Here is a 57671-nt window from a genome sequence, read left to right as displayed (position 1 = left end):
GGCCTTGTCGATCCTGGTGGCAATCATTGCCTTCAAGATGCCAGTCGACATGGCGTTCGCCGCCGCCGGGTATGGTTTCGCCTACGGTCTGTGGCCAATCGCCTGGATCATCGTGGCGGCCGTGTTCCTCTACAAACTGACGGTCAAGAGTGGCCAGTTCGAAGTGATCCGCAGCTCGGTGCTGTCGATTACCGACGACCAGCGCCTGCAAGTCCTGTTGATCGGCTTCTGCTTCGGCGCCTTCCTCGAAGGTGCGGCCGGTTTCGGCGCACCGGTGGCGATTACCGCCGCACTGCTCGTAGGGCTGGGCTTCAACCCGCTGTACGCCGCGGGCCTGTGCCTGATCGCGAACACCGCGCCGGTCGCCTTCGGCGCCCTGGGTATTCCGATCATCGTGGCCGGGCAAGTGACCGGCATCGACGCCTTCAAGATTGGCGCCATGACCGGTCGCCAGTTGCCGCTGCTGTCGTTGTTCGTGCCATTCTGGCTGGTGTTCATGATGGATGGCCTGCGCGGCGTGCGAGAAACCTGGCCGGCAGCGCTGGTCGCGGGCTTGAGCTTTGCCGTGACCCAATACTTCACCTCCAACTTCATCGGCCCGGAACTGCCGGACATCACGTCGGCCCTGGCCAGCCTGGTTTCCCTGACCCTGTTCCTGAAGGTCTGGCAGCCAAAACGCGCTGCCGGCCAACACATCGTCGGCGCCGTCTCGGCTTCCGTGGTCAGCGCCAGCGTCGGTGGTTTCGGCCAGAAGCGTACCACCGTGGCTTCGCCTTACAGCCTCGGGGAGATTTTCAAGGCCTGGTCGCCGTTCCTGATCCTGACCGTGCTGGTGACCATCTGGACGCTCAAGCCATTCAAGGCGATGTTTGCCGCGGGCGGCTCGATGTACAGCTTCGTGTTCAATTTCGCCATCCCGCACCTGGACCAGTTGGTAATCAAGGTGGCACCGATCGTGGCCGCGCCGACTGCCCTCCCGGCGGTGTTCAAGCTTGACCCGATCTCCGCCACCGGCACCGCGATTTTCTTCTCGGCGCTGATCTCGATGCTGGTCCTGAAGATCAACCTCAAAACTGGTCTGACCACTTTGAAAGAGACCTTCTACGAACTGCGCTGGCCGATCCTGTCCATCGGCATGGTGTTGGCCTTCGCGTTTGTCACCAACTACTCGGGCATGTCGTCGACCATGGCCCTGGTCCTGGCCGGTACAGGCGCAGCCTTCCCGTTCTTCTCGCCGTTCCTCGGCTGGCTGGGCGTGTTCCTGACCGGCTCCGATACCTCGTCCAACGCGCTGTTCAGTTCGTTGCAGGCGACCACCGCCCACCAGATCGGCGTCAACGACACCTTGCTGGTGGCAGCGAACACCAGCGGTGGCGTGACCGGCAAGATGATCTCGCCACAATCGATCGCCGTGGCCTGTGCGGCAACCGGCCTGGTGGGCAAGGAATCGGACCTGTTCCGCTTCACCCTCAAGCACAGCCTGTTCTTTGCAACGATTGTCGGCCTGATCACCCTGGCCCAGGCCTACTGGTTCACCGGCATGCTGGTGCACTAAGCGCTACAAGCGACATGGAAAAACGACGCCGGGCCACGACCCCGGCGTCAGCTATTCACTACCCGGTCTGCAAGGCTGCTGAAAGATTTTCTCTCTATATTCAGTGGCCTCGACGGACGGATAACCGGCCGAGAGACACGCCTGATGAGCGAGCTTTTTTACAACGCTGTGCCGAATGCGACCCGTGTCGCCCCGCCACTGCCCGAGCCTCGGCAATACCCCAGCGAGAAACCTCAACGGGTGTACCTGTTCGGGACCTGCGTAGTGGATCTGTTCTACCCGCAAGCCGGAATGGACGCGATCCACCTGCTGGAACGCGAGGGCATTCGTGTCGAGTACCCGCAAGGGCAAAGCTGCTGCGGTCAACCGGCCTACACCTCGGGCTACACCGAGCAGGCCAGGACCGTCGCGCGCTCGCAACTGGCGCTGTTCGCCGGGGATTATCCGGTGGTGGTACCTTCGGGTTCCTGCGCGGGCATGTTGCGTGAACACTATGCCGACTTGTTCAAGGATGAGCCGGACACCTTGCAACAGGTTCAGGCACTGGCTGCCAGGACCTATGAACTGGCCGAGTTTCTGTTGTTTGTCTGCAAGGTGCAGTTCAAGGACAGCGGCATGCCGGTGAAGGTAGCGTTGCACACGTCGTGTTCGGCACGCCGTGAGATGAACACCCACCTGCACGGCCGCGAGCTATTGTCGCAACTGGGCAACGTGGAGCGGGTCGAACACAGCCACGAAAGCGAATGCTGTGGCTTTGGTGGGACTTTCAGCGTCCGTATGCCAGATATTTCCGGGGCGATGGTGGCTGACAAGACCCGCTCGTTGAAAGAATCCGGCGCGCACCAGGTACTCAGTGCCGACTGCGGTTGCCTGATGAACATCAACGGCTCGCTGGAGAAACAGAAAGAAGCGCTGCGCGGTCAACACCTGGCCAGCTTCCTCTGGCAGCGTACCGGAGGTGCCCAATGAGTGCCGCCGAGATTATTCCTACGGTCGCCGTAGAAGAAGACTTTCGCACCCGGGCGCACGAGGCGCTGGGTGACGCGCAATTGCGGGGCAACTTCCGCAAGGCGATGGATTCACTGATGACCAAACGGGCAGCGGCTTTCAGCGATGCTCACGAAAGAGAACATCTGCGAGCGCTGGGCAATGCTGTCCGCGCCCGTGCGTTATCGAAGTTGCCCGATTTGCTCGAGCAACTTGAACAGAACCTGACCCGCAACGGTGTGACAGTGCACTGGGCGGAAACGGTGGACGAAGCCAATGGCATCGTCCTGTCGATCATCCGCGCTCACGAGGGGCGGCAAGTGATCAAGGGTAAATCGATGGTCAGCGAAGAAATGGAGATGAACCACGTCCTCGCTGAACAGGGCATTGAATGCCTGGAATCGGACATGGGCGAGTACATCGTCCAGCTCGACCACGAGAAGCCTTCACACATAATCATGCCGGCGATCCACAAGAACGCCGGTCAGGTCGCGTCCTTGTTCCACGACAAACTTGGCGTGGAATACACCAAGGACGTTGACCAACTCATTCAGATCGGTCGCAGGGTCCTGCGGCAGAAGTTCTTCGAAGCGGACATCGGCGTCTCCGGCGTCAACTTCGCCGTGGCCGAAACCGGCACCTTGTTGCTGGTGGAAAACGAAGGCAACGGCCGCATGACGACCACTGTGCCACCGGTGCACATCGCCGTCACCGGCATCGAGAAAGTCGTAGAGAACCTGCGCGACGTAGTGCCGCTGCTGTCGTTGCTGACCCGCTCGGCCCTGGGCATCCCGATCACCACCTACGTCAACATGATCTCCGGTCCGCGCAAGGAACATGAGCTCGACGGCCCGCAGGAAGTGCACCTGGTCCTGCTCGACAACGGTCGCAGCCAGGCGTTTGCCGACAGCGAACTGCGCCAGACCTTGAACTGCATCCGCTGCGGCGCCTGCATGAATCATTGCCCGGTCTACACTCGAATCGGCGGCCATGCCTACGGCGAGGTCTACCCCGGCCCTATCGGCAAAATCATCACCCCGCACATGGTCGGCCTGGCGAAAGTCCCGGATCATCCGAGCGCCTCTTCGCTGTGCGGTGCCTGCGGCGAAGTGTGCCCGGTCAAAATCCCGATCCCGTCTTTGCTGCGCCGTTTGCGCGAAGAGAACGTGAAAGCGCCGGACAGCCCGGATCAAGTGATGCGTGGCCAGGGCAGCAAGTACTCGCGCAAGGAACGATTCATCTGGAACGCCTGGGCCAGGCTCAACAGTTCACCGACGCTTTATCGCCTGTTCGCTTTGGCCGCAACTCGCCTGCGTGCCCTTACGCCGAGCAATGTCGGACCATGGACGCAGAACCACAGTGCCCCGAAACCCGCCGCCCGCTCACTGCATGACATGGCTCGCGAGCATCTGGCCAAACAGGGAGATCGTTGATGAGCGCCAAGCAAAATATCCTAACCAAGTTGCGCAAAAGCCTGACAGGCACCACGCCGGTGCCTGACAACTTCGACGTCGAACTGGTGACAAAGCCCTATACCTACACGCCCGATCAACGCATCCCGCAACTGCGCAAATTGATGGAAGCAGTGCACACGGAAATCCACCTGACTTCGGGCGAGCACTGGCCGACCCTGTTGGCAACACTGCTGCAAGACCGCCAGTTGCCCAGCCTGTTGATCGCCCCGACTACGCCGCACGGGCAACGCGTCTCGCAGCACTGGGCGAAAAATCCCGGCCTGCCGACGCTCAAGGCCTACGACCGCCCGGTTGAGGAATGGAAAGCAGAACTGTTCAACGACACCCCGGCGAGCCTGACCACCACCCTTGGCGCAATCGCCGCCACGGGCAGCCTGATTCTCTGGCCGACGCGAGAAGAACCGCGCCTCATGAGCCTGGCGCCGCCGGTGCATTTCGCCTTGCTCAAGGCCAGTGAAATCCGCGATAACTTCTATCAGGTACAACAGGAATTCGAATGGGCCCAGGGCATGCCGACCAACGCCTTGCTGGTTTCCGGCCCGTCGAAAACCGCTGATATCGAGCAAGTCCTGGCTTACGGCGCCCACGGTCCGAAAGACCTCGTGGTGTTGATCCTGGAGGACCAATGAGTCTACCGGCCGCTTTCCTGCGCGATGCGCAGCAACTGATTCCCCGGGAACGGCGTTTCGACGATCCACTGTCGACGCTGGCCTTCGGCACCGATGCCAGCTTCTATCGACTGATTCCGCAACTGATAATTCGCGTCGAGTCCGAAGACGAAGTGGTGGCACTGCTGCAACTGGCGCAGCGCGACCGGGTTCCCGTGACCTTCCGCGCTGCTGGCACCAGCCTGTCCGGACAAGCCATCAGCGATTCGGTGTTGATCGTGCTTGGGGATAACTGGAACGGTCGTGAGATCCGTGGCCAGGGCACACAAATCCGCCTGCAACCGGGGGTGATCGGCGCGCAGGCCAACGCCTGGCTGGCACCATTCGGGCGCAAGATCGGCCCGGACCCTGCGTCGATCAACGCCTGCAAAATCGGCGGAATCGTTGCCAACAATGCCAGCGGCATGTGCTGCGGCACGGCGCAAAACACTTATCACACCCTGGCGGGCATCCGTCTGGTGCTGGCCGACGGCAGCCGTGTCGATACCGAAGATGCCGCCAGTGTCGCGGCGTTTCGCGCCAGTCACGGCGACCTGCTGGAGCGTCTTGCGACCTTGGGCCGCGAGACCCGCGCCAATGCCGAACTGGCTGCAAAAATTCGCCACAAATATCGTCTGAAAAACACCACGGGCCTGTCACTCAACGCCCTGGTGGACTACGACGAGCCTGTGGATATCTTGAGCCACTTGCTGGTGGGTTCCGAAGGCACTCTGGGCTTCATCAGCGCGGTGACCTACGACACGGTGATCGATCACCCGAACAAGGCCTCGGCGCTGATCGTATTCCCGGACGTGGAAACCTGCTGCAACGCCGTCACCGTACTGAAAAACCAACCGGTCTCAGCGGTAGAACTGCTGGACCGCCGCAGCCTGCGCTCGGTACAGAACAAGCCCGGCATGCCCGCTTTCGTACAACACCTGTCGAACAATGCCTGCGCCCTGCTGATCGAATCCCGCGCGGCATCGACCTCTTTGTTGCACGAGCAACTGGCGCAGATCATGGCGTCACTGTCCTCGTTCCCGGTAGAGAAACAAGTCGATTTCACCGAAGACCCGCTGGAAAACGCCCGGCTCTGGGCGATCCGCAAGGACACCTTCCCCGCCGTTGGCGCGGTGCGTAAAACCGGGACCACGGTGATCATCGAGGACGTGACCTTCCCGGTGGAACAACTGGCCATCGGCGTGAACCGCCTGATCGAGCTGTTCGACAAACATCACTACGACGAAGCGATCCTTTTCGGACATGCACTGGAAGGCAATCTGCACTTCGTCTTCACCCAAGGCTTCAACAATCCGCAGGAAGTCGCCCGCTACCAGGCGTTCATGGACGACGTGGCGCAACTGGTGGCAGTCGAGTTCGGTGGTTCGCTCAAGGCCGAGCACGGTACCGGGCGCAACATGGCACCCTTCGTCGAACTGGAATGGGGCAGCGACGCCTACCAGTTGATGTGGCAGCTCAAGCGCCTGCTCGATCCCAACGGCATTCTCAATCCGGACGTGGTGCTCAGCGAAGACCCACAAATCCACCTCAAACACCTGAAGCCGCTGCCAGCCGCCGACGAGATTGTGGATAAGTGCATCGAATGCGGCTTCTGCGAACCGGTCTGCCCCTCCAAAGGCCTGACCTTGAGCCCGCGCCAACGTATCGTGATCTGGCGTGACATCCAGGCGAAGAAACGCGCTGGTGTCGATACCCGCGAACTTGAGGCTGCCTTTGAATACCAGGGCATCGATACCTGCGCCGCCACCGGTCTTTGTGCCCAACGTTGCCCTGTAGGCATCAACACCGGCGAGCTGGTGAAAAAGCTTCGTGGACAGCACGCTACCCATAGGAAAACTGCCACCTGGCTTGAAGGCAATTTCGCCACGGCGCTGCAAGGGGCGCGTTTCACCCTCCACGTGGCCAACGGTGCACGGATGTTGTTGGGTGCGCCACGCCTGGCAAAACTGTCGGCAACGCTGACCCGCTTGTCCAAAGGCCAGGTCCCGCAATGGACCAACGCCATGCCGCAGCCGGAAAAAGCCATTCGCTTCAGTCCGTCGGTGACCGACGAACGCCCGCGCGTGGTGTATCTGGCAGCCTGCGTTTCACGCGCCATGGGCCCGGCGGCGGGCGACAAGGAGCAAATGTCGCTGTACGACAAGACCCGCGGCCTGCTGGAAAAAGCCGGTTATCAGGTGGTTTTCCCCGACAATCTGGACAACCTCTGCTGCGGCCAGCCCTTCGCCTCCAAGGGTTATGCCGAACAGGCCGAACACAAACGCCAGGAACTGATCGGCGCCCTGCTCCACGCCAGTCGTGGCGGGCTCGATCCGATTTACTGCGACACCAGCCCCTGCACCTTGCGCCTGACCCAGGACCTCGGCGATGTGCGCCTGGACCTGTACGATCCGGTACGTTTCATTCGCACACACTTGATGGATCGACTGCAATTCACACCGCAGGAAGCCCCCATTGCCGTGCATGTCACCTGCAGCACCCAGCATCTGGGCGAAAGCCAGGCGCTAATCGATCTGGCGCGCAAGTGCAGCAATAACGTGGTCATCCCCGAGGGTATTCACTGCTGCGGGTTTGCCGGCGACAAAGGCTTCACCACCCCGGAGCTGAACGCACATTCGCTGCGTACCTTGAAGGATGCGGTGCAGTATTGCAGCGAAGGCATTTCCACCAGCCGCACCTGTGAAATCGGCCTCAGCCAGCACGGCGGAATCGATTATCACGGGCTGGTCTACCTGGTAGACCGCGTAACCCAAGCCCGCCCGGCCCTGTAGGAGCGAGCATGCTCGCGATGGACGTCAACGATAACGCGTGTTTTCTGGCAAAACGCGTTGCCTCAGCGCCATCGCGAGAAACCTCGCCTCTATAATATTCATATCCCCCTCACGCAATCGCAAAAGAAAACCGAATTCCTGCGCGCGGCTATAGTCATTTAATTAGGCCCTGCGAACGGGCTTAAAAACCCCTCGGCCAGCAGCCTCATCGACCGGCAGCACCGAGCCCTCATGCGCAAGGAGATACCCATGAAGCACTCTGCAATGGCTGGATTGTTTATCACTGCGGCACTGCTGGCATCGCCCGTATTCGCGGCAGACAAGGATCTTTGTGCGGCAAACATTCAACAGATAAGCGACTTCGTGGACAGCGCGCCGTCTTTACCGGAAAACTCGCTGGACAACGTCAAAGCAGCGCTGGAAAAATCCAAGGCTGCCCAGGCGGCCGGTAACGACAAGGATTGCGTCGAAATCACCTCTGGCATGATCACCAAAATGCAGATTCGAAACCCTACGCGCAACTGATGTCAGGCGAGGCCAACCTTCGGGTTGGCCTTCCGCGCCTCATTGGCGTACACTGTACTGGCTTGTTGCTCAATGAGATTTTCGGGCAATGAGTTCGGGGCCGTTTAGGATTCGACGCCGGTTGCGAAACTTTAGGTGCATGCCGAGTTGGTAACAGAACTCGTAAATCCACTGTTGCAACTACTTATAGTTGCCAATGACGAAAACTACGGCCAGGAATTCGCTCTCGCTGCGTAAGCAGCCTTAGCCCTGAGCTTCTGGTACCTTCGGGTCCAGCAATCACCAGGGGATGTCTGTAAACCCAAAGTGATTGTCATATAGAACAGAATCGCCGTGCAGTACGTTGTGGACGAAGCGGCTAAAACTTACACAACTCGCCCAAAGCACCCTGCCCGTCGGGTCGCTGAGGGTTAACTTAATAGACACGGCTACGCATGTAGTACCGACAGCGGAGTACTGGCGGACGGGGGTTCAAATCCCCCCGGCTCCACCAAATACGAAGCAAGACAAAACCCGCCCAGTGCGGGTTTTGTTGCATCTGGGGTTCGGTAATCCCTGCATCACACACCCCCTGCTGGGTCGGGCTTGCCCGCGAAGAGATCAGCTAACGCACCACAAATGCCCTCGGAGAAGCTTTGCGCCAAGCCTTCCTGATCATCGACGTGCAACCCAGCTTCATCCCTCCCCAATCGCTCATCGACGGCATCCTGCCCAGCGTCGCCGCCGTCGAACGCCACGACAAGTTCAAATGTTCTTCTAGAAACTCGGTTGGCACCCCGCCTCTGAACGGAAAAGCTTGATCGAGGCCGACCGCATCACCATCGCCTACGGGTACGGGTACGGCTACGGCTACGGCTACGGCCACGCACTGTCGCCGCAAACCATCGAGTATTTGCAAAGCCTGGGGTTGGATAGGGTATTGGACTGCGGCCTGAAAACCGAAACCTGCTGCGTGGGGACAGGGTTAGGGTTATTCGATGCGGGGTTGGAGTTCACTTGACTCCGGATTTGACGGTGAGGTCATCGCTAGATCGTACGGGAGCATGGGGGGAGGGGCGAGGCTTTGGGATCATTTCAAGCACACGGTGACATTGGATGAGTGCATCAGAGTTGGGGTCGGGGTCGGGGTCGGGGTCGGGGTCGGGGTCGGGGTCGGGGTCGGGGTCGGGGTCGGGGTCGGGGTCGGGACTAGTAAAACTCGTCCAGCAAACAGTAAAACGCTATTCGTGGTTAATCTACCTCTACACCATAGGCGCGAAAAAACCGCAAAAAATCAAAAAATAAATCTGTCCCCCTTTCGAAAAAATAGATCTGTCCCCCTTTCGGTCCCCCTTTCGCTGCAGTTGGCTCGTCATGCGTCGCCGCCCCATAGTCGCAACTTGCTGGCCCGAGACGAAAGCTACGCCGCGTTCCTGCAACAGACCGTGCTCCCCACCCGCGAAACGATGCATGAGCACGGGCTGAAGGGTTTCCATGAACTGCGAGCGGCCTACGCCTGCGAACGTTACGAGCAGCTCACGGGCCACGCCGCACCGGTCAATGGTGGTCACTGCTATCGTATTGACCGCGACCTTGATCAACAGGCGCGGAAACAGATCAGCCTTGAACTCGGGGATAACCGGATCGATGTAGTTTCGGCCTACATTGGAGGTCGAGCGTGACCAAGCCCTTCGATATGGCGCTGTTCCTGAGCGGTGTACTGAATGGCTCGCAGGCCACGCAGCAACGACACCTACGGCAAGCCCGAGCCATGCAAGCGGCCATTCAACAACAATGGCAGCGAGACAATCCCTGGACCTGGCAGCTCAAGCATTTGCGCTGGTTTCTGACTCAGCACCTGAAAGACCACTCCGACGCCTCCCAGTATTACTATCGACTCACCACCCTATTGATCTGGAAACGCTTAGGAAATGACCGCGAAATGCTGATCTAACGCTCGAATCGTGGATAGCCCCCCGGACCGCCCTCAGAAATCGTAGGGCTACTTGCTCAGCGAGATCCTCACCTTCACGGTCATCGGGCAACCTATTTTCGGTGCATGCTATTTTTCGACTATAGATCACCAATGTAGGTCAGCGCGTCTCAATGCCGGAGCTGATAGGCTTAGCTAATGCTACAGTACCCACACCACAGTTGACATTTCACTTGACAACTGATTAGATTCTTAAAGATCGTCTTTTAATGCGTTAAAGGCTCACTAGGTACCAACAGGAGGGCTGGCTCCGCCAGCCCTCCTGTTGGTACCTAGTGAGCGAAAAACAACTGTTTTTTCACACAAAATGGTCGCAAGGTAATGCATTTCGTCGGTTAAAACCTTGCAATCACAGCCCTTCACCTGTAAATGCGCAGACTGAATGTGCTAACCTCAAGTTCAAGTCTATATCTCCACCCTTATGGGTACTTTGCCATGATCAGCGGCCACCAGCATTCAAAAGACCTTAGCTTTGCGGAAATGATGAGCCTTAAAAGCAGCTCACGTGACCGCCAGGTTGATGCTGTCTATGCAGCTGACCCTCAGATGCTTGAAATGGCTGCTGCCCGTGCCAAAGCCGCCCTTCGTGGCAACTCTGCTTCAATCGCTCGCCCACAACGATTCTCTGCGCTAAGCAACTGATGCCCGAAACGGTAAACGAAGACGCTCCGTTCGCCCTACTTGAACGTTCAGAGCTCTTCGCTTTCCTGCTCGATCTAATTCAGCGCGTCTACCGTCCCTCAATTCAATCAGCTGTCACCGATTACGGCCTTGTGATCGTTGGCGGGCAATCGCTTACGCTTTGGGCCCGGCAATACCTCATCGACGAAATGACAGGCGAGGATGTCGGATTCGTCACTAGCGATGACTTGGACTTTATCGGCAAGCCCAACTCTATTGATTATTGCGCCCAGATGATAGGCGTCCCTTTTCGCAAGGCGAAGATGGACGACAACACGATAAATATTGCCGCCGCGTACATTGACTGGGTTGACGGTAAAGAGGTCATCGTCGATATCCTGGAAATGGACAGCGTCGGGGGCGCGCCCAAAAAAGAGATTTTCAAATATTTATCCGTCCTGGATATCGAAGGTGTGCAGGTCGCCGTCATCGACCCCATCACATGTCTAAAGTCTCGCCTATTCAATCTATTTGCTTACTGGCAGGATCGACCGCACCGGGAATCCGTGCGAGTGAAGATTGCACTGCGCGCTTCAAACCATTACCTGCGCGACCTGCTGGTACATGAGGGATATCGAGTCATATCGGAGCATATCCGTCGGATTAAGGCGTTAGCCCTGACACCGCTCGGAAAGCGTGTTTACGTCGAATATGGAATCGACGTGCTGGATGCTATCCCCTACGACCCGGCAATATTTCCAGCTGCCTACTTGGACCGGGAACGACCCAACATGCTTCGCCAAATTGGTGATGCGCGCCAACGAAAGTTAATTCAGTACCAACGATTCGCTTGTGGCCCTATTCACCCTAGCCATTATCAGCCCGCACCTGGACGCGATCCAAGATAAAAACTAAATTTTGACGCCCCCCTCAAGAATTCGAGCAGCAAGACCGTCTTTAAAATGAAAATAACTAGCCATTAAAAATAAAACCAGTTGCCCCCACCCAAGATATATTGTGGGCTGCGCCACCATCCCAAAATAAAATAGTAAAGACATTGCAACTAAGAAGAATCGCTTTGCCGAGTACAGCCCAAACTGCGTGTCATCCGCGGCGCGATGTTTAATTGCAGATCGAGACATTCTCACTGCAATCTGGCCAAAAATAATACAGGACACTAACGACCAGTCAGGCGCTAGTAAGATTTCTTTCCAAGACGATGTATACAATTTGATTGCCACAAGAAAGACAAAAGGCGTGACTATGAAGATGTACTCGGAAAAAAGCTCCGCCCACATCGTATTTCGTTTTTTAGAAGAGAGGTTTTGTTTCATGCTGTAATCCGACATCGCGGTGAATTTGCAAAACTCTTACGACTTTCGCACCCGAAATGAAGGGTTTACCTTTCCCCGGAGGCGGAGAGTAAATTTCAATTGAAACCTCAGCCTCCATAACGTCTCTGGGACCAATAGGTGCTATAGAGCCATCCTGGTACTGCTCAAGCCACGGCAAGTCAGTGATCTTGGCATTGTAGCGATTGTTCGTACTAGCGCTGAGCATAGCCCAAGCTCCTTTACCGATGTTGACTGGCGCTCTGACGTAAAGTTTATCCACGCAGCCTTTAGTTTCAGTCGTCCCTTGAAACATCTCTTTGGGATTCGCGTTAAAACGCCAGTGAGTATTGATAGCTGTGACATTTTCCGACTCAACGATGCTGGCCGAAGCGCTCTCCTCAGGAAGCAGCCTCTTATTTGCTTCTGACAATTTATTCAATGCGTGTGCAAAAGCTTTTCGATCAATTTTTGGAGCAAACATCTGTTCATCATTAAACTTAGCTAGTTCAGCTTCAACTCCTGACGCTAGCTGATCAACCTCTTCTTCAGTAGTGGTACTTTCGAGACCCGCTAGGTCTTCCGCTAATTTCATGCTTGATTCGAAAACAGCAGTCTCGAACCATCCCTTGAGGCGTCCAGGAACGGCCTTGAGCACACTAGCAACTGAACCAGTCTCGACATCTTCAAGCCGAAGAGCGAATTCTCCCTGCGCACCGAGGCTCCCGACCATGACTTGGCCTATCGCTTCGTAGGCCTCAATATAACTACTCATAGCCTGAAAAATTTCAGCTGGCCGTTGACGCTCCTTCAAAAAGTCAATTTTTATTCTCAGCGTCTCGTGCATTCCTAACTACTTCCTTGAAGATGGGCAAACGTCTACCAGATAGGCAGTACGGTCATGCGGGCCGGGCAGGATAACCTCTACAGCCGATAGTGGCAAAATGTCCCCAGCAGCGTCAGGGAAGCTCAAATCTCGCATCACCCTTGCCGACTGCCCCAAGCCTAGGCACAACGAGTCGTCAAAAAATTAAATACTGTACATAAAAACAGTATCCATCATTTCAACCTCATCCGCAATGTGTGTCAGCCGGCGGGCTCCGAATGCGCTATGCAGAAACTACTAGAAAACATTAATGTGCGGGCTCGAGGCAGATGAGTCCCCAAAGAATGGGAGTGTTGATTAGACGGAGCTGCACCTCTTTCCGGATAGGCGGTATTCCAATTGGTATTCCAGAACGACAAAAAATAAATTTTATATTAATGATTTCAATAAGTTGAAATAACAGTTCAACTTACCCCGGCTCCACCAAATACGAAGCAAGCCAAAACCCGCCCAGTGCGGGTTTTGTTGCATCTGGGGTTCGGTAATCCCTGCAACACACGCTCCTGTGGGAGCGGGCTTGCCCGCGAAGAGGCCAGCCAGACTCAGTAGAACTCGTCCAGCAAACAGTAAAACGCTATACGTTGCTGATCTGGCTCGACACCGTACTCACGAAAAAAAGGGGCTACCCATGCCGGTCCCAAATTGCTTTCAATGCTTCGGGCAGCCAGGGCAAGGTCTTGATAGATGTCACTGATGCCTAGTCGGCCGCAGTCGATGTAGCCGGTAAAGCGGCTTGCTTCGACCATGAAATTCGGCAGGCAGGCATCGCCGTGGGTGACCGCCAGATCATAGGTTTCGGGAAGCGTCGACAGCAGCTCTGCGAAGACATCCTCAGCGGTCCGCCCCAGCCGCTCATCGTCAAAGTCTGTCTCGTCAACGAGCCCGGCTCTCACTCGGCTCCAAGCGGCCTCTATACGCTGCTCCAGGGAGTGGTCAAAAGGGCATGTCTCTGTTGGCACCTGGTGCAGGGTACGCAGCGCTTTCGCCAGGATGCTGATCACTTGGGGTGCAGACAAACTGTTGGCACTGGCCAGATCTTGTCCGGGGACGGCACTCATGAGCAACCAATGGCGATCGTTTTCTGTCGTGGCCTCAAGAACTGTTGGCCCAGGCAGGTCAAGCCGGTTCATCCAACGCAGACGCTCAATCTCTTGCGGCAGCTCGCTGTGCGCGCCGATGGGCTCTGACTTCAGGAACAGGTGCTCGCCATTGGTGTTGCAGATGCGAGAAACCTCGGCGCCTGACTCTCCGACAGATTGTCGTTCAATGGGTGATGCAGTGAATATTTGGGACCATTGGGCAGGAATGTACATACTCTCACTGACGAAAATGATGGCGGATTTACGGCTGAGCGAACTGACCTTGCCATTCAACAGAAGCATTCAGGAATTCAGAACATGATCATCCGGGCTCTCGCCCTTCTTGCTGCAATGGTTTACCTGCCCGCTCAGGCCGCCAGCGAAGTTGCCCCTCGGGTCGAGCACGTCGTTTTCAAAAACGGCGCTGACAGCGCCACGTTCTCAGACTCCATCAAGGGCCGGCTGACCGCCGAGTACCGCCTGCGCGCCAAGGCGGGCCAGGTGCTGACGGTCGACCTCAAGCCTTCCAATGCTTCAGCCTATTTCAATATCACCGCCAAAGGCGAGGAATATGCGCTATTCAACGGCTCGATCATGGGCAATCATTTTCTCGGACCGTTGCCCGCCGATGGCCAATACGTTGTCCAGGTGTACCTCATGCGCAACGCCGCACGGCGTAACGAAGTGGCGAACTACAGTCTCTCGTTGAACCTTGGTGCCCCCGATGCCGGCAATGGCGGCCGGCCTTTCGACCAGACGCTGGAACTGCAGGGCATTGTCTTTCATGTGACGGATGAGTCGATCGACGGTAGCCGTGCAGTACGCATCGCTCCCCAAGGGCTGGAAATCGATAATTCGGTCATGACTCACCCCCTGAATGGCGACATTGCCCGGGCGGAGGTCGCGGACCTTGATCGAGATGGCTCACCGGAAATCTACGTCTTCGTCAGGTCACCAGGGCGCGGACTACCCGGCGAACTCGTGGCCTACGCCGCCAACCGTAAAAAGTCGCTGAGTGCGATCTATCTGCCACCGGTCAGCGAAGACCCGACGATTGCCAAGGGGTATCGGGGCGAGGATGAGTTTGCCGTGGTGGAAAACACATTGGTGCAGAGATTTGCGCTGTATGACAGTGCGGACGCCTCGGCGGGTAGAACCGGGAAGATGCGCAAGATTCAGTACCGGTTGATGCCGGGCGAAGCTGGGTGGATTTTACGCAGGCAGAAGGTGACGGAGTATTGAGCCACTTTCCGCTTTCGCCCCCGGGCAACACATGAACTTTTCTTCACCCCGCGTTCAGGCAACTCCCTGTAAATTTGCCCTCGCTCATTCAAGAAACTACGGTTTGCCCGCCCTCCCGCGGGCTTTTTTTTGTCTTGCGAAAAGTCCTACCCCAGAGCAAATCGCGGGGAAAAATCCCACAGGTCTTTCAGGTTGTCGGTCGGAAGGGGGCTGTTTAGCCTTTGTTGGTCACTGACGACTCAGTGATCGGGTGTGAGATCCCGGGAGTATGAATCCAGTGCCAGTACCACCATAATTGCCGCCAGCTATGCGCTGTCAGCAATGTTTTATGGCGGCTGTGTGCGGGCAGGCTTCGGTCTGGCCGGTTTCCTACTCCCGGTAATCTCACTCCGCACATAGCTGCCACCCATTTCTCCGCGTGAGATCGGTGATTGTGGTGGTTCTCAAATCGAGTGGAGAACTCAGATGGATAAACTTATCCCGGATCCGCCTTTCACAACTGAAAAACCCTACCGCCCCAGCCCCTTCTTCACGCTCCACCCCGACATAAAATCCGAAAGCCTACTCGCCCACGCGTGCGAATCATTGGCTTCAGCCAGCGTCATGCTCAATGATTTCGCCACTTACCTCAGCGGCCCCCAGCGCAACACCGCACTGGGGATTGCGCAGATCGTCATGCTGGCGGAGCTGGCAGTGAACCGGGCACTGGATACTATTGATCCGCAGGCATAAGTCCGACAGGTTGAGCCACCAACGCCGGTTCTTCAGCCTTGCCCAGAACCGGCATCTCCAACCGCGCCCGCCCATAAAACGCCAGCGCCGTCAGCAAACATGCCAGCCAAACGAAGATCCCGGCCCAGAAGGTGTGGGACATGTAGTGCCACCCCTGCACCACCCGCGTCGTGCCATACACGAACCCGAGGGCCAACGAGCCGTACATGATTGCCTTGGAATAGCGCCAGCGGTAACGGCGTGCAACAAAGTACAAGGCGAGCATGGTGAAGCCACCGGAGGCATGCCCGCCCGGCCAGCAACGACCGTCACCCGCGACCTTGAGTAGATCGAAATTCTCGTACCACTCCTTATGCTCGATCTTCCCGCCGTACTGGGTCGTCTCGATCGGGCAATACACACTGGTGTGGCCCTTGAGGTAGTGAATCACACCGGTGCTGATGGAGAACGCAAGCACCACGTAGAGGAGATCCCGACGATGCCGGGTGGCGAAACGCAGTACCGGCGCAACTCTGATCTTTTCCAGAAAATCGATGATTTTCGCGTGTTTTTCAGCCTTCAAACGCGGCCAGAGAAACGACAGCAAGGCACCGATGATGGCGATTTCGCCGGTCCAGTTCGGAATGATCCGCGCCCATTTATGGGTGATTTTTTCGAACAGGTGCACATGGTCCAGCGGGAACGTCTGCGTCACCGGATCATAAAAAAGATTGTTGAAGGCGATGTCGATCCGGGTCAGGTCGAACATCAGGAACACCACCACCGCGCAGGCCAGTGGGATACCAAAGTTCAGCCAGTAAAAACGGGAGCGGGAAGCCGTCTGCATCGTGTGTCCTGGTTCAGAGTGTGAATTCATTCGGTGGTCACCGAGTGCCAGTCCGAGGCCTCGATGAATCCAAGTACGTGTGGTGCTTGCAGCGCTTGGGCAGTGACGAAAAGCGCGGCGCCGTAGCCGAAGGTCGAGGTGGGCACCTCGAGATCCTTTTGCAGTTGCGCCATGCATTCGCTGTGGGTCACCAGGATAAGGTTGCGCCCGGCGACCTTGTGCGCCAGGGCGTCGCGCAACATCGTGCCTTTGCAGTTGATCAACCAGTCGTCGCCAGCGTCGACCTTGTTGAACATGTACCCGCTGGTCTGCGCGGTACGCACCATCGGGCTGTTGTAGATGTCGGCCCGCGCCAGACCCAGTCGCTCGAATCGCGCACCGACGGCCACCGCAACGCTGCGCGAGCGATCGGTGATGCCATCGTCGCCACTCAGGCAGGGGGCGCTGGAGTGATCGCAACGCTCGACATGGCGAACCAGCACGATCATGTCGCCCTTGGCCCAACCCGCCAACAGCGCCCGCGCGCCCTGCACATTGCCATGGGCCAGGTCCGGCACGGCGGCGGGCCGTAACAGCAATACTGTCAAGATGATCGCCAGCAGCGCCGAGGCCAGCACCACAAGCGCATTGCGATACCGGGCAAAAGGCCTCAGGTCGATCGAGCGGGTTATTCCGAACAGACTCAGTCTCAGTTCCACATCAAGCCGCCTCGCAGCCCTTCATCAGGTGCCGTGAGGGTAAGGAGGCGGGCGTCGGCTACCAGTGAAACCAATGTGAAAAAAAGCTTAAGCCTGCGGCAAAAAGCTTGTTACAGAATCCGCCCGACAAAATCCTTTCAGCTCTCACGATTGCTGCCGATACAGACCTGCAACCCACCTTGCTGGCGCCTAAAAACAACAATCTTCCAGCCAACCGACGATCAAGAAACACACGTTCCTGGAGGAATTTGATGAATAGCTGGTTCGGCAACATCAGCGTGAACCTCAAACTGGGCCTGGGCTTCGGCCTGGTCCTGGCCCTGACCTGCGTCCTCGCCCTGACCGGCTGGACCAGCCTGGGCAGTTTGATCGACCGCAGCAACTGGATGAGCGACATCACCCAGCTCAACGCGGGCCTGACCAAGCTGCGCGTGGTGCGCCTGCAGTACATGCTGACCAACGGCGACGAAGTCACTGCGCAAAATGTACAGGCCACGCTGCAAGACTTTTCCGATCAGCAACAAGCCTTGCTGGCGAAGTTCAAGAGCCCGGAAAACATCAAATTGCTCAAAGAGCAAGGCGCTGTCATCGACGCCTACAAGACGTCCCTGGCCAAGATGCGTGGCGCCTATCGCACCGGCAACAGCGCACGCGAGGTCATGGGCGCCAACGCCGAAACGGCCAGCACGCTAATCGACGATTTGAACAGTCGCGTGCAACAACTGCCACCGAGTGATCAGCGCTTCGAGCAGTTCCAGGCCATCACCGCCGCCAGGCAAGCGTTCTTGCTGGCCCGCTATGAAGTGCGTGGCTACACCGCGACTACCAATGCCGAAACCGAGCAAAAAGCCGTCGCTCAACTGGACGTCGCCATTGCCAGCCTGAAACAGCTCAACGTGCATTTCACCGACGTCCAGCCCGAAACCCTGCGTCAACTGGAGACCGCACTGGGCAACTACCGCAGCGCCTTGCAGGCTTACAAAGCCGCGAACAGCGATGCCGTGCAGGCGCGCAAGGAAATGACCGACCAGGGCGCGGCCATCGTGAGCCTGAGCGAACAGCTGTATCAGATCCAGCTCGACCGTCGCGATGCAGAAAGCGCCCAGGCGCGTACCCTGCAATTGATCAGCACGCTGCTGGCTCTGTTGGTCGGCATTATTGCCGCCGTTCTCATTACCCGGCAGATTACCGGCCCGCTGCGCGAAACCCTGGCCGTGGTCGATCGCATCGCCAGCGGCGACTTGTCCCATGACGTGAGGGTGACCCGCCGCGATGAGCTGGGTGTCTTGCAACAAGGCATCGCGCGCATGGGCGTGACCCTGCGTGACCTGATCAGCGGTATCCGCGACGGCGTCACCCAGATCGCCAGCGCGGCCGAAGAACTGTCGGCCGTGACCGAGCAAACCAGCGCCGGGGTCAACAGCCAGAAAGTCGAGACCGACCAGGTCGCCACCGCCATGCACGAGATGACCGCGACCGTGCAGGAAGTCGCGCGCAATGCCGAACAAGCCTCCCAGGCCGCCGCCGCGGCGGATGGTGAAGCCCGCGAAGGGGACAAGGTTGTCGGCGAAGCCATTACCCAGATCGAACGCCTGGCCAGCGAGGTGGCACGCTCCACCGAAGCCATGGGCCTGCTGCAACAGGAAAGCGACAAGATCGGCAGCGTCATGGACGTGATCAAGGCCGTGGCCGAACAGACCAACCTGCTGGCCCTCAATGCTGCGATTGAAGCGGCACGCGCCGGTGAAGCCGGACGCGGGTTTGCCGTGGTGGCCGACGAAGTGCGGGGCCTGGCGCAACGCACGCAGAAATCCACCGAGGAAATCGAAGGCCTGGTGGCGGCCTTGCAGAACGGCACCCAGCAAGTGGCGACCGTGATGAATAACAGCCGCACCCTGACCGACAGCAGCGTGGCCCTGACCCGCAAGGCCGGTACCTCACTGGAAAACATCACCCGCACGGTGTCCAACATCCAGTCGATGAACCAGCAGATCGCGGCCGCGGCCGAGCAGCAAAGCGCAGTGGCCGAAGAGATCAGCCGCAGCATCATCAACGTGCGCGACGTGTCGGAACAGACCGCTGCGGCCAGCGATGAGACGGCCAAGTCCAGCGTGGAACTGGCGCGACTGGGGAATCAGTTGCAGATGATGGTCAGCCACTTCCGCGTCTGACGTTCACTGCGCGGTGAATGAAAGATCCATTCGCGAGCAAGCCCGCTCCCACAGGTTCAATGAGCATCCTGTGGGAGCGAGCCTGCTCGCGAAGGCGATATGACAAACAACCTGCCTGCCCGCACTAGCGAGCAGGCCATACGGATTTGACGCTTGCTCTGGAGCTGCCGCAGGCTGCGATCTTTTAGCGTCACGCAAATCCTGCGCTCAAATCCCCTTCCCGCGCCAGGAACCGCCCTTCCCTGCGCCCGTTCGCCTGACCGTCCTGGTAACTCAATACCCCGTTGACCCACACGCCATCGATGCCTTCGGCCGCCCGTTGCGGATCGTTGAAGTCCGCGACATCGCGAATGGTCGCCGGGTCGAACAGCACCAGGTCGGCCCAATGGCCTTCGCGGATCTCGCCCCTTTGCTTGAGGCCAAATCGCGCCGCCGACAAGCCGGTCATCTTGTGCACGGCGGTGTGCAGGGGAAACAGTCCTACGTCACGGCTGAAATGCCCGAGCACCCGCGGGAAGGCGCCCCACAACCGTGGATGAGGAAACGGATCTTCCGGCAGGCCGTCGGAGCCGACCATCGACAAAGGGTGCGCCAGAATCCGTCGCACATCGGCTTCGTCCATCCCGTAGTACACAGCGCCGGCCGGTTGCAATTGGCGGGCGGCATCGATCAGGGACAGGTTCCACTCGGCGGCGATATCCATCAGGTCGCGCCCGCCCATCTGCGGGTGCGGCGTTGACCAGGTGATGGTAATGCGATGTGCATCGGTGACTTGCTTGAGGTCCAGGGTCGAGGAACTGGCAGCGTACGGATAGCAATCGCAGCCCACCGGGTGGGTTTTCGCCGCCTGCTCAAGGGACGCCAACAGTTGCGGGCTGCGCCCCCAGTTACCGGCGCCGGCACATTTGAGGTGGGAAATGATCACCGGGGATTGCGCATGCCGGCCGATCTGGAATGCCTCGTCCATGGCGTCCAGCACCGGCTCGAACTCGCTGCGCAAATGGGTGGTATAGACCGCGCCAAACGCTGTGAGCTCTTCGGTCAGTTGCATCACTTCATCGGTCGATGCCGAAAACGCACTGGCGTAGGCAAGACCGGTGGACAAGCCCAGGGCGCCAGCCTCGAGACTTTCGCGCAGTTGCTCGCGCATGGCGGCAATTTCATCGGGCGTAGCGGTGCGAAACAGGTCGTCGAGGTGGTTGCTGCGCAGCGCGGTGTGGCCCACCAGCGCGGCGACGTTCAGCGTGGTGTTTGCCGCCTCCACCGCCGCACGGTAATCGCTGAATGTTGGATAAACAAACGCCGCAGCGCTGCCGAGCAGGTTCATCGGGTCCGGTGGATCGCCGCGCAGGCTCACCGGCGAGGCGCTGATCCCGCAATTGCCGACGATCACCGTGGTCACGCCCTGGCTGAGCTTGGGCAGCATCTGCGGCTGACGGATCACCACCGTGTCGTCGTGGGTGTGCACATCAATGAAGCCGGGCGCCAACACGCGGCCAGCAGCGTCGATTTCTTCGGTGGCACGAGCATCCTGCAAGTCACCGATGCGCTCGATGCGGCCATTGCGGATCGCCACGTCGGCCGGGTAGCCAGGGCTGTTGCTACCGTCGATGACCAGGGCATTGCGAATCAGCGTGTCGTACATCATGTCAGTCTCCCAGCGGCAAGTGATCGTCGCCGCCGCGGTAATCGTCCAGGGCGAGTTTGATCCGCCGCAGGCGCTCTTGATTGTCTTGAGGATTGGCCAGTGCCAGCTCGGTGGCAAGCACATCGATGGCGAGCAACATGCCGTAGCGTGCTGCTGTCGGTTTATAGATGAAGGAGGTCTCGGCGCTTTGCAGCGGCAATACGATGTCGGCCAGTTGCGCCAGCGGCGAATCGCCTCGGGTAATGGCCAGAATGGGCGCGCCATAGCTGCGGGCCAGCTCCACAGTTTCCAGCAGTTCGGGGGTGATCCCGGTCAGTGAACAGACGATGACTACCTGATCGGCACTGAGACTGGCCGCCGTGATCCGCATCATTACCGCGTCGTGGCAGACCGCGATCGGGTAGCCAAGGCGCACGAGGCGCACCTGCAACTCATCGCTGCACAAGGTCGAGCAGCCGCCCATGCCGAAGGCATGAATCATCCGCGCCTTGCCCAGCAGTTTCACGGCATCGGCGAACCGCGACTCGTCGAAGGCCGACAGGTGCTGGCGCAGGGTCGATTCGATGTCGCCGACTATTTGCCCATAAAACGCTGACTGCTCCGGTGTGCCCGCCGGATCGAGAAAACGGCTGCCGACGCCGCTGGCCTGGGCCAGTTGCAACCGCAGGTCGCGCAGATCCTTGCAGCCGACCGTACGGGCAAAGCGCGACAGCGTGGCAGTGCTGACCTCTGCGCGCAGCGCCAGCTCATCCAGGCTTGCGGAGGCGGCAAACCCCACATCGTCGAGCATCAGGCGCGCGATGCGTCCTTCCCCGGCGCTGAAGGAATCCTGGCGGGCGCGGATCTGGTAGAGGATGTCCATGGCGGGCGGCTCCGGTTAAATCAGGTAGGAAAGGCCCACGGTCAGGCCGAAGGCGACGAGCGAGATCAGGGTCTCCAGCACCGTCCAGGTCTTGAAGGTCTGGGTCACCGTCATATTGAAGTATTCCTTGATCAGCCAGAAGCCGCCGTCGTTGACGTGGGAAAAGATCACCGAGCCCGCTCCTGTTGCCAGCACCAGCAGCTCCGGGTGTGGATAACCCATCGCGATGGCCACGGGCGCGACCACGCCCGAGGCGGTGGTCATGGCCACGGTAGCGGAGCCGGTGGCGATGCGCATCAACGCGGCGAACAGCCAGCCCATCAGCAACGGCGACAAGTGAAATTCGTTGGCCAGGCCGACGATCTGGTCGGTGACACCGGCGTCCACCAGGATCCGGTTCAGGCCGCCGCCAGCGCCCACCAGCAAGGTGATGCTGGCGGTCGGCGCCAGGCATTCGTTGGTGAACTTGAGGATCGACTCGCGATTGAAGCCCTGGGCCAGGCCAAGGGTCCAGAAGCTCAGCAAAGTCGCCAGCAGCAAGGCGATGACCGAGTTGCCGATGAACAACAGGAACTGGTTAAAACCCGTGCCCGGGGTGGAAATCAGGTTGGCCCAGCCGCCGATCAACATCAGCACCACCGGCAACAGGATGGTCGCCATTGTCAGGCCGAAGCTTGGCAGACTGTCGCGCGGTTCACGTTCGAGGAACTGCCGCTCCAGTGGGTTTTCCGTCGGCAACTGGATACGCGGCACGATGAACTTGGCGTACAAGGGCCCGGCGATGATCGCCGTGGGAATACCGATCGCAATCGCATAGAGCAAGGTCTGCCCCACCGACGCCTGGTACACCTGCACCGCCAGCATCGCCGCCGGGTGCGGTGGTACCAGCGCATGCACCACCGACAGGCCGGCGACCATCGGCAAGCCGACCATCAGGATCGATACGCCGACCCGCCGCGCCACGGTGAACGCGATTGGCACCAGCAATACGAAACCGACTTCGAAGAACAATGGCAGCCCGACCAGGAAAGCGATACACACCATCGCCCAATGCGCGTTTTTTTCGCCGAAGCGGTCGATCAAGGTGCGCGCCACCTGCTCGGCGCCGCCGGACTCGGCCATCATCTTGCCAAGCATGGTACCCAGCGCCACCACCAGGGCGATATGTCCCAGGGTCTTGCCGACGCCCGCCTCATACGCCCCGACCACGCCGGACGGCGGCATGCCCGCCACCAGCGCCAGGCCGATGGAGATCAGGGTGATGACAATGAACGGATTAAGCCGGTAACGGGCGATCAGCACGATCAGCGCGATGATGGCGACAGCGGCATACACCAACAGCCAATAGCCGAAGGACGGGGTCATGCGGTACTCCTCGAGAGGGTCACGTCGAAAATTTTGTGAAACTCTTAAAACATTTCGAGGCGCGATTTTCAAACGAGGTGAAAGTAATTTTCGTTTAGAGGTAAGGGATGTCGCTCAGAGATATGTCGTGTCGCGATTAATGAAAATCAGGCAGGTAGATTTTCATCACGACACTGATCGTTCCCATGCTCTGCGTGGGAACGATCAGGCAGGCGGATCTCAGTCGTGTTGTACCCGGGCGCGCTTGAGCAGTTTCTTGCAGCGCTCGGACAGGCCCAGCACCCGTAGGTGCTTGCCAGCCTTGCTGTAGCGCTCGCGCAAGGTCTCCAATGCAGCGATGGCGGAGTAATCGACGAAGCTCAGGTGGCGACAATCGAGGGTCACTTGCACGGGGTCGTTGGCTGCGTCGAACTGGTTGAGAAACGGCGTGGTCGAGGCAAAAAACAAGGTGCCGTGCACGCGGTACAGCTTGCTGCCGTCGCTTTCCAGGTGACTGTCGGCGTACAGCTGCCGGGCTTGCTGCCAGGCGAAATTGAGCGCCGCAATGATGATCCCGCACAACACCGCCATGGCCAGGTCGGTGAATACCGTGATCACCGTCACCGCGATAATCACCAGCACATCGTTCAATGGCACCTTGTTCAGCACCCGCAGCGAAGCCCAGGCGAAGGTCTGCTGCGAGACCACGAACATCACCCCCACCAACGCCGCCAGAGGAATACGTTCGATCAACGGCGACAGGAACAGGATGAACAGCAGGATCGACACCCCGGCCACCACACCGGACAGCCGCCCGCGCCCCCCGGAGCTCAAGTTGATGACGGTCTGGCCGATCATCGCGCAACCGCCCATTCCCCCAAACAGACCGGACACCACATTGGCCGCGCCCAGCGCCACGCACTCGCGATCGGGGTAACCGCGGCTCTCGGTGAATTCGTCGGTGAGGTTGAGGGTCAACAGGGTTTCCAGCAGGCCGACCATCGCCATCAAGAACGCGTAGGGCGCAATGATGCTTAGGGTTTCCAGGTTCCAGGGAATGTCCGGCAAGGCAAATGTCGGCAAGCCGCCGGCGATATGCGCCATGTCGCCCAGGGTGCGGGTTGGCAGGCCGAGGAAGTGCACAGCCAACCCCACTCCCAGGATCGCCACCAACGCCGGCGGTATCGCGCGGGTCAGACGCGGCAGCACATAGACAACCGCCATCGTCACCGCCACCAACCCGATCATGTAGTACAACGGCGTGCCGCTCAGCCAGGTCTCACCACTCTTGAAGTGCTCAAGCTGCGCCAGGGCAATGACGATTGCCAGGCCGTTGACGAACCCCAGCATCACCGGGTGCGGCACCATTCGCACCAGCTTGCCCAGTCGCAGCAGCCCGAACGTCGACATGATCAACCCGCCCAGCAGCACCGTCGCCAGCAAGTACTGCACGCCGTGCTGCACCACCAGCGCGACGATCACCACCGCCATCGACCCGGCAGCACCGGACACCATGCCAGGCCGGCCACCGAATAGCGCGGTCAGGGTGCAAATGATGAACGCACCATACAGCCCCATCAGCGGATTGAGATGAGCCACCAGCGCGAAGGCAATGCATTCGGGTAACAGGGCGAAAGACGTCGTGAGGCCGGCTAGGGCATCGGCGCGTAGATGTTTTGGTTTCATGGAGGACCGCGTGCAGGGAGAAGCAAGAAAGAGTGTGGGGATGTTACGGAATCAAGGGCGGCCCGGCCAGTTTATGCAACTTCAGAAACGCCTTCGCGAGCAGGCTCGCTCCCACAGTTGACCGCGTCCATCTGGACAATGCGTTCTAATGTGGGAGCGAGCCTGCTCGCGAAGGCAGCAACGCGGTGTTAAGCGAACTCACACCATCTCGTGACGAATCCACTCCAGCACCGACGTGCGCTTCGGCACCCAGCCCAGCAATTCCCGCGCATGCTTGCCGCGAACACGGCTGTTGGAGCCCAGGCCATAGTTGGCCATTTCATAACCCCACTCGGCTTCGGCGTCCTTCAACGGCCAGTCTTGCGGCTTGCCCAGGTTCAGCGCCTCGGCGATCGCCGTGGTCATGTCGATGAATGACGCTTCACCGCTTTCGACGAAGTAGAACGTGCCTGGGACGTTTTTGTTCAGCGCCAGCAGGTACAGCGATACCACGTCTTCGATGTGCACGTTGGACCAGATGTTCTGCCCGGTCCCGACATGGCGGACCACGCCGCTTTTACGCGCCTGCTTGAGCAAGCGCGGCAGCTGCACGCTGTCGCGCTTGACGCCCAGGCTGTGGCCGTAGATCAGCGTGTTGCAGATGACGGCCGAGTTCACGCCGTCCTTGGCCGCGGCGAGGATCAGGTTGTCGATGGCCACGCGTGCAGCCTTGTCCACGGTGGGTTCCGGCAAGTTGTCTTCGTAATAGATAACGTCGCTGGACTGACCGCCCGAGGCATCGCCCACGATGCTCGAACCGCTGGTATGCAGCAATACCTTGTTGGAGCCGCGCAAGGCATCGAGCAAGGCTTCGACAGCGCCGCGATGGTCGCTGCTGGCGGCGTTGATCACGGCGTCGGCTGCCCGGGCCTGTTCGGCCAATAGTGCGCTGTCGTCCAGCGTGCCGGTCACGGGCGTGATGCCCAGTGCCTTGAGCTCGTCCGCTTGCTCGGCGTTGCGCACCAGGCCGGTAACCTTGTGGCCGGCCTTGACCAGGCCGGTGGCGATGGAGCCGCCGATGAAACCGGCCGCACCAGTAACGAATACGTTCATGGAGAAACTCCCTGCGTTGATAAGTGATGCAACGAGTATCAAGCAGTGATCCCAGACGAAAAATCCCTGCTGACCCAATTCACTCTTGCGCAGGAATCACGAATCAGTCGCTGAAATCCGTGGAAGCGTAAAGCGCCAATTTGCCCTGGATGAAGTCAAGGAAACACTGGATGCGCAAGGCCAGCTGCGAGTTACGGTAGTACACCGCGTTGATCGGCTGGCGATAACCGCTGTTGAACTCGGCCAGCACGACCTTCAACCGCCCGGCACGAATGTCCTCGATGGTCATGTAATGCGACAGGCTGGCGATGCCTTGGCCTTCCAGCGCCAGATGGCGGATGGTTTCACCGCTGGATGCGCTGAGTGACGCCTGGATCGGCCAGCGATCGCCATGCACGTAGCGCAACGGCCATTGGTTGAGGCCTTCGTTCTGGGTGAACCCCAGCAGGGTGTGTTCGGCCAGGTCCGCCACGGCTGTCGGTGTGCCATGTTTTTCCAGGTAGGCGGGGCTGGCGACGATGTGCAGCGGACTGCATCCCAGGGAACGGGCGTGCAGGGTCGAGTCGGCCAGTGTACCGATGCGGATGGCGATGTCGGTGCTTTGCTCGAGCAGGTCGATAATCAGGTCGTTGCTGTTGAGTTCGAGCTGGATATCCGGATAAAGCCGGCGGAACTCATCGATGTACGGCACGATGGCATGCAGCATGAACGGCGACGCGGCGTTGATGCGCAAGCGCCCGGACGGCGTTTGCTGGCGCGAAGACAAGCGTTCTTCGAGTTGGTCCATCTGATCGAGAATCAGCTTGGCGTGCTCGAAGAAATATTTGCCTTCCTCGGTCAGGTCCATGCGCCTCGTGGTGCGGTTGATCAACGTGGTATCGAGCTTGGCCTCCAGCCGCGACAGCGTGCGACTGACCGCCGACGGCGTTTGCCCGACCTGCTCGGCGGCCGCGGAAATCGACCCGCACTCGATCACGCAGACGAAGATCTGCAATTCATCGGATCTGGCTTTCACGTGTGTCCTCTTTCACGAATCGGCATGGCATGAATCGCCAGGATCGCAGCCTTTGGCAGCTCCTACAGGGTATTGCGTATACCTGTAGGAGCTGCCGAAGGCTGCGATCTTTTAAGCCATTGCGACCGATATTAGCTGAGCGTTACACCTTCAGGCCAAACACCTCGGCCAAGTGCTGCTCATAACGCGCCACATCGGCCTCGATGTTCGGGCGTTTCATCACGTCCACGCAGAGGAAGGTCGGCAAAGCGGTCATGCCGAGGAATTGGTTGGCCTTGTGGAACGGGAAGTACACCGCGTCCACGCCTTTGGCCTCGAAGAAGTCGGTCGGGTCGTCGAAGGCTTGCTGCGGCGCGTTCCAGGTCAGCGACAGCATGTATTGCTTGCCCTGGATCAGGCCGCCGCTGCCGTACTTCTGCGAGGCGTCGGAACGGGTGCGGCCGTCGCTGGCATAGAGGCTGCCGTGACCTTCGGTGAAGACCTCGTCGATGTACTTCTTCACGGTCCATGGCGCGCCCATCCACCAGCCCGGCATCTGATAGATGATCACGTCGGCCCAGAGGAATTTGGCGACTTCTTCGGCGACGTCGTAACCCTCGTCGATGAAGGTGGCCTTGACATCCACACCGCCGCGATCCAGCACGCTCAGCGCGGCTTCATGCAAGGTGGTGTTGTAGCGGCCATCGGAGTGGGCGAATTGTTTGCCGCCATTGAGTAACAGGACTTTTTTCATGAGAGGTCTCGCAAGGGTCAGAAACTGGATGGCGGCAGCGTAACGATCCGCCTCGCGCGGAGTAAGCGCCGCTGTCGCAAAATACATTTGACCCACACGCACGAATCACCAGCAGATTGTTGCCTTAGACTGGCGCCAATTCTGACTTGAGGAGTGTTTTTCAATGAGTGAAATGCAAGGTTTCATCCTGCACGCCAAGACCCGCCCGGAAAAATCCGACGCCTTCGAAGCGTTTTTCAGCGGCTACGTAGAAGCAAGTCGCGCCGAACCCGGCTGCATCGAGTACCACATGCTGCGCGACAAGCAGGACCCTACCCTGTTTATCTTCTTCGAGATTTGGCAGTCCCAGGCACATCTCGACGTGCACTCGAACCTGCCGCACATGAAGCAGTTCCTCGATCAACGCGATGAGTACCTGGAACGGGATTTCGTAATCCGCGCCATCGAGATGCTCAGCCCGTCGTCCGCTAGCCGCTGATCAACAAATGGCCGCCGAGCAACCCGAGGCCAATGAAGAATACGCGCTTGAACAACAGGGCGCTGATCCGCTGGCGCAGCCACTGCCCCAGCCACATGCCGAGCACCGCCGGGATCAGCGCCAACAGCGACGCACTCAACTCGCCACCACCCAGGGCACCGAGCCATAGCAGGCCGCCCGCGAGGGCAAGGGTCGAGACGGTGAATGACAGGCCCAACGCCTGCACCAGTTCGTCCTTGCTCAAGCCCAGCGCCTGCAGGTAAGGCACTGCCGGAATCACGAACACGCCCGTGGCCGACGTAATGACACCGGTCATCACGCCGCACATCGGACCTAGCCAGGGCTCATTACCCGCACCGACACGCAAGGTCGGCAAGAACAAGCCGCAGAGCGCATAGAGCAACAACGACGCGCCCAATCCGCGCACCACCCAATGTCCACCGACCATGCCGATCCACAGCGTACCGGCGCCGGTGCCGATGAAGATGGCCAGCAGCATCGGCCACAGCCGCAGGATCAACCCGCGCAGATGCCCGCCGAAGGCCAGCTGCCAGACGTTGGTCAGGGTCGCGGGAATGATCAACAGCGCCGCAGCCTGTGACGGGGCCATAGCCAGACCGAGCAAGCCCATGGCGATGGTCGGCAGGCCGAGGCCGATGATGCCCTTGACCAAACCGGCCAGCAGGAAGGTGGCAATGACCAGCAACGACAGGGCCAAGCCGAGATTTTGGTAGAACGAGGCGAGTGTATTCATGGGCTGATGGTGAGCCCGGATTGGCGGGTTGAAAATCTGCCATATACTGAGCCTGGCTCTTGATTAGCAAGAGGCTTGAGTATCCGCCGTGGCTGCTGACGCCTTCGCGGGCAAGCCCGCTCCCACAGGGATCTTTGGCGGACACCAAATTTATGTTCGATGCATTTCTACTGTGGGAGCGGGCTTGCCCGCGAAGAGGCCCGCCCACACGACACACCACTTGAGGCTGCAATGATGCACTTCGACCTGACCGACCTGCGCCTCTACCTGAACATCCTCGACACCGGCAACATCACCGCCGGCGCGGCGCGTAGCCATCTTTCCCTGGCCGCCGCGAGCGCGCGAATCCGTGCAATGGAAGCATCACTCGGCACTGAGTTCCTGCAGCGCGGCCGTCGCGGCGTTACCCCGACGCCTGCCGGCAAGGCTCTCGCGCAACACGCGCGGGTCCTGCTGCAACAGGCCGAACGCATGCAGCAGGACCTGGCCGAATATGCCAAAGGCGTCAAAGGCCAGGTGCGGTTGTTGTGCAACACCACGGCCATCACCGAATACCTGCCGGAGTTGCTCGCCGACTTCCTGCGCGAGCATCCCAACCTCGACATCGACCTGCAGGAATTGCCCAGCACGCGCATCACCCACGCGTTGCGCCAGGGTGCCGCCGACCTTGGCATCGTCTCCGACGCGGTGGACACCCACGCCCTCGAAACCCTGCCCTTTCGCGACGACCCGCTGGTGCTAATCATGCCGCCCAGCCATCCGCTGGCCGACGGCGAACCGCCGACTTTCAGCGATACCTTGCAGCACGACTATGTGGGGTTGGCCGCTAATAGTGCACTCGCGGTGTACCTCGAAGAACAGGCGTTGCACGCGGGTATGCGCATGCAGATCCGCATCCGTGCGGAGGGTTTCGACGGGGTGATTCGCATGGTTGCCCGCGGCGCCGGGCTGGCGATTGTGCCGCTGGCGGCGATCCAGCGCCGGGCACTGGATCAACCGCTCAAAAGCTTCTCGTTGAACGAAGACTGGGCACAGCGAAAACTGCTGCTGTGCGCGCGATCATTCACTGGCCTGCCCGGTTATGCCAGGGCGCTGCTCGAGGCGTTGCTCATTGAGTGAGACCGGTTTGGGCTTCCTGAAAAACACGCCGTAGACAACGGTCAGCAACAACAGGAACGGCACACCGAACACCAGGGTCATCTTGAAGGCTTCGGTGAAGTAGGTGGTGATCATCACCGCGCCCATCAGTACCAACCCCAACCAGGTGCTGTAGGGGAACAGGCGCATGCGAAACGACAGTTTTCGCTCGCCGTGGCGCTGGTGATAACGACGGAAACAGTAGTGCGTCAGGAAGATCATGAACCAGGTGAAGATGGCGCCGAACATGGAGATCGCCATCATCAAGGTGAACGAACTTTCCGGGTACAGGATGTTGAGCAAGGTCGCCAGGGCAATGCCCGAGCTCGACAACAACAGGGCGTTCAGTGGAATCCCGCTCTTGCTCAACTTGCCCATGGACTTGGGGGCGTAGCCGCCACGGGACAGGCTGAACATCATGCGCGTGGTGATGTACAACTGGCTGTTCATCGCCGAGAGCGCGGCGATCAGGATGACGAAATTCATCACCCCGGTGGCGCCGGGAATGCCGATGGCTTGCATGACCGTGACGAACGGGCTTTGCGCATGACCGGCCTGGACCCACGGCACAATCGCCAGCATCAGAGCGAGGGTCAGCAGGTAGAACACCACCAGGCGCACGATGGTCGCGCGAAAGGCTTTCTTCACCGCTTGCTCCGGGTCCTGCGCCTCACCGGCGGCCACGGCGATCATCTCCACGCTCAGGTAACTGAAGATCGACACGATGACCGCGACCCACATGCCTTGCAGGCCATGGGGGAAAAAACCGCCGTGGACGGTGTAATTGTGCACGCCGTATTCCGGGTTGCCGGAACCGAACACCACGTACACCGCGAGAATGATGAAGCCGACGATCGCGCCGATCTTGATGGTCGAGAACCAGTACTCGAACGTACCGAAGGTCTTCACGCTGATCGCGTTGAGCACGATCAACACACTGGAAAACGAGACGATCCACACCCACTCCGGCACGTTGGCAAACCAGTACTTCATGTACATCGCCACCGCCGTCACTTCCGTACCGACCGCCAGCACGATCGCCGCCCAATAGGCATAGCGCACCAGGAACCCGGCCAAGGGGCTGACATAGAATTCGGCGTAAGCACCGAACGAACCGGAGGTCGAATGGGCCACGGTCATTTCCGCCAGGCAGCCCATCAACAACAGCGTGATGATCGCGCCGATGGCGTAGCTGAGCAGCACGCTCGGCCCGGCATAGCCGATCGCGTAGGCGCTGCCCATGAACAGCCCGGTGCCGATCGCGCCACCAATGGCGATCATGCTCATTTGCCCGGACGTCAGCTGACGCCGCAGGCCCTGTTCACGGTTGGATATCGTTTCAAAACCGGTGTTATCGGTCATTTTTATGTCCTCTGAATATTGTCTTTCTTGAAGAGCACGTCTTGGTTTTTACCGGTGGGGATCAGCCACGCACAGCAGGACACGGATCAGAAAATACTCAGTGGATATTCGATGATGACGCGCACTTCGTTGTTGTCCGTGGTATCGGCCCGCGCCACTTGCGCGGTGGAACGCACACTGGCCTGGCGTACCCGCACCGACAGGTCCCGCGCCTTGCCCGACTGCACGACGTAGCGCGCCTCGATGTCGCGTTCCCAGCGCTTGCCGTCATCGCCGTAGCGTCCGTAGGCGCCGTTGGGACCACCGTCGTAATGGCTGTCGTCGATATGGTCACCGCTGACGTAACGGGACATGAAGCTCAGCCCCGGCACGCCGAACGCCGCCATGTCCAGGTCATAACGCAGTTGCCATGAGCGCTCGTTGGGGGCATTGAAGTCGAGCACCTGAATCGAGTTGGCGAGGAAAATCGAAGTGCCTGGCTGTTGATCGAAACCCAGGTAATCGAACGGCTCGTTGCCATCGACTTGTTGATACGCCAGGGTCAATCGATGGGCACCGGACTTATACCCGGCGGCCAGCGACCAGGTGGTGTTGTCGATTTTTCCGGCCAGGCTCTGACCATCATCGTTGGTGCGGTAGATGTTGAAATCCAGGTTCAGCGACTGGCCTTCACTCAGGGCAAAGGTGTAGTTGCCGTTGGCGTAGTACTGCCGCCAGATATCGGTGAACTGCGAGCCGTAGAGGCTGATGCTCAGTTGATCGCTCAGGGCATAACTACCGCCCAGATAATCGACACTGCGGGTTTCCACGCCAGCGTACAGCGCTTTCAGCGCGCCATCGGCATTGGTCGAGTTACTGTCGTTGCCGGCGGTGAAATGACCGATGTCCAGTTGCAAGGCCTTGAGTTCATGGCTGGTCAGCTGGAAGCCCGTGGCAACACTGGTGAACAGTCGCGCATTGCCGGTGCCGAACACCGGGTTTAGCGGGGTCAGGTTGCCGTACTTGAGTTCGGTCTGCGATACCCGCGCCTTCACCGCGCCACCCGCTTCGGAGTACTCATCCTCGGGGCGACCATCGGAATCGACCGGCAGCAAACCGGTGCCGGTGCGCCCCTTGCCGCTGTCGAGTTTGAGACCCAACTGCGCGTACGCATCGACCCCGAACCCCACCGTTCCCTGGGTGTAGCCGGAGCGGTAATCGAGCATGATCCCGTGGGCCCATTCATCCCGATAATTCTGGCCGCCAGGGTTGTTGAGGTTATTGCGATAGAAAAAGAAGTTACGGTTGGTCAGGGTCAGGCTGCTGCCTTCGACGAATCCATTGTCGGCGGCGGCATAGGCCATTTGCCCGAGGCAACTGCCGATGGCGAGCGACAAGGCGGGCCAGGGGGACAGTCTCATTCTGCGTGCTCCTTATTATTGTGTTTGCACAGAACAGTTGATCGATCGCAGGCGAAGCCCTGCCGCCAGGAAACCTGGCAGCAAGACCTGGACAACGCAGGTATCAGGTGACGCTGTGGCGAACCTGGAATTGCGCTTGCGCCCAGGTTTTCTGATCGAGAATCTCGCCGAGGATCTGCACTGCATCCCAGACCTCGGTGAAGGTCGTGTACAGCGGGGTGAAACCGAAACGCATGATGCGCGGCTCGCGGTAGTCGCCGATCACGCCCCGGTCGATCAGGGCCTGGATCACTGCATAGCCTTCGGGGTGTTCGAAGCTCACGTGACTGCCACGCTTGGCGTGCTCACGCGGCGTGATCAATTTCAGTTCGTGAGCCGAGCAACGCTGCTCGACCAATTCGATGAACAAGTCCGTCAGCGCCAAAGATTTGCGGCGCAAGCTGGCCATGTCGGTCTGGGCGAACACATCCAGCCCGCACTCGACCATCGCCAGCGACGTGATCGGCTGGGTACCGCACAAGTAACGGGCGATGCCGCTGCTCGGCTCGTAACGCGACTCCATGGCGAACTGCCGCGAGTGACCGAACCACCCCGCCAGCGGCTGCGGCACCAGATCGCACAACGGCGGCGAGACCCAGACGAACGCCTGCGAACCCGGACCGCCATTGAGGTATTTGTAGGTGCAGCCGATGGCGTAGTCGGCGCCCGCCTGATGCAAGTCGACCGGCACCGCGCCAGCGGAATGCGCCAGGTCCCAGATGGCCAGCGCCCCGCACTCATGGGTCAGCGCGGTCAGCGCTTGCATGTCGTGCATGTAGCCGGTCTTGTAGTTGACGTGGGTGAGCATCACCACCGCCGTGTCCTGGTCAATCGCTTGTGGCAGCTCTTCAGGGCTATCAACAAGGCGCAAGGTGTAACCCTGCTGCAGCATGTCGGCCAGGCCTTCGGCGATGTACAGGTCGGTAGGGAAATTGCTGCTTTCGGTGACAATCACCCGCCGCGCTGGCGACCTTGTGGCTTGCACCCGCAGCGCGGCACTGAGCACCTTGAACAGGTTGATCGAGGTCGTGTCGGTCACCACCACTTCACCGGCACGGGCGCCGATCAACCCGGCCAGGCGATTACCCAAACGCTCGGACAAATCGCGCCAACCGGCAGTGTTCCAGCTGCGGATCAGGCCATTGCCCCACTCTTGGGCAATCACTTCCTGAGCACGCGCCAATGCCGCGACCGGGCGTGCGCCCAGGGAATTGCCATCGAGATAAATCACACCGTCGGGTAGCGCAAATTGCTGGCGTAGCGGCGCGAGAGTGTCCTGGGCATCACGCGCCAGGCAATCGTTTCTTGTTGTCATCGGGTGTCCTGTTCTTTGAAGGTCGTAGCGTTTATGCAGGCGTTGTCGGCCCCTTTTCGTGGAGAAATAATGAACGATGCCTTGGAGAATTTTCGTGCAAACTAAGCGGCTACCAGGTAGTTATTTCGCATAAAATTCGAATCCAACACCCATAAACGCGGATTTACGCCAGCCATGAATCTCGACTCGACAGACCTGCGAATCCTCCATCAACTGCAACAGGATGGCCGCATCAGCAATCAGGAACTGGCAGAGAAAGTCGCCCTGTCGCCGTCGGCCTGTCTACGAAGGTTGCGCCTGTTGGAAAGCGAGGGAATCATCAGCGGCTATCGCGCGGTGTTGAATGCCGAACGGCTGGGGATCGAACTGGAAGCCATCGTCCATGTGTCATTGCGACAGGACGTCGAGGATTGGCACGAGACGTTTATCAAGAAGGTCCAGTCGTGGCCGGAAGTGGTCACCGCGTATGTGATTACGGGAGCGAGCAACTACGTGCTGCGGGTCCAGGCGCGTAATCTCAAACACTTCTCCGACTTCATCGTCAACCACTTGAACCGCACGGCGGGGGTGACTGACATCCGCTCGGAAATCGTCCTGCAGAAGATCAAGGAGCGTGAATCGCTGTTGGACCTGGTGGTGCGCAAGTAAGGAACGGATCGCTCAGAAGCCGCGCAGGCGCCGGGCTTCATTGCGCTGCAAGGTCATGCTCGGGGATTCGTCGAACAGCTTGCGGTATTCGGCGGAAAAGCGCCCCAGGTGCGTGAACCCCCAGCCCATGGCGATCGCGGAAATATTGCGTGCCGAGCCGTGCTCAAGCAGCTCCTGGCGCACGCCGTTCAAGCGGTACTTCTTCAGGTAGACCATCGGCGACAATGCGAAGTACTTCTTGAACGCTTCAAACAGCTTGAAGCGTGAAACCCCGGCAGCCGCTTCGATGTCCTCCAGGTGCAAAGCCTCGCGAGCATTGTCGTGAATGTATTGCCGCGCCCGGATCAGGTAGTGCGGTAATTTAACGCCCAGCACCTGGCGCAGCTCTTCTGAATAGTTGTTCGGCTGGGCGAGGATCAAGCCTTTGATCAGCGAACTTTCAATGTCCCGGGTGAAGGCCACTTGCTCGTAGAGTTCGCTACTGCGCTCCAGCTCAGCGATGAAATAGCGCGCCATGCGCCACCATGAAGCCGACGCGCCATCGACCGCATCCATCACCGGTTCGAAACGCAGCGGCGCATCCAGCGGTCGCTGCAGCAAGCCTTCCAGGGACTCGCTCATGGCGGCGCGGGTGATCACCACCTGGACTTTGCGGCAGTCGCCGGAAATCGCCAGCAGCTGGTTTTCATTGGGGGAAATGATCACCCCCTGATCGCGGTCGGATTTCACCACGCTGCCGTTCTTGCTCAACTCCTGTTCGCCCACCAGGGGCAGGCTCAGGCTGTAGCTGCTGAAGCGCTCGGGATCCTCGATATCGATGGTGACATCGGTGCCGTATTCGATGGTGCCCAGCGTCGTGGCCATCGACTTGAACGTGTTGGCACTGTGATGGAAGCGGATCCGCTCGGGCGTCGTGGTCACGAGCCGGTGCGGCCCGCAAATACCGGACATCCAGCTTCTTGCGGCCTCGAGGTCGTCGCTGTCGACACGAATGTCGCGACTCTGCGGATCGGTTTTGCTGTTCATCACGGTGCACCCACGGGCTATTTTCCAGCGCGCTCTGACGGCGCGTCTCAGGCGTGGAAAACGCAAGTTCCAGGCCACAAAACGCCAGCGCCAACTGAGTGGATAGCAATCCTCGACTATGTGGATAACGTAGCCGGTGAACGTGTCCCAACAGGCACTCGACGTTGCGCAAAACAGTACCTGATTGCTGCAGACAGGTGCAGCCGTTCATCGTTTGGTGCGCCTTCTGGGTAGTCGCTGCCCAGTTTGATACCGAGTGGGTGTTACCCCACAAATTTTACGGACTGCCTTCGCCCACAAACCGGATAGACCCCCACCCGCCCCACTCCCTCTAATGAGCACACCGATTAGCCCCAATAAAAAACAGGTGCACACCCATGAGTGGCGAAAAAAACGTCGAGCAGTGGAAAGCGTTTATCCAGGGCTGCCTGGACTTCCGTCCGGCAGAAGGCGTGTTCCGCATCGCCCGGGACATCTTTACCGAGCCGCAGTTGTTCGATCTGGAGATGGAACTGATCTTCGAGAAAAACTGGATCTACGCCTGCCACGAAAGCGAACTGGCCAATAACCACGACTTCGTCACGATGCGCGCCGGTCGCCAGCCGATGATCATTACCCGCGATGGCGACGGCCAGCTCAACGCATTGATCAACGCCTGCCAGCATCGCGGCACGACCCTGACCCGCGTTGGCAAGGGCAATCAGTCGACCTTCACCTGCCCGTTCCATGCCTGGTGCTACAAAAGCGACGGTCGCCTGGTGAAGGTCAAGGCGCCGGGCGAGTATCCGGAAGGCTTCGACAAGGCCACGCGCGGTCTGAAAAAGGCGCGCATCGAGAGCTACAAGGGGTTCGTGTTCATCAGCCTCGACGTACATGCCGACAACAGCCTCGAAGACTTCCTCGGCGATGCCAAGGTGTTCTTCGACATGATGGTCGCCCAGTCGCCAACCGGTGAGCTGGAAGTGTTGCCCGGCAAGTCGGCCTACACCTACGACGGCAACTGGAAACTGCAGAACGAGAACGGCCTCGACGGCTATCACGTCAGCACGGTCCACTATAACTACGTGGCCACGGTGCAGCATCGCCAGCAGGTCAACAGCGAGAACGGCACCAGCAGCGCCAGCACCCTGGACTACAGCAAGCTCGGTGCTGGCGACGCCAACACCGATGACGGCTGGTTCGCGTTCAACAATGGCCACAGCGTGCTCTTCAGCGACATGCCGAACCCGTCCGTGCGTTCCGGCTACGCGACCATCATGCCGCGCCTGATCGAAGAACACGGCCAGGAAAAGGCTGAATGGATGATGCATCGCCTGCGCAACCTGAACATCTACCCGAGCCTGTTTTTCCTCGATCAGATCAGCTCGCAACTGCGCATCATCCGACCGGTGGCCTGGAACAAGACCGAGATCATCAGCCAGTGCCTGGGGGTGAAAAACGAGTCGGACGCCGACCGCGAAAACCGCATTCGCCAGTTCGAGGATTTCTTCAACGTGTCGGGCCTGGGTACACCCGACGACCTGGTGGAATTCCGTGAAGCCCAGCGCGGTTTCCAGGCTCGCCTGGAGCGCTGGAGCGATATTTCCCGCGGCAGTCACCGCTGGGCCACCGGCGCCACGCCCAACAGCGAGTCGATCGGCATCGCCCCGGCCATGACCGGCACCGAGTTCACCCACGAAGGGCTCTACGTCAACCAGCACAGCAACTGGCAGAAATTCCTGCTCGATGGCCTGGACGCGAAATCCCTGAAACTCCGTGAGGTGTAATGATGAATGCGCAATTGCAGTACCAGATCGAACAGTTTTTCTACCGCAAATCCGAACTGTGCGATGCCCAGGACTGGGACGCCTACATCAAGCTGTTCGACGAGCAAAGTGAGTTCCACCTGCCGCAATGGGACTCGGAACACGTCTACACCCGCGACCCCAAGCGCGAGATGTCGCTGATCTACTACCCCAACCGTTCAGGCCTGGAAGACCGTGTGTTCCGCCTGCGCACGGGCAAGTCCGCCTCCTCGACACCGATGCCGCGCACCTTGCACATGATCAACAACGTGCGGATCAGTGAACTGGAAAACGGTGAATTGGAGGTGCGCCTGAACTGGCACACGCTGTTCTATCGCCTGGCCACCTCCGAGCAGTTCTATGGACGCGCAACCTACCGGCTCAAGCCCCACGCCGACAGTTGGCTGATCAGCCGCAAGCATGTGCTCTTGCTCAACGACACCATCAACTCGGTACTCGACTTCTACCACCTCTGAATCCAAGGAGATCGAGGCATGAATCACAAAGTGGCGTTCAGCTTTGCCGACGGCAAGACCCTGTTCTTTCCCGTACAACCCAACGAAATCCTGCTCGACGCCGCCCTGCGCAACGGCATCAATATTCCTCTGGATTGCCGCGAAGGCGTCTGCGGTACGTGCCAGGGTCGCTGCGAATCGGGTGACTACAGCCAGGATTATGTGGACGAGGAGGCGCTCTCGAGCCTGGACCTGCAGCAGCGCAAGATGCTCACCTGCCAGACCCGGGTGAAGTCCGATGCGGCGTTTTATTTCGACTTCGCTTCCAGCCTGTGCAATGCCTCGGGCCCGGAACAACTGAGCGCAACGGTGACGGACGTCAGGCAAATTTCGGCCAGCACCGCGATCCTGCACCTGGATCTCGGTACGACAAACCCACTGGATTTTCTGCCGGGGCAGTACGCCCGGCTGTCGATTCCGGGGACTGCAAGCAAGCGCTCCTACTCGTTTGCCAATCGGCCGAGTGAGCACAATCAACTGCAGTTCCTGATTCGCCTGCTACCCGACGGCGTGATGAGCAACTACATCCGGGAACGCTGCCGGGTGGGCGACGAAATCATGCTCGAGGCACCGCTGGGTGCGTTCTATCTGCGGCATGTGGCCAAACCACTGATCCTGGTGGCGGGCGGAACCGGGCTGTCGGCACTGCTGGGCATGCTCGACGACCTCGCCGAGCGCGGTTGCACGCAGCCGGTGCACCTGTACTACGGCGTGCGCGACGCTGCCGACCTGTGCGAACGGGCACGGATCGAGGCTTATGCCGAACGCCTTGCGGGGTTTCGCTACACCGAAGTGGTCAGCGATCCATCGCCACAGTGGACAGGCAAGCGCGGCTACATTGCCGAGCATTTCGACCTCAGTGAACTGCGCGACGCGCCGGTCGATATGTACGTCTGCGGGCCGCCGCCGATGGTCGAGTCGATCAAAGACTGGTTGCAGGCCCAGGCGCTGGACAGCGTTCACCTGTATTACGAAAAGTTCACCGAGAGTAATATCTGATCTTTCAAACCAGGCCTGACAACAATAACCAGAAGGGAACGAGATGGCGGATGAAATCTTGCAACAGGGATCGCTCAAGCGAGGGTTGAAAAATCGACATATTCAACTGATCGCCCTGGGCGGGGCGATTGGTACCGGGCTGTTCCTCGGCTCTGCAGGGGTACTCAAGTCGGCCGGCCCGTCGATGATCCTCGGTTATGCGATTGCCGGATTCATCGCCTTCCTGATCATGCGCCAGTTGGGCGAGATGATTGTCGAGGAGCCGGTAGCCGGTTCGTTCAGTCACTTCGCCCACAAATACTGGAACGGTTTTGCCGGTTTCCTTTCGGGCTGGAATTACTGGGTGCTGTACGTGCTGGTGGGCATGGCCGAGCTGACGGCCGTGGGCAAGTACGTGCAGTTCTGGTGGCCGGAAATCCCGACCTGGGTCAGCGCCGCGGTGTTCTTCGTCCTGGTCAACCTGATCAACACGATGAACGTCAAAGTCTTCGGCGAGATGGAGTTCTGGTTCGCGATCATCAAGGTCGTGGCCATCATCGGCATGATCGTCCTGGGCTGCTACATGCTGTTCAGCGGCACCGGTGGCCCACAGGCATCGGTCAGTAACCTGTGGAGCCACGGCGGTTTCTTCCCCAACGGCACCACCGGCCTGCTGATGTCGATGGCGTTCATCATGTTCTCCTTCGGTGGCCTGGAACTCGTCGGCATCACGGCCGCTGAAGCCAGCGAACCGAGGAAGGTGATTCCCAAGGCGATCAACCAGGTGGTTTATCGCGTGTTGATCTTCTACGTCGGCGCACTCACCGTGCTGCTGTCGTTGTACCCTTGGGATCAACTGCTGCAGACCCTTGGCGCGTCCGGCGATGCCTACAGCGGCAGCCCGTTCGTCCAGATCTTCTCGTTGATCGGCAGCGATACCGCCGCGCACATCCTCAACTTCGTGGTGCTCACCGCGGCGCTCTCGGTCTACAACAGCGGCGTTTATTGCAACAGCCGCATGCTCTACGGCCTGGCCGAACAGGGCGATGCACCGAAATCGCTGATGAAACTGAACAAACAGGGCGTGCCACTGCGGGCGCTGGGCATCTCGGCGCTGATCACCATGCTCTCCGTGCTGGTCAACTACCTGGCGCCCCATGAGGCGCTGGAATTGCTGTTCGCCCTGGTAGTCGCCTCGTTGATGATCAACTGGACGCTGATCAGCCTGACCCACCTGAAGTTTCGCAAAATCATGGGCCAGCAAGGCATCGTGCCGAGCTTCAAGTCGTTCTGGTTTCCTTACAGCAACTACCTGTGCCTGGCGTTCATGGCCATGATCATCTTCGTGATGTGGATGATCCCGGGCATACGCGCCTCGGTCATCGCTATCCCGGTGTGGGTGTTGATCATCTACGGGTTCTACCGGATGCGTGTGGCGCGGGATCGCAGCTTGCCTGTCGCGCAATAATCCTTAGCCCAACAAAAAGCCCCGGCATTCAATGAATGCCGGGGCTTTTTCATGCGCGTCCCCTGTAGGAGCGAGCCTGCTCGCGATGAACCTGAGAGCGTCGCGGGGTGTCAGGTTTCCCGCGTTATCGTTGGCCTCGATCGCGAGCATGCTCGCTCCTACAGGGATGTAAACGTCAGCTCACAGGGTCGAACGCACCCGCCACAACTCCGGGAACAGCACGGTATCGAGCATCTTGCGCAGGTAACCCACCCCTTCGGTGCCGCCAGTGCCTGGTTGAAAGCCAATGATCCGCTCGACCGTGGTGACATGGCGGAAGCGCCATTGGCGGAACGAGTCTTCGAGATCGATGAATTTCTCGGCCAGTTGGTAGAGATCCCAATAACGCGACGGATCCTTGTAGACCACACGCCACGCCGCTTCGACCGAGGCGTCATGTTGCGTCGGGCTCGTCGGGTCACGCTCGAAACGCTGAGGATCAATCGCAAGGCCAGCGCTGGCCATCAAGCGAATAGCTTCGTCATACAGCGAGGGTGTGGCGATGGCTTTTTCGAGTTCCTGCAGCAACTCCGGGCGATGGGCGTGGGGGCGCAAAAGCGTCGCGCTCTTGTTGCCCAGGATGAATTCGATTTCACGGTACTGAAACGACTGGAAGCCCGACGACTGTCCCAGGAAAGGCCGGATCGCGTGGTACTCGGTAGGTGTCATGGTGGCCAGTACTGTCCACGCATGCACCAGCTGATCAAAGATCCGCGAAACCCGCGCCAGCATCTTGAAGGCCGGCGGTAACTCTCCCAGCCGCACGTGTTCGCGGGCAGCCTTGAGCTCGTGCAGCATCAGCTTCATCCACAGCTCAGAGGTCTGGTGCTGGATGATGAACAGCATCTCGTTATGGTCCGGCGACAAGGGGTGCTGGGCACTGAGAATACGCCCCAGGTCCAGGTAGTCGCCGTAGCTCATGGAGTCGGAAAAATTCAGCTCGGCGTTATGCCATTCCTCTGTCTGACTGGCAGGCGAATATGGACATTGGCTCATTGAGCAGGCTCCTCATGTGGCGTGGAATTCAGTGGACGCAAGATAGCCCTGACCGGGCTGGCGTCGAGGTTGGCAAAGCGCAGCGGCAGCGCGATCAACTCGTAATCCCCTTCCGGTACGTCATCTAGCACGATGCCTTCGAGAATGGCCATGCCGTGACGCGCCACGGCGTTATGCGAATCCATGGTCTTGGATTGCTGCGAGTCCAGCGATGGCGTATCGATGCCGATCAGGCGCACGCCGAGACTGGCGAGCAGGTCGACGGTGTCTTTGGCGACCGCCGTGAATTCGGGGTCCCAGGTGGTCAGCGGCGCGCGTTGGTAGGTCCGCAGCAGGACGCGTTCGGGCAGATTGTCCAAACGACCTTGCAGTTGTCCGGGTTGCACCAGTGCGCCGCTGCCAAGGCAATGCAGCACCCGGCAAGGCCCCATATACACATCGAGGGACACGTCGCCGATGGCCGCGCCGTCCTCGCTGTAGTGCAATGGCGCGTCGACATGGGCGCCGGTGTGCGGCGACAGCGTGATGCGCCCGACATTCACCGGGCATTCAGGCCCCAGTGTCCAGACGCGTTCTTCCTGAAACGGCGTATCTCCCGGCCAGGTCGGTGTTGCGGTACTCAAGGGCGGGCTGATGTCCCACCACGACATTGTTTTTTTCATTGCACAGCTCTCGGCCTTTTCCGAAGTGAATGATACGAGCGATACCTGTGCATGTTCTTGCAAAAAGATTCGAAAAAGCCTGGGGCTTTCGCACAAACTGCCAGATATCGGCGGTTTATCGAGTGGAAATTTCAATGGGCTTGCAGGCGCTTTCAGCCGTCAAGCGGGTGAGGGTCGCTGCGTTTCTGGATACCTCGATGTCGAGTACAGACAACTGATCCCCCGGCAGGCCCTATAGGGTGCGTCTTCAGCTCTCCCCCAACGCCGGAGTCATCATGACCGCACCGATTACCGTTCTTCGCGACACCCATCCGCTGCCCGTACTCGACGCCTGCAAATGGGAAAAACTCGAAGGCGACCCGCACACCGTCAACCTCAACGCCTACACCAGCGAAGATGGCAGCAAGATCATGGGCACCTGGATCTGCACGCCAGGCAAGTGGTACGTGGAATATGTGAAGTGGGAATACTGCGACTTCCGCGAGGGGTACTGCATCATCACCACGGAAGGAAAAGAGCCGATCCACCTGCGCGCCGGAGACATTTTCGTCATTGAGCCGGGGATGAAAGGCACCTGGGAAGTGGTGGAAACCGTGCGCAAGTACTTCGTGTTTGCCTGATGCAAAAAAACCGGGAAATCACCCGACGTGATTTCCCGGTCAATGTCGATGCGCACATGCAATACCTGTAGGAGTGAGCATGCTCGCGATGGACTCAAGAGCGCCGCGTGAACCCAGGAAACACGCGTCATCGTTAACGACCATCGCGAGCAGGCTCGCTCCCACAGGTTTTATTGCGGCTTGCGATAACTGTTGATGATCGCCGAGAAGTCACTGCCGCCTTCCCCACGCAAACTCATCGCCTGATACAACTGCTGCGCCACCGCGCCCAGTACCACCGGCTGGTGCGCCTGACGGGCCGCTTCCGTTGCCAGTCCCAGATCCTTGAGCATCAGCTCGGCGCCGAAGCCACCGGTATAGCCGCGCGAGGCTGGTGCCGTTTCGACGATGCCCGGCCATGGGTTGTACATCTCCGAACTCCAGCAACGTCCGGTGGAGCTGTTGATGATGCCCGCCAGCACCTTGGTGTCGATGCCCAAGGCATCGCCCAGGGCCATGGCTTCACTGACGCCAACCATGGAAATGCCCAGCAGCAGGTTGTTGCAAATCTTGGCAATTTGTCCGGTGCCCACTTCGCCGCAATGGACGATGTTGCGGCCCATCTGCGCCAGCACCGGTTGCAGGGTCGCGAAGAGTTCCGGGGTCGCACCGACCATGAACGTCAACGTCCCCGCCGCGGCGCCCCCGGTGCCACCGGAGACCGGCGCATCGGCCATGGCCACGCCCTGCTTGGCAGCGGCGGCGGCCACGTCACGGGCGGTCTGCGGATCGATGGTGCTGCAATCCACGGCTGGCACACCCTTGCCGATACCGGCGAGCACACCGTCTTCGCCCAGCCAGACGCTGCGTACATGCACGGCAGCGGGCAGCATGGTGATGACCAGTTCGGCACCTTGCGCCGCCTCACGGGCCGAAGCGCTGATGGTGCCGCCCAGTTGTTCAAGCTCCGCCAGCACGGACTTGTTCAGGTCGACCAGGCGCAGTGAATGGCCGGCCTTGATCAGGTTGCGCGCCATCGGCGCGCCCATGTTGCCGAGACCGATAAAAGCAATGTTCATGTCCGGCTCCTTAACGCAGGTTGATGGTGGTGTTCACACCGTCGTTGACGCTGTCGTCATCGAACCAGCGGCTGGTGACGGTCTTGGTCTGAGTGTAGAACTGCACCACTTGCTTGCCATACGGGCCAAGGTCGCCAAGCTTGGAGCCACGGGAACCGGTGAAGCTGAAGAATGGGACCGGTACCGGAATCGGGATGTTGATGCCGACCTGGCCGACGTCGATTTCGCTCTGGAACTTGCGCGCCGCCGCACCGGACTGGGTGAACAGGCCCGTGCCGTTGCCGAACGGGTTGGCGTTGACCAGGGCAATCGCCTCGTCGAGCGTATTGACTTCCAGCACCACCAACACCGGACCGAAGATTTCCTGGGTGTAGATCTGCATGTCGGGGGTCACACCGGAGAACAGGGTCGGGCCGACGAAGTTGCCCTTCTCGTAACCAGGAACCGTGACGTCGCGACCATCGAGCTCGAGTTTCGCGCCTTCCTTGATGCCGCTTTCGATCAGCTCGAGAATTCGCGCCTTGGCCTTTTTCGAAATCACCGGGCCGACGTCGGTGCCCGGCTCGCTGCCGGCATTGACCTTGAGTTTCTGCGCCAGTGCTTTCAAGTCAGGCAGCCATTGCTTGGCCGCACCGACCAGCACCACCACCGAAGTCGCCATGCACCGCTGACCGGCCGCGCCGAAACCGGCGCCCACCAGCGCATTCAGCGCCTGTTCGCGATTGGCATCGGGCAGCACCACGGCGTGGTTCTTCGCGCCCATCATCGATTGCACGCGTTTGCCATGCTTGCCGGCCAAGTCATAGACGTGGGTGCCGACCGCCGTCGAGCCCACGAAGGAAACGGCCTTGATGTCTTTATGGGTGCACAGCGCATCCACCACGTCCTTGCCGCCGTGCACGACGTTGAGCACGCCGGCCGGAATCCCGGCCTCGATAGCCAGTTCCACCAGCAGCATGGTCGACATCGGATCCTGTTCGGACGGCTTGAGCACGAAGGTGTTGCCGCAGGCGATGGCCATCGGGAACATCCACAGCGGAATCATCGCCGGGAAATTGAACGGTGTGATACCGGCGCAAACGCCGATTGGTTGACGCAGGGTGTAGGTGTCCACGCCACCCGCCACGTTTTCAGCGAACTCGCCCATTTGCAGGCTGCCGATGGAGCACGCGTGCTCGACCACTTCCAGGCCACGGAAAATATCGCCTTCAGCGTCGGCAATGGTCTTGCCCTGCTCGGCGCTGAGGACTGCCGCGATGCGCTTGGAATGTTCGCGGATCAACGCCTGCAGTTTGAGCATGATGCGCATCCGCGCGCCGATCGGCGTCAGCTTCCAGGTCTGGAAGGCGCGATGGGCGGCACTGATGGCGGCGTCGACTTCTTCAGCCGTGGCAAACGGCACCTTGGCCAGCACTTGCTGGGTTGCCGGGTTGATGATGTCGTGCCACTCGGTGGACTGCGATTCGACCCACTGGCCGTCGATCAACAGTTTGACCTTTTGCACGGTGGTCTCGTCAGGCGTAAGCGAAGCGTTCATGTGGGGTCTCCGAATCTTTGTTTTTATTTCAGGAGCCAGGGCGAAACGTCACCCTGCGATAAGACGTGTGCCACGAATTGGTTATCGGGCTGTTTTTGGAGTATAGATGTGCAAACTTCTAATAAGAACGCACATAAAAGCCGGTCCATCATGCAAAAAAACATCACGTCTCTGGGTTCACTAAACTGGGATGACCTCAAGTTTTTCCTTGAGGTCTCACGCACCCGCAAGGCCAGCACCGCGGCCAAGCGCCTGGCCGTCGACTACACCACCGTGTCGCGGCGCATCAGTTCGCTGGAAGCTTCGCTGGGCACCCTGCTATTCGAAAAGTCCCGGACCAGCGGCTTTGTCCTGACCGCCGAAGGCCAACGCCTGATGGGCTACGCCGAGTCGATCGAAAGTACGCTGCACATGGCCTGCGAACAGGTCTCAGGGTCCGGGGTGGCGTTGTCCGGCCATGTGCGCATGGGCTGCACCGAAGGTTTCGGGAGCTTTTTCATTACCCCGCAACTGAGTCACTTCGTCGACGCCTACCCGGCGATCTCGGTGGACATCCTGCCGCTGCCGCACTTCATCAGCCTGTCCAAGCGCGAGGCCGACATCGTCATCGCCCTGGAGCGCCCGGAACACGGCCCCTATGTCTGCTGCAAACTGACGGACTACCGCCTGCAGCTGTATGCGACGCAGCAATACCTCGACAAACACCCGGCGATCCGCCGGCCGGCCGACCTGGGCAAACACTCATTCATCAGTTATGTCGACGACCTGGCGTTCAGCTCCGAGCTGCTGTACCTGGCCAACGTGCTCCCCGGCGCCAGCGCCAACTTGCGCAGCACCAGCGTGATCGCGCAGTACGTGGCCGCGCAGCAAGGGCGGTCGCTGGCCATCCTGCCGTGCTTCCTGGCAGCCCAGGACCCACGGTTGCTGCCGGTGTTGCCGCAGGAAATCAACATCACCCGGCAATTCTGGATGTACTGCCGCGAGGATCTGAGGAAGCTCAAGCGGATTACCCTGTTGTGGGATTACATCCGCGCCGTGACCGAGCAGAACCAGGCACTGTTGATGGGTGACAGTCGGCAGATGGTGTTTGCCGACTGAGGATGTTCAAGAACGTTCAGGTTGTAACCGGTTGGCGGCCAGCCATTTTCCTGGACAATGTCTTGCCGAACGCTATCCACCATTTTTCATAATAGAAGGTGGAGATATGCGCGGTGATGAAAATGGCGGCGAACAACAACGGTCGCTTCAGATATTTAACGATGGTATCCCCGCTACCCAGCCAGGTATGCGCCAGCAGCGGATGAACAACGTAGAGCGCGTAGGAGATGGTGGCGATATAAAACAGAATGCGGTTGTTCAGAACATGGGCAATGAATGTCCGGCCATTGAGCAGCGTACTCCCGACCATTGCGGCGGCAATGTAAGGGCGCAAGTAGTTCATGAAACCACCGTCGGGATGACTGGACACGACAAACAGGGCGAATAAAGCCATTTGCACGACCAGCATTTGTGCCGGCGCCTTCACAAGATTGTTACCCAGTCTTTTGTGATAGATCAGCGCCAGTATGCAACCAGACAGTATTTCATCAATGCGGTAATAGGTATTGATGACGACATGGGCATCATTCATGACTCGATAGGTTGTGACGGCGATGGCAAGAAAAGGGATCAGCACCATCCACCTTTTCCTCATCATGACTACCAGCAAGGCGATGGCCACATAAAACTGGACCTCCATGCACAAGCTCCATAAATGGCCGTTTACATCGCCAAGCCACATGGGCGGCCAGTTGGCAAAGAACAAAAAGTTTGCGATGTAGTAATCCGGAGGGCTGCTCATGATAGGCAAGACAATTGCCATGTACAGCCAGGCAAGAGGCACAATGCGAAAGAACCTGCGAATCAGAAAATCAATGACGCTGTCGTTATTGAGCAGAAAACTTGTTATCAGGAAACCCGACAAGGTAAAAAATATAGCCATGCCCATGACGCCTGCAGCAGAATTCAACTGCAAAAACTTTGGGCCAAGTGGTAGCAGGTGACACGCCAGTACCAGCAAGATACTAATTCCGCGCCATCCATCAAGTACGTTTAATCGAGAGCCTGCTACGGAACTATCACTCATATTGGCATTCGCTCTTTGGATATAAAAACCCAATAGTCGTAGCAGTGAAAATCTCATGGAGCCAGACCATTCAAGCCTGAAGTCTAGGTCACCTTTTGCGCTTTACACTTCACGCCATGATAAAATTTTGTCGCGCGCATTTGGCTAAATAACTGTTTTTTTGACGTTGCTTTCATGGCGTGAAGTGCAACGTCCACTTTTTGGCAGATGCGTTGCGAGCGCTGTCAGGCGCTCGCCTCCTTGAGTTCCAGCATCAGCCCGCTCAAGCGTTTGACCCGACGTCGCACCGCCTCTTCGAAGACGCCAGCCCGAGGCTCGATCAATGTGAACCAATCCTTGGCCCGGGTGATGCCGGTATAGATCAGCTCCTTGGTGAGCACCGGGTTCAGGGCATCGGGCAGGATCAACGCAGTGTGGGCGAATTCCGAGCCCTGGGATTTGTGCACGGTCATGGCGTACACGGTTTCGACATCATTGAGGCGACTGGGCAACACAAAACGCACACCGCCCTGGCCGTCGTTCCTCGGGAACGCGACTCGCAGCACCGGTTTCCCGGCCTCGGGCCCCTCGCGCTCGGGAAGCTTGAGGGCAATGCCGATGTCGCCATTCATCAAGCCCAGGCCGTAATCGTTGCGGGTCATCAGCACTGGCCGGCCTTCGTACCACTGCTGGTCGCTGTCGATCAGCCGTGCCTTCAGCAAGGCGTCGGTCACCCGCTGGTTCAAGCCTTCCACGCCCCACGGGCCTTTGCGCACCGCGCACAACAACTGGAAGGCGTCGAACGCCTGCAAAACCTGCCGGGCCCAATCGGTCCAGCGCGCATCTTCCAGGGGACAATCGAGCGCTGGACGCTGGTTGCGCAGCAGGCTCAAGTAATAGCGGTAGCCTTGCGGCCCCTCACCATGACCTTCGAGCAACAGGCGCTCCAGCGCCCGATCCTGTTCATTGCGCAGGGACAGGCTGAACACATCGTCGTGGCTTCGCGCCGCCAGCAACTTGCGGGCTTGCGCGGGCTGTTGCTGGTTCACCCAACGAGCCAACTGGCCAATGCCGCTGCCTTCGCCGAAACGCCGCGAGTGGCGCAACATCACCACTTGCTGGGCCAGCGGATGGGTGCCCTGAGTGTCTTCCTGCAGCCCGCTGCCTTCCAGGCTTTCACCGCTGACGGTTTGCAGCCATTGTCGAGTGTGTGGGCTATACCAGCCCGCTTCGGCGTCGCGACACAGATCGCCCAGCACGGCACCGGCCTCCACCGACGCCAGTTGGTCCTTGTCACCCAACAGCACCAGGCGGGCATGGGCCGGCAGCGCATCGAGCAGGTTGGCCATCATTTCCAGGTCGATCATCGACGCTTCGTCCACCACCAGTACATCCAGCGGCAAGTGATTGCCGGCGTGGTGACGGAAATGTCGCGTCCCCGGGCGGCTGCCGAGCAGGCGGTGCACGGTGGTGACGTCAGAGGGGATTTTCTCGCGGATGGCTTCAGTGACTTTCAGCGTTCGCACTTGTGCGCTGATGGACTCGGTCAGCCGCGCCGCCGCCTTGCCGGTTGGCGCCGCAAGACGAATGCGCAGCGGCTTGCCCGCCTCTACGGCCGGGGCCTGGAGTAAGGCGAGCAAGCGCACCACCGTGGTGGTCTTGCCGGTTCCCGGACCGCCGGTGACGATACTGAAAGCGCTGCGAGTCGCCAGGGCGCAAGCGAGTTTTTGCCAGTCGACGACCTCACCGGGCCTGGCCGGACCGAATAGCCCCGTCAGGCGCTGCAACAAGTCCCCTGGTGCGTTCTCGTGCACCGCCAGGCGCTCGCGCAACGCATTGTCGATACGTCGTTCGTAGGTCCAGTAGCGTCTCAGGTACAGGCGCTTGCCGGCCAACACCAGAGGCCGCTGATGCACGCTGTCGCGCTCGTCCGCCGCCAATGCGACCAGGCTGCTGGCGGCCAGCACCTTGCACCAGTGGGCGCCATCCAGCCCTTCCAGCAGTTGCGATGGCAGCAACATCGCGCCACCTTGCAGGTCGCCTTCCGGGGGCAGCGACAGGGCGAAGTCCGGCTCCTTGAGGGTTTCGAACAGGTCCAGGCACACATGCCCATGACCCAACTGGTGACTGGTCAATGCCGCCGCCAGCAGTACCAGCGGATCATCGTTCGGAGCCAGTTCGTGAAGAAAACCGACGAAGGCCTTGTCCAGTGCTCGCAACCAGCCACGCTCGACCCAACGCGTGAGCAGCAGCAACAAGTCTTCGGCACGCGTCAAAGGGCTGAGTTGCGCCAGGCTGTCGGCACTCAATGGCGTCGACAGTACATTGGCGAAGGTGCGGTTCATAGCAGTTCTCCCTGTTCCCAGGCGGGTTCGACCCTGGGCTGCGGCTTGCCCTGAAACAGGCGGTCCAGTTGCTCGATCAGCACCTTGGGTGGGCGGGCAAAATACACGCCCTGGCTTGGCGCACGGGTACCGCGCAGGAACAGGTACAGCGCGCCTCCGACATGCCGGTCGTAATCGTAATCGGCAAGCCGGGCCTTGAGCTGGCGGTGCAGGGCCAGCAGGTACAACACGTATTGCAGGTCGTAGCGGTTGTCGAGAATCGACTGCTCCATGGCCTGCGCGGTATAGGCCGCGTCGTCGACGCCGAGCCAGTTGGATTTGTAGTCGGCGACGTAATAGCGGCCGTCATGCTCGAACGTCAGGTCGATGAAGCCCTTGAACATGCCGTTGAGCAACACCGATTCGGCGGCCACCCGAGGCACACCGTTGTGGGTGTATTGACACACCAGCGCATCGAGCTTGAGCACATCGACCTTGTGGCTGGCGAACCAGAACTCCATTTCGACACGGTACTGGGTCAACTGCCCGAATACCACCGGTGCCTCGCCGCTGCCCAGCGGCAACGGCGACTTGAGCAGATGCTGCAGCCATTCACTCAGCGTGCTGATCCAGCCTTCCCAGCCACGGCGATTGCAGCGACGGGCAATCGCATCTTCCACGGCTTGCCCGGTGACGCCAAAACCTTCGTTGCCTGCCCATTCGAGCAACCCATGGAGAAAGGTGCCCGGGTTCGGGCCACGGGGGAATCGATGGATATCGGCACCGCCGGCCACCATCTCTCGAGGGGTATGCGGGTCGAGACGTTCGTCGTCGAAGAGTTTCTGTGCCTGTGCACTTTCGGGCGCCTGATCACTGCCGATACTCAGGCTGTCGCCGATGCGCAAGGCGCTGTAAGAAGCAATCCACCAGTTTTCACTGGCCTTGCGTTGCACGGTCAACGGTGCCAGCAACGCAGCGGTGTTCTGCGGTGGATGGTAGTGCTCGCGGGTGGCTTCAGGCATTTGTTCAAGACCAATCGCCGGACAGCCCTGTTGAAGGTCTCGCAACCAGGCCTGCAAGCCCGCCGACTCGTTCAAGCAAGCACCGCCACCCAACAGATACCCGAGCGCCGACAGGTGCAGCACCGAGCTGTTGTTATTGCCGCGCTTGAGATCCGCCACGCCCAGCCAGCAGGCATGTTGCGCCCGGGTCAGCGCCACATACAACAGGCGCAGGTCTTCGGCCAGGCGCTCATCATCGGCCAGGGCGATCAATTCGGCCGTGGGGTTCAACGTCACTTGGGCCTTGCCTGCGGCGTCGTGGTAATGCAACGGCAGACGGCTGCCATCCACCGGTTTCGCCGAGCAAATGAACGGCAGGAACACCAACGGGTACTCCAGCCCCTTGGACTTGTGGATGGTCACGACCTTGACCAGTTGCTCGTCGCTTTCCAGACGCAGGATCTGCTCTTCACCCGCCTGGCCCGACAATGCCAGGTGCTCGGACAAATGCCGGATCAATGCCTGCTCGCCATCAAGTTCGGCGGCCGCCTGTTGCAGCAACTCGGACAGGTGCAACAGGTTGGTCAGGACCCGCTCGCCATCGCTGCGCGCTATCAATGCCTGGGGCAGCTTGAAGTCATGCAGCAAGCGTCGCAGCATTGGCAACACGCCCTGCTTGCGCCAAATCTCGCGATAGCGGCGAAACTGCATGACCCGCAATTCCCAGGCCAGTTCGTCCTGGTTCAATTGCTCAAGCTCGACCAACGACAGATTCAGCGTGATGCTGGCCAGTGCCGCGCGCAGTGGCCGCTCGACGTCCGGCTCGGCGCAGGCCTTGAGCCAGGTCAGCACGTCATGGGCTTCCTGCGCGGCGAACACCGAATCCTTGTCCGACAGATAAACGCTGCGCACGCCTCGGTTAGCGAGCTCGGTACGCACCGCCTGCGCTTCCTTGCCATCGCGCACGAGGATGGCAATGTCCGCAGGCATCAAGCCTCTGAGCGGCTGGTCATCGCGCACGAAGCCCGCAACGCCTTGTTGTCCGCCGTTGAGCAAGGCGGTGATTTCGCTGGCACAGGCGGCGGCCAGTTGTTGGCGATAGACCACACCGGACAACGGCTGCTCGGCGCACAGGTGCCAGATGTTCAATGCCGGTACTGCCTGATGATCGATGCGCAGGACTTCCTTGCGCCCCTGGGACTCGACAGGCTGGAAGGGCACCGGGTTATCGACATTGTTCTCCCGGAACAGGAACGCCCCGCGCCCGGACTCGCGAGACTCGGCATAGTCGAACACATGGTTCACGGCACTGACCATGCCATGGCTCGAACGGAAGTTGGTGCCCAGGGTATGCAGGCGGCCTGTGGTCGCCTGGCGGGCCCGCAAGTAGGTATAGATGTCGGCGCCGCGGAAGGCGTAGATCGCCTGCTTCGGGTCGCCGATCAGGAACAGCCCGCTGTCGGGGCTGTTGTCTTCAATGCGGTAGATGCTCTCGAAGATCCGGTACTGCACCGGGTCGGTGTCCTGGAATTCGTCAATCAATGCCACCGGGAACTGTTCGCGGATCAAGCTCGCCAGTCGCTCGCCGCCATCGCTTTGCAGCGCCGCGTCCAGGCGCAGCAACATGTCGTCGAAGCCCATTTCCGCACGACGGCGCTTTTCCTCTTCGAAACGCGCTCCCACCCAATGGGCAGCGTGTTGCAGTACGGCCGCATCGGGCGTCGGCAAGCCATCAAGACAGGCCTTGAGCGCGGGCATCGCGTCCAGGCCCGGATGATCCGGCGCGACGCCTTTTTTCCAGGCTTCTGCCATACCCTCAGGCGTCAGGCGCGTGAAGCCGGTGCCGATGTCCAGTTGCTCGAGGGACTCGTCTTCGGCCCAGGCTTTGATTTTCTCGAACCAGGGTTCGAAGTACCGCGCCTGCATCTTGCGCCCGTCGACACTCTTGCTGGCGACACCTTCGTGACACAGGGCCAGCAACTCGTCGGCCCACTGGCGCCACGGCATCTTCAGCTCAAGCAAGGCGGCTCGCCGCTCCTGCAGGCACTCGGTGATCAATTGCGCCGGCTCCTTACCGGCGAGGGTGTCGCGCGCGCTGGCGAACAACCCGCGGATCCGCGGCAACAAAGCGGCCGGACCGCCCCAATTGCTGCGCACCCAGTTCAACGCATCGCCCTGCATCGGATAACAGAACAAGCGCCAGTAATCGCGCAGCACTTCCCCCAGCAGATCGCTGTGGTCGGTTTCCAGGGTCTGAGTGAACAGGCTACCGCTGTCGAAAGCGTGCTCGCGCAACATGCGCTGGCACCAACTGTGGATGGTCGACACGGCCGCCTCATCCATCCATTGCGCGGCGATGTCCAGGCGGTTGGCGCAGCCGGGCCACTGTTCCGGCGCGTACTCTTGCCGCAGCTGGTTGATCAGTGCGTCGGGGGCCGGCGTTTCGTCGCGGAAAAACCGTGCGGCTTCTGCCAGTCGCGTACGGATGCGTTCGCGCAGCTCTTTGGTCGCGGCATCGGTAAAGGTCACCACGAGGATCTGTGGCGGCAGCAGTTCACGACCGAAACCATGGGAGTCTGCACCATGGCCCAGGATCAGCCGCAGGTAGAGTGCGGAAATGGTAAAGGTCTTGCCGGTCCCGGCGCTGGCCTCGATCAGTTGACTGCCACGCAGCGGGAACGCCAGGGCCAAGGGTGTCTGGGTGGTCATGGGCGGGCTTCCTCACTGGACACTGAGCGCCAAGGGGCCTCAAGCAGTGGTCGATACAAGGCATCGCACCAATCGACGAATGTCTCGTCGGCGACCAGGGCGTCGTAATCGGCGAACTGACGGGCCAGCGCCATGCTTTCGCGGCGCTCGCCATCAGTGGTCAAGCCGTCCCCCTCATAGGCCTTGCGGGCCGCTGCCTGGGCTTTGGCCGGGTCGGTCTGCCCGAGCCATGCAAAGGCGGTCTTGACCGCTATCGGCAGGGGTTGGCGCATTCCGGATTGCCAGGCCAGTAACAGATCGCCCAGGGTTCCCAAGGCACTCTCCTGTGCAATCGGGTCGAGTAGCAGGCTGTCATCACTGGCGACCAAGGCCGTGGTCATCGGCATGCCGCTGGCGCACGCCACCAGATGATTGACCCACGGTCGTGTCAGCCGATGCCACTTGCGGGTCTTGATCGAACCAATGCTGTTGGGGATCGTCGTGACTGCCAGCAAGCCCCCGTCTGCCCGTTGATGCAGGCCACTGAGCCAGCCCTCGATACGCAGGTCGTCCACTTGCAGATTGACTGGCAGGGCACTGCTCAGGGGTGTTGGCCATAACGCCAGGAGCTGTTGATAACGCGCAAGCAGATCCGGCAAGGGTTCGATCAACTCGCGTTGCAGGCATTCGCCAAATCCTGCCATGGGCAGCAGCCCACTGTTTTGCAGGCGACTGGCCTGCGCCTCCAGCACCTGCTCGGTATTTTCCAGGTCTGCCAACGCCGCGCCGAGCAAACTGTCGCTCAGGCCATAGCGTTGCAAGGCATCGAGGACAAAGGGTTCTTCATCGGCCAAAGGCGCTTCTGCAGCTTCAAAGAACACCTTCAATCGCTGACTGAAGAAATGTCGCACCGGGTTGCGCAAGAAATCCTGCAGTTGCCCAAGACTCAGCGGTTCCTCCTGGATGTGGGCATCGAGCATCTCATGGCCAGGCGCATGCCCACCGGCCTGGTGAAGCACCTGCCACTCGCTGGCATAGCTGAACAGGGCATCACCCTGGTGGAAGTAACGGGCACTGAAGGGTTGCAGCGGATGCTCCTGGGTCATGGCCTCAAGCAAGCCTTCCTCGGCATCGGCCAATCGCCAACCGCTGGCCAGGTGGTCACGGAGCTGGCCGATCAGCACGGATGCCGGGCGCTCGCTGTTATCGCGAATGCTGCGACCGACCCAGCTTATGTAGAGTTGATCGCGCGCCGACAACAATGCCTCCAGCAGCAAATAGCGGTCGTCCTCACGCCGCGAGCGATCGCCAGGCCGGTAGTCGCTGCCCATGAGGTCGAAGTCCAGTGGCGGCTGTGCCCGCGGGTAATCACCATCGTTCATCCCCAGCAGGCACACCAGCTTGAACGGAATCGCGCGCATGGGCATCAAGGTACAGAAGTTGACCGCTCCAGCCAGAAAACGCTGGGACAATCGCCCCTGATCGAGACCGGCCAACCAGGCTTCACGGACGACGGTCAGCGGTAGTTCGTCGTGCAAGCCAACTGACTCACAGTTTTCCAGCCAGGTTTCGCGTAACGTTTCCAGCTGCGTCAACAAATACTCGTCGTGCTCATTACTGGCCTGGAAGAACAGTGCCACCAATGCCTGCAAGCGCTGGCTCCATTGCTGCGGCGATGCCGGTTGAGAGAGCTCGTGGTGGGCAATTTCCAGTGCGTCCAGTAGCGCAACCAGCGGGCCTATGAGCGCGGCATCCAGACCACCGATCTCGTCGTAGGGTTCGATGCCGCCACAGGCACCCGAACTGCCAACGGCATACCCGAGCAACATGCGCCGCAAGCCAAAACGCCAACTGTTTTGCTCCAATGCCTCGGGCAGCCCCAGGCCTGCGCGCTGCTCGGCGTTCATCCCCCAGCGGATACCCGCCCCTTCGATCCAGCGATGCAGGGTTGGCAGGTCACGTTCCTCTACGCCGAAACGCTCCCGTAGCGCCGGGACATCCAGCAGGTCGAGAATCTCGCTGACCGGGAAACGGCTGTCTGGCAACTTGAGCAGATGCTCCACCGCGATCAACAGCGGGTCACGGCCGCGCTGCCCTTGGTCCGCGAGGGTGAAGGGTATGAAGCGCGGGTCGTGGCGCTCAAGCTGGCCGAACACCGCGCGAATATGCGGGGCGTAGGCATCAATGTCCGGGACCATGACAATCACATCCCGGGGACGTAAAAGCGGATCGGCGCTGAAGCGTGCGAGCAACTGATCGTGCAGGATCTCCACTTCGCGCTGGGCGCTGTGGGCAATATGGAAGCGGATCGACGAGTCTTTCTGTAGATCCACGGCCGGCCAGTATTCACGGGTTTCGCCCAATGGACGCAACTCAAGGATGTCGTCTTGCAACTGGTTGAGCATGTGCAGCGGTTGGCTTTCACTGAACAGGTCGATGCGCCCGTCACGAAACGCCGAGCGATAGCTGTTGGGATCGTCGTAGCTGTCGAGCAGGTTGATGTAGTCCCGTCCCTGCTTGCCCCATGCAGCCAGTAAGGGATGCGCGTGTTGATGCAGGGTTTGCGGGTCGAGAACGCCCGGCATGCCACTTTTGCGCGCCTGCCGTTTGTATTGATGACGCAGCAGGTCTTTGTCGGCGACGATGTCTGCCCAATGGTGACGACAGGGGTTGTGCACGCACAGCAGCACCTGGCTGAACCGAGCCAGTCCGGCCAGGGCCTCGAGGGCTTGAGCCGGCAGCGAGGAAATGCCGAATACGATGACCCGTGACGGTAATCCACTCGGAGCCACGTCGAGGCTTTTGATGCGTTCGATAAACCGCTGGTGCACGCCGGCCCGGCTTTGCGCCATCCCTTCTACACCGACATCCAGCAACAGTGCACGCCACAACTCTGCCTGCCAGGCATTGGCAGCAGTCAGCAGCTTGGCTTCGCCCCTGCCGTTACGTAACTGGTGACGACCTTGCGCCCAGTCTTCGAGCCAATCGGCGCGGTACACCTGGTACTGGTCGAACAGATCCGCCAGTCGCTCAGCCAGTTGATAGCGTTTGCGCAAATCGGGGTCATGCGTGAGAAAACGCTGGAGCGGCTCGAAGTGTGGCTGATTGATCAACTGCGGCAGCAGACGCATCAGGCGCCAGGTCAGGGGGGCTTTATCCAGCAGCGACTTGGCCGGGATCTCGTCGCGACCCAGGACCATCCGGTAGAGCTGCCACATGAAACTGCCGGGCAATTGCACATCGATGGCGGCGGCGATCCCGCAGCCGCCCATGTCGTCGTCTTCAGGATCTTCGGCGAGTGCCAGCTTAAGCCATTGCGCGATGCCGTTGCTCTGCACCAGGGCGATTTCATTTTCCAGGGGGGCCAGCGGGTAGCGCCGCATCCAGCTCACCACCAGGCTGCGTAACTCGTCCAGGCGATTGCCGTGAACCACCATAAAACCAGCACTGAGGGACGTTGCGTCCGGCATAAAGGCTTCCTTGGAAAGCGCAAATCGAGGGACGACTTTAACATTGAAGGCGGTTGGCTTCATTTTTAGGAGCGAGCATGCTCCGGGCGGCGTTCCGATGATGGTCGTCAACGATAAGGCTGGGGGCCTGATACCCCGTGGCGCTCTCCGGTTCATCGCGAGCGTGCTCGCTCCTACAGGAGGGTTAGCGATTGCCACAAAGACAAAACCCCTACCTGCATACGCAGATAGGGGTTTTGGAATTTAATCTTGACGATGACCTACTCTCACATGGGGAAACCCCACACTACCATCGGCGATGCATCGTTTCACTTCTGAGTTCGGGATGGGATCAGGTGGTTCCAACGCT

47 protein-coding genes, 1 rRNA gene, 1 other RNA gene and 2 pseudogenes (1 of these 51 running past the window's edge) are annotated in these 57671 nt (G+C 59.7%); 25 read left to right on the top strand and 26 right to left on the bottom strand.

The window, feature by feature from the left end; translation table 11 throughout:
* The 12 genes and pseudogenes from PSUM_RS10460 to PSUM_RS10410 all read left to right on the top strand — a co-directional run.
* Positions 1 to 1555: the 3' portion of a lactate permease LctP family transporter gene (locus PSUM_RS10460; protein ID WP_020796515.1), read on the top strand. The gene continues 140 nt to the left of window position 1, outside the view; the window shows 1555 of its 1695 coding nt (coding positions 141-1695); its start codon lies off the left edge, out of view; its stop codon occupies positions 1553 to 1555.
* 144 nt (positions 1556 to 1699) lie between these two features.
* Positions 1700 to 2524 carry a (Fe-S)-binding protein gene (locus tag PSUM_RS10455; RefSeq protein ID WP_020796514.1) on the top strand — a complete coding sequence of 275 codons (825 nt, stop codon included), beginning with the start codon at positions 1700 to 1702 and terminating at the stop codon, positions 2522 to 2524.
* Complete coding sequence (locus PSUM_RS10450; protein ID WP_033044654.1) at positions 2521 to 3975, top strand: LutB/LldF family L-lactate oxidation iron-sulfur protein; 1455 nt, start codon at positions 2521 to 2523, stop codon at positions 3973 to 3975. Before PSUM_RS10455 ends, PSUM_RS10450 begins: the two co-directional genes overlap by 4 nt.
* On the top strand, positions 3975 to 4646 hold the full coding sequence (locus PSUM_RS10445; protein ID WP_033044655.1) for a LutC/YkgG family protein: 672 nt from the start codon (positions 3975 to 3977) through the stop codon (positions 4644 to 4646). Before PSUM_RS10450 ends, PSUM_RS10445 begins: the two co-directional genes overlap by 1 nt.
* Positions 4643 to 7456, top strand: coding sequence for an FAD-binding and (Fe-S)-binding domain-containing protein (locus tag PSUM_RS10440; protein WP_083350115.1), 2814 nt, complete (start codon positions 4643 to 4645; stop codon positions 7454 to 7456). The genes PSUM_RS10445 and PSUM_RS10440 overlap by 4 nt, the downstream gene beginning before the upstream one ends.
* Before the next feature lie 249 nt (positions 7457 to 7705).
* Positions 7706 to 7981 (top strand): hypothetical protein, encoded by a 276-nt coding sequence (locus PSUM_RS10435; RefSeq protein WP_083350114.1) that lies wholly within the window; start codon positions 7706 to 7708, stop codon positions 7979 to 7981.
* A gap of 96 nt (positions 7982 to 8077) precedes the next feature.
* Positions 8078 to 8474, top strand: a transfer-messenger RNA (tmRNA) gene (ssrA, locus tag PSUM_RS10430).
* 142 nt (positions 8475 to 8616) lie between these two features.
* Positions 8617 to 8781 carry a hypothetical protein gene (locus tag PSUM_RS32455; RefSeq protein WP_331717100.1) on the top strand — a complete coding sequence of 55 codons (165 nt, stop codon included), beginning with the start codon at positions 8617 to 8619 and terminating at the stop codon, positions 8779 to 8781.
* The gene (locus PSUM_RS32450; RefSeq protein ID WP_331717099.1) at positions 8778 to 8981 is read left to right on the top strand and encodes a cysteine hydrolase family protein; all 204 of its coding nucleotides are present in this window, start codon (positions 8778 to 8780) and stop codon (positions 8979 to 8981) included. The genes PSUM_RS32455 and PSUM_RS32450 overlap by 4 nt, the downstream gene beginning before the upstream one ends.
* Positions 8982 to 9306: 325 nt before the next feature.
* Positions 9307 to 9642 (top strand): annotated as a pseudogene (locus PSUM_RS10420) (integrase domain-containing protein); the annotation flags it as partial.
* A complete protein-coding gene (locus PSUM_RS10415; protein ID WP_033045493.1) occupies positions 9639 to 9914 on the top strand; it encodes a hypothetical protein in 276 nt (91 codons plus the stop codon). The pseudogene PSUM_RS10420 and the gene PSUM_RS10415, both read left to right, overlap by 4 nt.
* 680 nt (positions 9915 to 10594) lie before the next feature.
* Positions 10595 to 11482, top strand: a complete 888-nt coding sequence (locus tag PSUM_RS10410) for a hypothetical protein (RefSeq protein WP_033044648.1) — start codon at positions 10595 to 10597, stop codon at positions 11480 to 11482.
* 3 nt (positions 11483 to 11485) lie between these two features.
* Here the strand turns inward: PSUM_RS10410 and PSUM_RS10405 are convergent, their stop codons facing one another.
* The 3 genes from PSUM_RS10405 to PSUM_RS10395 all read right to left on the bottom strand — a co-directional run bounded on the left by PSUM_RS10405 (position 11486) and on the right by PSUM_RS10395 (position 14173).
* A complete protein-coding gene (locus PSUM_RS10405) occupies positions 11486 to 11908 on the bottom strand; it encodes a hypothetical protein (RefSeq protein WP_065932666.1) in 423 nt (140 codons plus the stop codon).
* Positions 11886 to 12752, bottom strand: a complete 867-nt coding sequence (locus tag PSUM_RS10400) for a hypothetical protein (RefSeq protein ID WP_083350112.1) — start codon at positions 12750 to 12752, stop codon at positions 11886 to 11888. The genes PSUM_RS10405 and PSUM_RS10400 overlap by 23 nt, the downstream gene beginning before the upstream one ends.
* A 581-nt stretch (positions 12753 to 13333) precedes the next feature.
* Positions 13334 to 14173, bottom strand: coding sequence for an APH(3')-II family aminoglycoside O-phosphotransferase (locus tag PSUM_RS10395; RefSeq protein WP_331717098.1), 840 nt, complete (start codon positions 14171 to 14173; stop codon positions 13334 to 13336).
* Between the two features lie 15 nt (positions 14174 to 14188).
* On the opposite strand from PSUM_RS10395, the gene PSUM_RS10390 reads away from it, so the two are divergent.
* On the top strand, positions 14189 to 15112 hold the full coding sequence (locus tag PSUM_RS10390) for a hypothetical protein (protein WP_083350111.1): 924 nt from the start codon (positions 14189 to 14191) through the stop codon (positions 15110 to 15112).
* Between the two features lie 465 nt (positions 15113 to 15577).
* The gene (locus PSUM_RS10385) at positions 15578 to 15844 is read left to right on the top strand and encodes a DUF6124 family protein (RefSeq protein WP_083350110.1); all 267 of its coding nucleotides are present in this window, start codon (positions 15578 to 15580) and stop codon (positions 15842 to 15844) included.
* Here PSUM_RS10385 and PSUM_RS10380 read toward each other — a convergent pair.
* Positions 15825 to 16670 carry a phosphatase PAP2 family protein gene (locus tag PSUM_RS10380; protein ID WP_083350109.1) on the bottom strand — a complete coding sequence of 282 codons (846 nt, stop codon included), beginning with the start codon at positions 16668 to 16670 and terminating at the stop codon, positions 15825 to 15827. The genes PSUM_RS10385 and PSUM_RS10380 overlap by 20 nt on opposite strands.
* A gap of 26 nt (positions 16671 to 16696) precedes the next feature.
* Positions 16697 to 17368: a lipopolysaccharide core heptose(II)-phosphate phosphatase PmrG gene (pmrG, locus tag PSUM_RS10375; RefSeq protein WP_020796485.1), complete on the bottom strand. Its 672-nt coding sequence runs from the start codon at positions 17366 to 17368 to the stop codon at positions 16697 to 16699.
* Between the two features lie 251 nt (positions 17369 to 17619).
* Between pmrG and PSUM_RS32605 the strand changes: the two are divergent.
* Together PSUM_RS32605 and PSUM_RS32600 are read left to right on the top strand one after the other, a co-directional pair.
* Positions 17620 to 18681: pseudogene (locus PSUM_RS32605) on the top strand (methyl-accepting chemotaxis protein); the annotation flags it as partial.
* Positions 18676 to 19539 carry a methyl-accepting chemotaxis protein gene (locus PSUM_RS32600; RefSeq protein WP_411157092.1) on the top strand — a complete coding sequence of 288 codons (864 nt, stop codon included), beginning with the start codon at positions 18676 to 18678 and terminating at the stop codon, positions 19537 to 19539. The pseudogene PSUM_RS32605 and the gene PSUM_RS32600, both read left to right, overlap by 6 nt.
* A gap of 190 nt (positions 19540 to 19729) precedes the next feature.
* Here the strand turns inward: PSUM_RS32600 and PSUM_RS10365 are convergent, their stop codons facing one another.
* From PSUM_RS10365 to mdaB, 7 genes are all read right to left on the bottom strand, one after another.
* Positions 19730 to 21187, bottom strand: coding sequence for an N-acyl-D-amino-acid deacylase family protein (locus PSUM_RS10365; RefSeq protein WP_033045478.1), 1458 nt, complete (start codon positions 21185 to 21187; stop codon positions 19730 to 19732).
* A 1-nt stretch (position 21188) separates the two neighbouring features.
* On the bottom strand, positions 21189 to 22049 hold the full coding sequence (locus tag PSUM_RS10360; RefSeq protein ID WP_020796482.1) for a MurR/RpiR family transcriptional regulator: 861 nt from the start codon (positions 22047 to 22049) through the stop codon (positions 21189 to 21191).
* Between the two features lie 15 nt (positions 22050 to 22064).
* On the bottom strand, positions 22065 to 23414 hold the full coding sequence (locus PSUM_RS10355) for a GntT/GntP/DsdX family permease (RefSeq protein WP_020796481.1): 1350 nt from the start codon (positions 23412 to 23414) through the stop codon (positions 22065 to 22067).
* 219 nt (positions 23415 to 23633) lie between these two features.
* Positions 23634 to 25079 carry a SulP family inorganic anion transporter gene (locus tag PSUM_RS10350; protein WP_020796480.1) on the bottom strand — a complete coding sequence of 482 codons (1446 nt, stop codon included), beginning with the start codon at positions 25077 to 25079 and terminating at the stop codon, positions 23634 to 23636.
* A 198-nt stretch (positions 25080 to 25277) separates the two neighbouring features.
* The gene (locus PSUM_RS10345) at positions 25278 to 26171 is read right to left on the bottom strand and encodes an NAD-dependent epimerase/dehydratase family protein (protein ID WP_083350107.1); all 894 of its coding nucleotides are present in this window, start codon (positions 26169 to 26171) and stop codon (positions 25278 to 25280) included.
* Positions 26172 to 26274: 103 nt separating this feature from the next.
* Complete coding sequence (locus PSUM_RS10340) at positions 26275 to 27186, bottom strand: LysR family transcriptional regulator (RefSeq protein WP_020796478.1); 912 nt, start codon at positions 27184 to 27186, stop codon at positions 26275 to 26277.
* 142 nt (positions 27187 to 27328) lie between these two features.
* On the bottom strand, positions 27329 to 27919 hold the full coding sequence (gene mdaB, locus PSUM_RS10335; RefSeq protein WP_083350106.1) for an NADPH:quinone oxidoreductase MdaB: 591 nt from the start codon (positions 27917 to 27919) through the stop codon (positions 27329 to 27331).
* A 163-nt stretch (positions 27920 to 28082) separates the two neighbouring features.
* Here mdaB and PSUM_RS10330 point away from each other — a divergent pair, with 163 nt between their 5' ends.
* Positions 28083 to 28397, top strand: a complete 315-nt coding sequence (locus tag PSUM_RS10330) for a putative quinol monooxygenase (RefSeq protein WP_083350105.1) — start codon at positions 28083 to 28085, stop codon at positions 28395 to 28397.
* On the opposite strand, the gene PSUM_RS10325 is transcribed toward PSUM_RS10330, so the two are convergent.
* Positions 28387 to 29151 carry a sulfite exporter TauE/SafE family protein gene (locus PSUM_RS10325; RefSeq protein WP_083350104.1) on the bottom strand — a complete coding sequence of 255 codons (765 nt, stop codon included), beginning with the start codon at positions 29149 to 29151 and terminating at the stop codon, positions 28387 to 28389. The two genes, PSUM_RS10330 and PSUM_RS10325, sit on opposite strands and share 11 nt — an antisense overlap.
* Before the next feature lie 234 nt (positions 29152 to 29385).
* On the opposite strand from PSUM_RS10325, the gene PSUM_RS10320 reads away from it, so the two are divergent.
* Positions 29386 to 30270, top strand: a complete 885-nt coding sequence (locus PSUM_RS10320) for a LysR family transcriptional regulator (protein ID WP_083350204.1) — start codon at positions 29386 to 29388, stop codon at positions 30268 to 30270.
* Here the strand turns inward: PSUM_RS10320 and PSUM_RS10315 are convergent.
* The 3 genes from PSUM_RS10315 to kynU all read right to left on the bottom strand — a co-directional run bounded on the left by PSUM_RS10315 (position 30211) and on the right by kynU (position 34404).
* Positions 30211 to 31650: an amino acid permease gene (locus PSUM_RS10315; protein ID WP_020796474.1), complete on the bottom strand. Its 1440-nt coding sequence runs from the start codon at positions 31648 to 31650 to the stop codon at positions 30211 to 30213. The two genes, PSUM_RS10320 and PSUM_RS10315, sit on opposite strands and share 60 nt — an antisense overlap.
* A gap of 86 nt (positions 31651 to 31736) precedes the next feature.
* The gene (locus PSUM_RS10310; protein WP_020796473.1) at positions 31737 to 33050 is read right to left on the bottom strand and encodes an OprD family porin; all 1314 of its coding nucleotides are present in this window, start codon (positions 33048 to 33050) and stop codon (positions 31737 to 31739) included.
* A 103-nt stretch (positions 33051 to 33153) separates the two neighbouring features.
* Entirely contained in the window at positions 33154 to 34404 is a 1251-nt protein-coding gene (gene kynU / locus PSUM_RS10305) for a kynureninase (RefSeq protein WP_033043613.1), read from the bottom strand.
* 174 nt (positions 34405 to 34578) lie between these two features.
* Here kynU and PSUM_RS10300 point away from each other — a divergent pair, with 174 nt between their 5' ends.
* Entirely contained in the window at positions 34579 to 35052 is a 474-nt protein-coding gene (locus PSUM_RS10300) for an Lrp/AsnC family transcriptional regulator (RefSeq protein WP_020796471.1), read from the top strand.
* 12 nt (positions 35053 to 35064) lie between these two features.
* On the opposite strand, the gene PSUM_RS10295 is transcribed toward PSUM_RS10300, so the two are convergent.
* Positions 35065 to 36078: an AraC family transcriptional regulator gene (locus PSUM_RS10295; protein ID WP_020796470.1), complete on the bottom strand. Its 1014-nt coding sequence runs from the start codon at positions 36076 to 36078 to the stop codon at positions 35065 to 35067.
* A 377-nt stretch (positions 36079 to 36455) separates the two neighbouring features.
* On the opposite strand from PSUM_RS10295, the gene antA reads away from it, so the two are divergent.
* Genes antA through PSUM_RS10275 form a run of 4 tightly spaced genes read left to right on the top strand, consistent with a single transcriptional unit; the run spans position 36456 to position 40823 of the window.
* The gene (gene antA, locus PSUM_RS10290; RefSeq protein ID WP_020796469.1) at positions 36456 to 37844 is read left to right on the top strand and encodes an anthranilate 1,2-dioxygenase large subunit; all 1389 of its coding nucleotides are present in this window, start codon (positions 36456 to 36458) and stop codon (positions 37842 to 37844) included.
* A 2-nt stretch (positions 37845 to 37846) separates the two neighbouring features.
* A complete protein-coding gene (gene antB / locus PSUM_RS10285) occupies positions 37847 to 38338 on the top strand; it encodes an anthranilate 1,2-dioxygenase small subunit (RefSeq protein WP_020796468.1) in 492 nt (163 codons plus the stop codon).
* A gap of 18 nt (positions 38339 to 38356) precedes the next feature.
* On the top strand, positions 38357 to 39376 hold the full coding sequence (antC, locus tag PSUM_RS10280) for an anthranilate 1,2-dioxygenase electron transfer component AntC (protein WP_083350103.1): 1020 nt from the start codon (positions 38357 to 38359) through the stop codon (positions 39374 to 39376).
* Positions 39377 to 39419: 43 nt separating this feature from the next.
* Entirely contained in the window at positions 39420 to 40823 is a 1404-nt protein-coding gene (locus tag PSUM_RS10275) for an amino acid permease (RefSeq protein ID WP_083350102.1), read from the top strand.
* Positions 40824 to 41003: 180 nt separating this feature from the next.
* On the opposite strand, the gene kynA is transcribed toward PSUM_RS10275, so the two are convergent.
* Together kynA and kynB are read right to left on the bottom strand one after the other, a co-directional pair.
* Positions 41004 to 41858: a tryptophan 2,3-dioxygenase gene (gene kynA / locus PSUM_RS10270; RefSeq protein ID WP_020796464.1), complete on the bottom strand. Its 855-nt coding sequence runs from the start codon at positions 41856 to 41858 to the stop codon at positions 41004 to 41006.
* Positions 41855 to 42520, bottom strand: coding sequence for an arylformamidase (gene kynB, locus PSUM_RS10265; RefSeq protein WP_083350101.1), 666 nt, complete (start codon positions 42518 to 42520; stop codon positions 41855 to 41857). The genes kynA and kynB overlap by 4 nt, the downstream gene beginning before the upstream one ends.
* A 275-nt stretch (positions 42521 to 42795) precedes the next feature.
* Between kynB and PSUM_RS10260 the strand changes: the two genes are divergently transcribed.
* A complete protein-coding gene (locus PSUM_RS10260) occupies positions 42796 to 43140 on the top strand; it encodes a cupin domain-containing protein (protein WP_083350100.1) in 345 nt (114 codons plus the stop codon).
* Between the two features lie 170 nt (positions 43141 to 43310).
* Here PSUM_RS10260 and mmsB read toward each other — a convergent pair whose 3' ends face one another.
* Both mmsB and PSUM_RS10250 read right to left on the bottom strand, forming a co-directional pair.
* Positions 43311 to 44198, bottom strand: a complete 888-nt coding sequence (mmsB, locus tag PSUM_RS10255; RefSeq protein ID WP_083350099.1) for a 3-hydroxyisobutyrate dehydrogenase — start codon at positions 44196 to 44198, stop codon at positions 43311 to 43313.
* Between the two features lie 10 nt (positions 44199 to 44208).
* Positions 44209 to 45735 carry a CoA-acylating methylmalonate-semialdehyde dehydrogenase gene (locus PSUM_RS10250; RefSeq protein WP_083350098.1) on the bottom strand — a complete coding sequence of 509 codons (1527 nt, stop codon included), beginning with the start codon at positions 45733 to 45735 and terminating at the stop codon, positions 44209 to 44211.
* A gap of 150 nt (positions 45736 to 45885) precedes the next feature.
* Here PSUM_RS10250 and PSUM_RS10245 point away from each other — a divergent pair, with 150 nt between their 5' ends.
* Entirely contained in the window at positions 45886 to 46833 is a 948-nt protein-coding gene (locus PSUM_RS10245) for a LysR family transcriptional regulator (RefSeq protein ID WP_033045394.1), read from the top strand.
* 16 nt (positions 46834 to 46849) lie between these two features.
* Here PSUM_RS10245 and PSUM_RS10240 read toward each other — a convergent pair whose 3' ends face one another.
* The 5 genes from PSUM_RS10240 to rrf form a co-directional block, all read right to left on the bottom strand.
* Positions 46850 to 47860 carry an acyltransferase family protein gene (locus PSUM_RS10240; protein WP_083350097.1) on the bottom strand — a complete coding sequence of 337 codons (1011 nt, stop codon included), beginning with the start codon at positions 47858 to 47860 and terminating at the stop codon, positions 46850 to 46852.
* A 224-nt stretch (positions 47861 to 48084) separates the two neighbouring features.
* On the bottom strand, positions 48085 to 50184 hold the full coding sequence (recD, locus tag PSUM_RS10235) for an exodeoxyribonuclease V subunit alpha (protein WP_083350096.1): 2100 nt from the start codon (positions 50182 to 50184) through the stop codon (positions 48085 to 48087).
* A complete protein-coding gene (gene recB, locus PSUM_RS10230) occupies positions 50181 to 53873 on the bottom strand; it encodes an exodeoxyribonuclease V subunit beta (protein WP_083350095.1) in 3693 nt (1230 codons plus the stop codon). Before recB ends, recD begins: the two co-directional genes overlap by 4 nt.
* Positions 53870 to 57322 carry an exodeoxyribonuclease V subunit gamma gene (recC, locus tag PSUM_RS10225; protein WP_020796456.1) on the bottom strand — a complete coding sequence of 1151 codons (3453 nt, stop codon included), beginning with the start codon at positions 57320 to 57322 and terminating at the stop codon, positions 53870 to 53872. Before recC ends, recB begins: the two co-directional genes overlap by 4 nt.
* Before the next feature lie 247 nt (positions 57323 to 57569).
* Positions 57570 to 57671: ribosomal RNA gene (gene rrf, locus PSUM_RS10220) — 5S ribosomal RNA — on the bottom strand; the annotation flags it as partial.

The sequence above is a fragment of the Pseudomonas umsongensis genome, assembly GCF_002236105.1.
Taxonomy (GTDB): domain Bacteria; phylum Pseudomonadota; class Gammaproteobacteria; order Pseudomonadales; family Pseudomonadaceae; genus Aquipseudomonas; species Aquipseudomonas umsongensis.
The sequence above is the reverse complement of the archived record's forward strand: the minus strand, read 5'-3'. Positions and strand labels throughout refer to the sequence as shown.

Coding starts and splice junctions, on each gene's coding strand:
- PSUM_RS10455 (WP_020796514.1), top strand. CDS start 1,700: ATGAGCGAGCTTTTTTACAACGCTGTGCCGAATGCGACCCGTGTCGCC.
- PSUM_RS10450 (WP_033044654.1), top strand. CDS start 2,521: ATGAGTGCCGCCGAGATTATTCCTACGGTCGCCGTAGAAGAAGACTTT.
- PSUM_RS10445 (WP_033044655.1), top strand. CDS start 3,975: ATGAGCGCCAAGCAAAATATCCTAACCAAGTTGCGCAAAAGCCTGACA.
- PSUM_RS10440 (WP_083350115.1), top strand. CDS start 4,643: ATGAGTCTACCGGCCGCTTTCCTGCGCGATGCGCAGCAACTGATTCCC.
- PSUM_RS10435 (WP_083350114.1), top strand. CDS start 7,706: ATGAAGCACTCTGCAATGGCTGGATTGTTTATCACTGCGGCACTGCTG.
- PSUM_RS10410 (WP_033044648.1), top strand. CDS start 10,595: ATGCCCGAAACGGTAAACGAAGACGCTCCGTTCGCCCTACTTGAACGT.
- PSUM_RS10405 (WP_065932666.1), bottom strand. CDS start 11,908: ATGAAACAAAACCTCTCTTCTAAAAAACGAAATACGATGTGGGCGGAG.
- PSUM_RS10400 (WP_083350112.1), bottom strand. CDS start 12,752: ATGCACGAGACGCTGAGAATAAAAATTGACTTTTTGAAGGAGCGTCAA.
- PSUM_RS10395 (WP_331717098.1), bottom strand. CDS start 14,173: ATGCTTCTGTTGAATGGCAAGGTCAGTTCGCTCAGCCGTAAATCCGCC.
- PSUM_RS10390 (WP_083350111.1), top strand. CDS start 14,189: ATGATCATCCGGGCTCTCGCCCTTCTTGCTGCAATGGTTTACCTGCCC.
- PSUM_RS10385 (WP_083350110.1), top strand. CDS start 15,578: ATGGATAAACTTATCCCGGATCCGCCTTTCACAACTGAAAAACCCTAC.
- PSUM_RS10380 (WP_083350109.1), bottom strand. CDS start 16,670: ATGCAGACGGCTTCCCGCTCCCGTTTTTACTGGCTGAACTTTGGTATC.
- PSUM_RS32600 (WP_411157092.1), top strand. CDS start 18,676: ATGGGCGTGACCCTGCGTGACCTGATCAGCGGTATCCGCGACGGCGTC.
- PSUM_RS10365 (WP_033045478.1), bottom strand. CDS start 21,187: ATGATGTACGACACGCTGATTCGCAATGCCCTGGTCATCGACGGTAGC.
- PSUM_RS10360 (WP_020796482.1), bottom strand. CDS start 22,049: ATGGACATCCTCTACCAGATCCGCGCCCGCCAGGATTCCTTCAGCGCC.
- PSUM_RS10355 (WP_020796481.1), bottom strand. CDS start 23,414: ATGACCCCGTCCTTCGGCTATTGGCTGTTGGTGTATGCCGCTGTCGCC.
- PSUM_RS10350 (WP_020796480.1), bottom strand. CDS start 25,079: ATGAAACCAAAACATCTACGCGCCGATGCCCTAGCCGGCCTCACGACG.
- PSUM_RS10345 (WP_083350107.1), bottom strand. CDS start 26,171: ATGAACGTATTCGTTACTGGTGCGGCCGGTTTCATCGGCGGCTCCATC.
- mdaB (WP_083350106.1), bottom strand. CDS start 27,919: ATGAAAAAAGTCCTGTTACTCAATGGCGGCAAACAATTCGCCCACTCC.
- PSUM_RS10330 (WP_083350105.1), top strand. CDS start 28,083: ATGAGTGAAATGCAAGGTTTCATCCTGCACGCCAAGACCCGCCCGGAA.
- PSUM_RS10325 (WP_083350104.1), bottom strand. CDS start 29,151: ATGAATACACTCGCCTCGTTCTACCAAAATCTCGGCTTGGCCCTGTCG.
- PSUM_RS10320 (WP_083350204.1), top strand. CDS start 29,386: ATGCACTTCGACCTGACCGACCTGCGCCTCTACCTGAACATCCTCGAC.
- PSUM_RS10315 (WP_020796474.1), bottom strand. CDS start 31,650: ATGACCGATAACACCGGTTTTGAAACGATATCCAACCGTGAACAGGGC.
- PSUM_RS10310 (WP_020796473.1), bottom strand. CDS start 33,050: ATGAGACTGTCCCCCTGGCCCGCCTTGTCGCTCGCCATCGGCAGTTGC.
- kynU (WP_033043613.1), bottom strand. CDS start 34,404: ATGACAACAAGAAACGATTGCCTGGCGCGTGATGCCCAGGACACTCTC.
- PSUM_RS10300 (WP_020796471.1), top strand. CDS start 34,579: ATGAATCTCGACTCGACAGACCTGCGAATCCTCCATCAACTGCAACAG.
- PSUM_RS10295 (WP_020796470.1), bottom strand. CDS start 36,078: ATGAACAGCAAAACCGATCCGCAGAGTCGCGACATTCGTGTCGACAGC.
- antA (WP_020796469.1), top strand. CDS start 36,456: ATGAGTGGCGAAAAAAACGTCGAGCAGTGGAAAGCGTTTATCCAGGGC.
- antB (WP_020796468.1), top strand. CDS start 37,847: ATGAATGCGCAATTGCAGTACCAGATCGAACAGTTTTTCTACCGCAAA.
- antC (WP_083350103.1), top strand. CDS start 38,357: ATGAATCACAAAGTGGCGTTCAGCTTTGCCGACGGCAAGACCCTGTTC.
- PSUM_RS10275 (WP_083350102.1), top strand. CDS start 39,420: ATGGCGGATGAAATCTTGCAACAGGGATCGCTCAAGCGAGGGTTGAAA.
- kynA (WP_020796464.1), bottom strand. CDS start 41,858: ATGAGCCAATGTCCATATTCGCCTGCCAGTCAGACAGAGGAATGGCAT.
- kynB (WP_083350101.1), bottom strand. CDS start 42,520: ATGAAAAAAACAATGTCGTGGTGGGACATCAGCCCGCCCTTGAGTACC.
- PSUM_RS10260 (WP_083350100.1), top strand. CDS start 42,796: ATGACCGCACCGATTACCGTTCTTCGCGACACCCATCCGCTGCCCGTA.
- mmsB (WP_083350099.1), bottom strand. CDS start 44,198: ATGAACATTGCTTTTATCGGTCTCGGCAACATGGGCGCGCCGATGGCG.
- PSUM_RS10250 (WP_083350098.1), bottom strand. CDS start 45,735: ATGAACGCTTCGCTTACGCCTGACGAGACCACCGTGCAAAAGGTCAAA.
- PSUM_RS10245 (WP_033045394.1), top strand. CDS start 45,886: ATGCAAAAAAACATCACGTCTCTGGGTTCACTAAACTGGGATGACCTC.
- PSUM_RS10240 (WP_083350097.1), bottom strand. CDS start 47,860: ATGAGTGATAGTTCCGTAGCAGGCTCTCGATTAAACGTACTTGATGGA.
- recD (WP_083350096.1), bottom strand. CDS start 50,184: ATGAACCGCACCTTCGCCAATGTACTGTCGACGCCATTGAGTGCCGAC.
- recB (WP_083350095.1), bottom strand. CDS start 53,873: ATGACCACCCAGACACCCTTGGCCCTGGCGTTCCCGCTGCGTGGCAGT.
- recC (WP_020796456.1), bottom strand. CDS start 57,322: ATGCCGGACGCAACGTCCCTCAGTGCTGGTTTTATGGTGGTTCACGGC.